The sequence below is a fragment of the Methylobacterium sp. C25 genome (assembly GCF_021352225.1).
Classification (GTDB): Bacteria; Pseudomonadota; Alphaproteobacteria; order Rhizobiales; family Beijerinckiaceae; genus Methylobacterium.
Genome location: NZ_JAAUVI010000002.1, coordinates 1 through 53662 on the forward strand (window position 1 = coordinate 1; position 53662 = coordinate 53662).

A 53662-nucleotide genomic window follows, 5' to 3' on the forward strand; every position below is an offset into this window, starting at 1 on the left:
GGAGCTCAAAGACGGCAAGCTGGTCGCCTACCCGGACGACGAATGGAACTCCTGGCGCAACGCGAAGAAGGACGAGGTCGACCCCAAGAACCACTTCGTCTGCGTGCAGAGCGTCGTCGCCGATGGCCAGGATCGGCTCTGGGTCGTCGACGCGGCCGCGCCGGCGATGGGGGCCGTCGTCAAGGATGGCGCCAAGCTCGTCGGCATCGACCTGAAGACCAACACGGTCGTGAAGACCATTCCCTTCGACACCAGCACCGTGATGCAGGCATCGTATATCAACGACGTACGCATCTCGCCCGACGGCAAGACGGCGTTTCTGACCGATTCCGGTGCCGAGGGCGCATTGATCGTCGTCGACATCGACAGCGGCTCGGCCAAACGCGTCCTGTCCGGCCATCCCACGACTATTCCGGACAAGTCGGTGACCGTGACCTACGACGGCAAGCCGCTGCGTCGTCCGGACGGTCGCGGCGTCGAATTCTCTGCCGATGGCATCGCTCTCTCTCCCGACGGCAAGACGCTGTACTGGCAGGCCATCAAGGGCAAGACGCTCTACGGCATCCCCACCGATGCCCTGACCGGCTGGGCGACGGCGTCGTTCGTCCCCGAGTTGCTAAGCGATAGGACGCTCGGATCCAAGATCGTCACAGTCGGTGAGAACGGGCCGGCCGACGGCCTCTTAGTCTCGAAGAAGGACGGACGCATGTATGTGTCCTCACCGCAGGACAACGCGGTGAAGGTGCGTGATCTTTCCGGGACGAATTCCGGACTGACCACCCTGGTCCAGGATCCGCAACTACGCTGGCCGGACACGTTCTCTGAAGGGCCGGACGGCACGATCTACGTGACCACGTCGCACATTCAGGACTCGGCCGACTACAAGCCGGGCGCGCCCATCACCCTTCCGACCGAACTCTGGGCGATCAAGCCCGGCCAGGATTAGCTCCCCGGGCCACGGGCTCGCGGTAACGGAAGGAAATCGATTAGGCGCCTGCAACACGCTCCGCCGCGTTGGCTGCCTTCTTTCGCGCTCGTTCCTCGGCCTCGTCAACGGCATCCATCGCGTCATCGAGACGCTCGGCCCTGCCGCGGGTCTCGCAGCGTTGGCGAAGTTCGTCGAGTTCTTCGTCGGTAAGGTGCTCGATGCCGATGTAGCGGTTCTGGGCCGCGCTAGCGCGGATCAACTCGTCGAGCTTGGCTTGAGCGGTGGCACCGTGGCGATTTTAGAGTTCTGCGACGATCTGCGTGCTGCGCTGCTCGGTAAGACCGGAGAGGGCAACTTCTCAAGGGTCTGAGCTCAGCCTGTCCTTAGCATCATTGTGGTTTCCTGAACCGACTGTCTGCTTCTTGCTGGCCAGATGCCAAAAGCAGTCGTTCTGCTTCCGGCCAAATACTGCCGGCCGCTTTGCGCCCATCTCGGCCATCTTGGGCTACCGATCTGATGCTCCAAAGCGGACATTGAGTTCCGCCGGCAGATAACTGGGTTGGGTGGTTTTCGGTCTGCCCTCGCGCACGTAGCCAGACGAAAACAATGATCCTTTGGGCCATTGAGCGATCGGATGCCTGACCCTCGCACCGTTTCAGTTGCAGCAGTATCCGCTTGTGCGACAGTAGCAGCCTGAGGCTGTTATCGCAATTTTGAAAGCGACGTTTCGGGGTTATTCCGTCGTCCTCTCCGGATTCTCCCTGATAGGTCTTGATCGCGACCTCTCATAATCTCATGGCCCATTGTTGGATGTCTGCCATGAAAACATTGAGACTGATGACGCACGCCGGCGTCGTCTACAGGCGCTGCATCTACAATGGAGGGCGAGATTTCCGCAGGGCTGGCCGGGGCATTTATGCCGGCGGCCGAGGCTTCCACGGAGGTGGTCGTGGCTTTTACGGAGGTGGCCCCCTCGCGCGAAAGGTCCGGCGCTCCACTTGCCTGACCCGATTGGGGACCTGAAGTAAATCTCGGAGGAACGATCGTGGCACGCGCCAAGACCATTGCGAACCACAGTTTGCCAGGAGGTCTAACGGCAAGCACGGCCCACTCGACCGCCTCGCCGCCGAAATCTGGCAAGCCGCTTCCGACGGTCCCGCGAACACCGGGCCTCTGGGGCCAGCGCCGAGCCTGAATGTGCGATGCGCGGGTATGACCTTCTTGCAGCGTTGCTTGCCGCGAGCCTCGCCACGTCGACAAGCGTAGCAGGTGCGATTCCGTCTCGGGCGCGCATCCATGTCGTCTACACGCCGCCGAAGTCACCGCCGTTCCGCTCAATCTACGACGCCATGCGTCAGCACCGTGTCCTGGAGCGTGTCGGGGCCATTGTCGGCCTTGTGCGTCTGCCGACCCGCCTGACCTACCGGCTGAAGGAATGCACGGGCGAACTCAACGCTTGGTACGCTCCCGAAAGCCAGAGCGTCACCGTCTGCTACGAGTTGATCGATAGCATCGTCAAAAGTGCTCCCCAGACGAAGTCGCCGGCGGGTGTAGCGCGCCAGGACGCCATTCGAGGACCGATCTTCCAGATCCTGCTCCACGAGAGCAGTCACGCCCTCTTCGACCTTCTCGAAGTGCCGATCCTTGGACGCGAGGAGGATGCCGCCGACCAAGTCGCCTCCCTTATCCTGCTACATCTCGGGCCGACCGACACCCGCATGGTGGTCAAGGGTGGCGGCTATTACTTCGCGACGGTGGCCAAGGACGAGGCCGCCGACAAGGGTGCCTTCGCGGACGTGCACGGCTTCTCCTGGCAGCGCTTCTACAACCTCGCCTGCCTCGCATATGGTTCCGACAGGAAACGCTACCGGACCATCGTGAACAACGGTTACCTGCCTAAGGAGCGCGCCGAGGGCTGCGAGGAGGAATATCAGCAGGTCGCGTTCGCCTTCCGGAAGCTCATCGGCCCCCATCTGCGCATGCGCCCGAGCGGCGGCGCGCGGCTGCGGCGCGCCCTCCGCTCCGCCTTCAGGTCATGAGGTGATTGCCAATCCGTGGCCTTAGCGTGAGCTGATCCCCGTTGAGATCGAAGTTAATTCAAAATGTCGGTGAACCGCGAGGCGGGATGCAACAGTTGGCTTCTGCGGCAACGATGGGCGGGTTGAGCGATGGCAGGGCTTGATTTTGAATAGATGCTGGAGTTTCAGCGGTCTCGCTTCGGAAGGCGATGACGCTATACTTAAGTGTCTCGCCGTCGGCCGCCGACCAATTGCCTTCCCGGCCAAACAGGGAGCTGGCCAAAGCCGTTGTGGAGCGCGCGAGCGGAGCGTCCTCTTTGGAGGCCTGTCGGGCAGCCTCCGGCATGCGGGACAGCCAAACCCGTAGCGCATCGTAAGTTGCGCACTCATCACCACTTGGTGCGATGTGACAAAGCTCCTTGTATGCCCAGATTTCCGACGCACGCCTTGCGTCGCGTGACCGGCGCACCGATGTCGCGATCGATTTTCTGGAGATCAGGAGAACGACAGCGAGCGCTCCCAGAACCAGGAGCGTGATAACCGCGAGCGTCGAAGCATTCAGGCGATCTTGCGCGGTCCGCGCCTTCGCCGCGGTCAAGCTCCCGGCCACTGCGACGTGCGTGCCGGCGAGCGTCTCGGTGCGGGCTTCGTGGCTGGCGAGATTCCACCAGGATTGTTTGAGCTCGGGAAGGTCGTAAGCTCCCGGTTTCTCAAAGACATACGTCACCGTGTCGATACGCGACCCCACGACCTCGCCGCGATTGATGCGGTCGAGGGAGCGCGGCGGGTCGACGTAGAGCCTGACGCCGCTCGGCGCTGCGAAGACGAGGTCGGCCATACCCATGGCGGGCATGCCGCTCGCCTCTCGTCGGATCGTCCGAACGAGCGCGTCGCCGATCTTGAGGTGGGCCTGTTTCGAATCCTGCGACCAGGCTTGCGTCACGGTGAGATTCGTCGTCGCGATGACGGGCTGCGACGTGTCGAGGCCCGGTGGGAGGGCGACGGCGACGTGCTGCACATCGCCTTTGGCTCCGCCGACGACGTCGCCCGAGGCGTCGAGGAGTGTCACGTCCGCACCAGGCACATCGATGACGCCGCCGCGGCGGGGAAAGACGACGAATTCGAAGCGCTGCCCGACATAGGCGCGGTCGTCGATGCGATCGCCGATGGTAACGCCCTGACTCTCGAGGCGGAGGATCTGCGCGCCGGGCGCGTCGCCGACGCCGATCCGCGGCGGCCGCGGCATCGCTTCGGGAAAAAGCACGTCGACGAGCAGGCGAACGGGTTGGCCGACGATGACGCCATTCTCGGGATCGAGCTTTGTCCGGACGACGACCTGCGGTGTCTCGGCCTGAACCCCGCTTGCTGTGGCAAGCGCAAGAAATACCAGCGCGAGCGCGATCGATGCCCAGGCCCGGCTCACGGTTTCACCTCCGGCTGATGCGATGGCTCCTGGCGCGAGGCCGATTGGAGCTGATAGGCGAACTTCACCCTGAGGAAATCGGCCGGCTTGGTCTGCACGCGCCTGAGCCACATCGCGCGAACGGCGTCGTCAGAGAGGGGCTTGCGCTCGCCTTCGACGGTCGTATCGGTGCCCCCCTTTTTTGTCTTGTCGAACACGATTTCGTCGGGCTTGGAATCCGTGTTGCCCGTCTCACCGCCCTGCTGCCTGACGCGCTCGGCCCGGATGCGCGCGAGTTCGCGGTTGGCAGTCGCGTCGGGCCAGTCCGGGCGCAGTTGCAGCGCGCGGTCGTAGCGCTTCACGGCATCTTCGTATTTGCCGAGCATGATCAACGCATTGCCCTGATCGAAGGCGCCCTCTGAGGTGTCGAGCCCGCCGAAGACCTGGGCGGCCAGCTTGAACTCGCCGGCGCGAAAAAGAGCCACGCCGCGCCGAAGCGGATCGCGAAAGGCCGCCGCCGCCTCCCCGGGCCTGTCGCGCTCCATCAGTGCTTGCCCGCGCTGATCGGCGGTGAGGAAGAGACTGCGCCAGCCGACCCGGCCGCCTGCGACGATCAAACCGAGCAGCACAGCCACCATCAGAACAACGGGGGCGACCCAGGGAGGAGCGACGCGCCGGCTCATGCCAGGACCCAGCCCCGACGGAACCACAGCAATGTGAGCAGAGCGAGAATCGGCGTGAGCCAATACCCCGCTTCGCGCCAATGCTGCCCTTCGCCGGCGACCTCCTCCGTGCGCGCCGCGCGGTCGAGGCGGCGCGCGATCGCGTCGATGTCGGACTGATCGACTGTCGTCGCAATGAGACGGCCGCGAATGGCCCGCGCCGCTTCGTCGAGCGTTTCGAGTGGCTGATCCGGCGGCAGAAGCGACAGCATCGTCACCGGGTGTGCGAGCTTGATCGTCTCGAGGGGGCCGAGTTCCTCGGCAGCCACGCCATCGGTCATCACGAGGATCGAGCCGACTTGGCCGCCGGCCGCGAGCACGCGGTCCGCGATGGCCAAAGCCTGGGCGAGATCATCGCCCTCCTTCGGCATGATCTCGGGCGCGAGCGCCTGCGCGAGATGGCCGATGACGCCGGTATCGGGCGTCGGCGGCAGCACCATATGTGCGGAGCCGGAATAGGCGATCAGTCCCGCCGACGCGCCCTCGCGGATCGCGAGCAAGTCCGAGAGCTTCTCCCGTGCACGGTCGAGTCTGGTCGGCGCCAGGTCGGGTTTCGTCATCGACGGCGACACCTTGAGCACGATGACGACGGGCGGCTTGGCATCTGCGAAGGGTGATGGCTCCCGCTGCCAGGCGGGGCCGGCGACGGCGATGCTTGCCAGCAGCCATGCGAACAGCAGCAGACCGTTCGGATTGACCCGGGCATACCCTGCCTGGCCGAGAAGCAGGTGCCGCAGCAACTCCGGATCGATCACGCCCTGCCATCGCGCCCCGCCATCGAGGAGACGCCGTGCCAGGAACCAGAAGGCTGCTGCCAGCACTAGCAGCAGCAGCCAGAGCGGCCGCTCGAAATGGAACGCTGCGAGGGCTCCGCTCATGGCGCGAGCCTCGGGATCGACAGCGGAGCGTTGCGGGCGGAGCCGGCATGCCAATGCGCAAGCAGGCGAGCAGCCTGCGCGACGAGCGAGAGCAGCAGCGCAGCCGCGAGCGGCACCCAATAGACGTCCCGCTTCGGGCGGAACGTCACGGTGTCGGTCCTTCGCGTCTCGATTGCGTTGAGGCGATCGTAGATCTGCGCGAGTTGCGCGCGGTCGAGCGCGCGATAGAAGCCGCCGCCCGTCGCGCTCGCGACCTTGGTCAGGGCGGCCTCGTCGAGCTTGTCCTCGCCGATCGTCGTCGGATCGCCGATCGCGACAGTGTGGATCACGATCCCCCTATCCTCCGCGACGGCTGCGGCCTCGGCCGGGGGCACCTTGCTTGCCGTGTCGTTGCCGTCTGTCAGCGCGATGATCGTCTTCGCCTGCACGGTGCTCTTGTCGAACAGGCCGATGCCGAGACCGATCGCGTCGCCGAAAGCCGTGCGCGGACCGGCCATCCCGACGACCGTACCGCGCAGGAGCTCCCTGCACAGATCGAGATCGGTCGTGAAGGGGACGAGGGCGAAAGGCGCATCGCCGAAAACGACAATGCCTGCCCGATCGCCCTTACGCTGCGCCAGGAACTCGTCGAGCACCTGCTTGACCGCCGTCAGCCTGTCGACGGTGCGGCCCGAGGCGTCGACGAAGTCGGCGGCGTCCATCGAGCTGGACAGATCGACGAGAAGGAGGAGGTCGCGGGTCGGCTGGTCGCGATGGAGCGGCGGCTCGATCCATTGCGGCCGCGTGAGCGCGGCGAGAACGAAACACCAGCTTACGATCAGCGTCGCCAGACCGAGCCAGCCTCGTGGCCGGACAACGCCACCTTGGCGTGGGCGTTGGCCGCTCAGGGCGACCAGCCGGTCGAAGAACGGCACGCGAAGACTCGCACGTCGATCGGAATGCGGCGGCAGCAGCCACCAGATCGCGAGCGGCAACGGGGCGAGCAGGACGAGCCACGGATAGGCGAAGGACAGCACGGTCAGGTCTCCCCCAACCGTTGAGGCGCCTGGTGCGTGCGGACCCAGAGTCTTGCCTGCGCGATCAACGCCGTCAGTTCGACGGCAGGGACATCGTGCTGGCGGCCGCACGCCTCGGACAGGAGCGTTTCAGCCCGGCTCGCCGTGGACCCTTTCATCCCGTTTCGTGCGAGAAACGCGGCCCAGGCCCGACCACTCAAGGCGGCCACGTCCGGCCTGGGATAGGCGACGAGCGCGGTGCGCTTCAGGATGGCCGAGACCTGTGCAACGACGGCTTGGTCGGCCTGCGACATCGTACCCGCGACGCCATCGAGCTCTTTCAACGCCGCACGGCGATACGCGTCGGCGCGATAGCGCCGGAGCGCTCGCCAAGCGAACACCGCCAGCATCGCCAGGAACCCGGCCGCCACGATCCACACGCCCGGCGCTGGCGGCCAGAACGGCACCGGCGGTGGAATCGCCAGATCCCGGAGGCGCGCCAGACTGCCGGGGTCTTCGGTCATCGCCGCCCACCTCCGACAGAGGCGAGTTGCGTCGCTGTGCGCTTGCCGATCAGTTCGCGCAATTGCTGGGCGACGTCTCGGTCCGTCGAAATCGGCAGCGTGGGAATGGCGCGCCTGCGGGACAGCGCGTTCAGGCGTTCCCGCCAGGCAGCGCGCTGCTGCGCATAGCGATCGCGCAAGCTGGCGGACGCGCAATCGACCTCGATCTGCGCATCGCCCCCGCTGAACACGGCAGCGCCGATGTCCGGCAACGCATGCTCGAGGGGATCGCTGATCGGAATCGCCAGGACATCGTTATGCGCCGTGAGACGCGTGACGAGGCGCGTGGTCTCTTCATTTTCGCCCGTCACGTCGGTGATCAGGCAGACGAGCCAGTCATGCGTCGCCGACCGGGCCGCGCGCGCGAGCGCCGCATTGAGTTGGTTGTCGGCATCGGCCGACGAGGCGGCAGCGGTGAGCGTCTGGTTCTGGCGGACGACTTCCGCGATGACGCGCACGGCCCCGGCATCACGCCCCTGCGGCCGAACCTCGACCATCTCCGTATCACCGAACACGATCGCCCCGACGCGGTCGCCGAGAGAAGTGACACGCCAGGCCGCGAGCGCCGCAACCTCCGCTGCCGCCACCGATTTCATCGCCCGGCGGCTGCCGAAGAACATCGAGCGACGCTGATCGACGAGCAGCAGAACCGGACGGTCACGCTCCTCCGAATAGACCCGGACGTGCGGGCTGCCGCGTCGCGCCGTGGCCAGCCAGTCGATGGTGCGGGTGTCGTCGCCTTCGAAGTAGTGGCGCAACTCCTCGAAATTGAGCCCGCGCCCGCGAAGGCGCGAGGCGTGCCGCCCTGCGAGCAGGCTGTGCACCGGCTGTCTCGGCAAGAAGCTGAAGCCCTTGGCGCGATGCTTGAGCCGCAACAGGTCGTCGAGTGCAACGAAGGCGCGCGCCACCGGCGCTGGTCCCGCTTCGGTTTCTCTCCGTGGTCTGAGCTGCGCCATCGCTCGCCCCGGGTCAGACAGCAACAGCGACTTGTCGGACGACCTCGTCGAGGACGTCGTCCGCAACGAGTCCATCGGCGCCAGCCTCGTAGCTCAGCGAGACGCGGTGCCTGAGGCAGTCATGGACGATGGCCTGCACATCCTCGGGCGTGGCGTAGTCGCGCCCCTGCAGCCAGGCATAGGTCCGCGCGCAGCGATCGAGGGCGAGCGAGCCGCGCGGGCTCGCCCCGATCGCGACCCAGCGTCCGAGCTTGTCGCCGAATTCCGCCGGCCGACGCGTCGCCGCGACGAGCGCGACCATGTAATTCTCGACCACGTCCTTGGTCAGCACGCGGTCGATCTCTGCGCGCGCGTCGAAGATCACCTGCTGGCCGATCTTGACGGGCTTCGGCGCCGAGGCCCCAGACGCCGCCTGCTCTGAGCGGACGAGATGGAGGACCTTCACCTCGTCAGCATCCGAGGGATAATCGATGCGGACATGCATCAGGAAGCGGTCCATCTGCGCCTCTGGCAGCGGGTAGGTACCTTCCTGCTCGATCGGGTTCTGGGTCGCGAGCACCATGAAGAGCGGCGGCAGATCGTAGCGTTTACCCGCCACGGTGACGTGGCGTTCCTCCATCGCCTCGAGCAGCGCGGACTGCACCTTGGCGGGCGCGCGGTTGATCTCGTCGGCGAGCACAAGGTTGCCGAAGACCGGCCCTTTGCGAAACTCGAACTGTCCGTCGCTGCGCAGAATCTCGCCGCCGGTCACGTCCGAGGGCAACAGGTCCGGTGTGAACTGGATGCGGCTGAACTCGGATTCGAGGTTCTTCGACAGGCTTTTGATCGCCCGCGTCTTGGCGAGGCCGGGAAGGCCTTCGAGCAGCACGTTTCCGTTGGCGAGCAGCGCGATAATCAGCCGCTCGACGACGCGCGCCTGGCCGATGATGTTCTGGTTGATGCGCGCTTCGAGATCGCGGATGACGTCCCGTGCGCTCGACCCGGCGGTGGTGTCCATGCGAGCCTTCCCGGTGCCTGTCAGGCGACCTTGCGGATGACGGGAGGCGTCCAGGACCCATCCAGGATGGCCTCTTTGCCCCAGTAGGCGCGGATGTAGAGTGAGAAGCGTCCGTCAGGCGACGGGAGCCAGTTCGCCTCCATGTCGCTGCCTGGAGATTTGGCACCCGCATAGAGCGTCAACGCGCCGTCGGCGTTACGCTTGAGAGTCTTGTTCTTCGTGCCGAGTGAATAACGCTTGAGATCATTCGCGTGAAAAAGATGCTTATCGTTGTACAGCGTCAGTGACCAGAAGCCGTTGACTGGCGGCTCCTGTCCCGCCGCGAAGGTCACTTCGCAAGTGTTTTTACCCAAGAGTTCTCTGCCTGCGTCATCGAAATCTGTATAAAAATACTGCGTTTCGTTCGGGCGGTTGTCGAACATGTTCGACTTCGAGGTACCGGTCCGATTAAAATAGTCGATGCCCCATTGCGCATTGTTAGTCGAACGATTCCAGCCATTGCCCGCCGGTCGGCCGTTGTGTTTCCATTCGAAGAATTTGTGAATGACGGTCTTGTCGGTTTCTACAGCCGTCTCGACGAGGACCTTCTTCAATTCAGTATCTTTAGATGCGGCATCAAGCATCTGGCGAAACTGAGCATACATCGCTTCTTCGCCCGGCAGTGGATCGACGATGCGTATTGCCTCATCGAATTCGTCGAAGAACTTTTCGGGGATCACCCACTTCGTTTCTTCACCGCTCGATTTCGGGCCGGGAATATCTGGGACCTTGCCCCATTCGATCGTCTTCATCGTCCCAGTGAAATCCTTCAGCGGGTAGACGACGATCTGGTTCAGCGCCGGCTGGATCGCCTTGCGATCCTCGGGGGTGTCGTCTTGGAACACCCGTGGGATCGCATTGGCCAGGGAGGTGGAGCAACGGACGACTTCTGTAATGCCGGCGGCCTTGTCCCCGCTCCATCTCGGACCGACCAGCAGATAGAACCCAGGTTTTGTCCCGTAAGGCTTACCGATCTTGCCGAACTGGTCGGTCCGGGCGTCATACAGGGCATAGACCCAGAAGCGGCTGCCGAATTCCGGCACCTGCACCACGACCGGTTCCTCGTCCAATTCGAAGAACCCGAGCCCATAGACCACGTCCTGGTTTGGGCAGGTCACGAAGGTTTCCGACGGCTCGATGTAATCGGCAAGCATGGCGATCTGGCCACGCGGTGCGGCGGGAAGGACGCCGTTGAGATGACCGGGGAATGGGGCACGCGTGATTGCGGCCTTGCGGTTCATCATGTTGACGATCGGCCAGCCCCAGACATAGGCCATCTGCGCGATGGTTCGCGCATAGTCCGGGTGCATGACGATGCCGGAAGCCGGCTGCGTGAGCCCGGATGCGGGAGCAGCAGAGCTATTTTCCGTGGGCGCTGCGTTGGCTGTGACCGCAGTGGCAGACACCGCAATCGCGGCGGGCGCTCCCGCCCGCGCGCCTGCTGCCGCGAGCGAAGCCACGCCGAGACCACCTTTCATAGCGTCGCGTCGGCTGATCTTGAGATCGGTATCCGGAGAAGAAACCATCGCGTGCTCCTCTTCCAATCCAAAAGTCGGGGCTGTGTTGATTAGGTTCGGGCGTCTCTTCGGACCTCAATCGACTTTCACGACGTCATCTGGCTTCCAGGTCTGATCGAAGAATTCGACCCCGGTACCGTAGAGGCGCAACGCGACCAGGAAATTCCGACCGCCGACAGTCTGAATGAAATTCGAGTCTGGCGCTGCGGCCGGCCTGTTCGGACCGAACCAGAGATCGACGGAACCGTCGCTGTTGGTGGCGACCTTGTTGAATCCGTTGATCGACGGCAGCAGCTGCGGCGCTTCCACCATCGTCCCGTCGGTGATGTTGTAGGCAGTGACGGCCCAGAACAGAGCGGCCGGCGGGTTAGGCGGCAGGTGCAGCTTGTAGCTGTTCGAGCCGTTGAGGAACTCGCCCTTGGCATCTCTGAAGGTGAACGGATACTTGGACCCGGCCCCGAGCGTGCGCATCACCATGGCCGAAGCCGAGGAGAAGGCGATCTGGAAGTAGCTCGCCCGCTGGTTCACGTCGAGGTAGCTGTCCTGCATCCATTCGGACGTGCCGGCGGCCCAAGTGTTCTGGTATTGCCGATCCCTGTAATAGAGTTGCCGGTCGTCGGGCCTGCCGAGTTGCCGGAGGGCGAGGATCATCTTGGGCGCCGTCTCCACGGCCTTGTTCAACAGCTCTTTCTGCTTCGCGGTCGGATTGAAGGGCTGCCCCTTGATGATGCCGATCGAAGCCAGCACGCCGCGCAGTTCTGGATCAGTCGCCGAGACCGGCTCGTAGTCGATGAACGCCTTGAGCTTGGTCCAGAATGAGTTGTCGACCGGGTACATCATATTGATGCGCTTGCCGCTGGCGTTCGGAAACTCCATCGGCTTGACGTCCTTCTCGGGCGTCCAGAGCGGATAGACGCGCGTATGCTCCGCGAGCGCGACCGCCGGCTTCGGGTCGGGGCCGTTTTCACCCTTCGCCATGATCGTGCGGAAGAACAGGAAGACGTTGTAGGTCTTCGATTTGAAAGCGAAGTAACCTTGCGGGATCTTGCCATCGTAGTCCGGCGGCAAGAGCAGATAGAGACCGCCGCGCGCCCGGTCCGGCCCGATCAGCCCGACATCGGTGATCGTGCGCTGGAAGAAGTCGGTGAACATGCCGATGACACTGTGGGGTGCGGCAACGACCAGCGGTCCCGTTTCCTTCAAATCGAGATAGCTCATCGAATAGATGACGTCGGCATTGGGCGTCGGCACCCAGGTCCGCGAATCCATTCGATCCTTCCAGATCGGCAGGATGTTGTAGCCTTTGCCGAATATGGCCTCTGAGCCGTCACGTATGCCGATCGTGTTCAGCGCGGGCAGCATGGTCATGTAGGCGTGAATGGCGCGCTGATAGTAAAGTTCGTCGCGGAGCGCCTCGGCCTCGTTTGTCGGCAGCCAGTTTCCGTTGTTGATTTGCTTGACGAGCGGCGGCGCCTCCTGCGCCGTCACTGGCGGAGATGACATCAGCAAAATCGAGACTATAGCTGCGAATAGAGACTTTGCCGTCATAATCGACTCCCGATTCAATCATTCAAATTGTCTTGGTTGATTTTCAGCTCCATTTTGTCCGTACTGGAAAGTTACCAATTTTGACATCGTCAGTGTCATCGTCCCTTTTGGAATACTGGCGGTCAGATCGCACTCAATCTTTGCTCACCGGTTGCGGCTGAGGAAATTTCCAGGTTCCGTTCAGAACATCTTCGCGCGGTCGATAGAGGCGGACCGTGTAGTTCCAGCCGGGATCGATGGGCAGGCAGTTCGGGATCTTGCCGTCGCAGCCGCCGAACTGCACATCGACCGCACCGTCCGCCGCCTTTGTCGCGGTGAGGTTGTTGATCGAATAGGCGTTGGACGGGTTCTCTTGGAAGAACCCCTTGGCGTTGTAGCGGCTGATCGACCAGAACCCGTTGACGGGCACGTCCGCAGGGACGTGGAGCATGTAGACGGTCTTGCCGTCGTTCTCCTTAGGCGTGACGCTGAGATAGGTCGCTTCTTTATCCGGATTGCCGCCCCAGCCCGCTGCCGCGCCGATCAGGAACCGGATCGGATCGACATCCGCTCGCGATCCGAAGGCGTGCGTGAAATTCGGCAGGGTCGAGGCGAGGACCAGGAGCGCCTCCCGGACCTTCTTGTGGCTCTCGGCATCCCAAACCGTCGGCTCGAACCTGCCGGGGCCTCCGGGCTGCTGGATCTTGATGCTGTCCTGCAGCCGGTGGACCTCGTCGAGATCGCCCGGCTTCTCGGGGTCGGCCAGGGTGCGCACGATCGCCGCCATGTAACGCGTGCCGATCTTATCCTTGTCGAGGGTGTTGCGTCCCATGCCGTAGACAACCTGATGCGTGTACTGGTCCTGATCGACTATTTGCAGAGACATGAATCGCTTGCCCGTATCGGGAAGCGTGATCGTCACCGACCCGGCATCGAGATCGAACACGCCGAACGAATAGAGCGTGTCGCGGTTCATGCGGATGACGATCTGCTTGTCGATCGGCGTCGGCTCTCGATTGTGGGCGAACTTTCCAAATCCGCCGTCATGGGCCGTCTTTGCAAAATAGATATCTGTCTCCGCACGTGAAAAATTATCGGGCGTGACTTTGTTTGTAGTCTGCGCAAGTGCCGAAGGCATGATCGCCGCTATGGCAATAACCGCCATCACCGGAGTTTTCATTGTGTTCACCTCCAGCAAGGAAACCTTCAGAACGGGTTGATGTAGTTGAGGATCGCCGTCTGTCGCAGCACCACTTGCCGGATGACATGGGCTGCCCTGACGTGGTCGGTGTAGATCGCTGCGAGACCCGTGCTGCCGGCAGGCAAGCGCCGGGCGATGCTCTGGTCGTCGAGCCTGATCCTGACGACAAACGGGGCCGCCTGGACTTCGCTCGGCGCGACGGCGAGGCCGCCCGGCTGCGCCTGGCCGGTCGCAATGGCCTGGATCACGGTTTCGACGCGGCCGGTGAAGATCTCGCCGGGCGCCCCCTTGAAGGTCACCTCGGCGAGCTGGCCTGGCTCGATGTAGCGGGCATAGATCTGGGCGATCTCGACGCCGATGATGGTCTCGCCGGTATCGATGAAGGCCATGGCCGGGGCCTGCGTCGTCACCCGCGCGCCGGCGCGCAGGGCGAGGTTGGTGACGTAGCCCTCAGTAGGCGCTCGCACGGTGGTCTGATCGAGTTCCCATTGCGCGTTGCCGAGCTGGGCCTTGGTGCGCACGACATCCGTGTTCACGCCCTCGACCTGCGATGCCAAAGCAAGGCGCGCACTGGTCTCCTGCGCCTTAGCCGCGTTGAGCTGCGCGTTCAGGGTGTCGACTTGCCGCTGCTCGTCCTGGACGCGGAACTCGCTGGTGGCGCTGCTCTTGGCGAGCCGGACCATGTCGTCCCGTCTCTGTTCGGCGAAGCCGAGTTGCGCCTGCACGGCCTTCAGATTGGCGCTCGCCGCGTCGAGGCTGGACTTGAGCTGCTCGGCCTTCTGCTCGGCCGCGACCACCTGTGCCTGCAGGTCCTTGACCGAGTATGCGAACGGCGCCGGATCGATGCGGAACAACACGTCGCCCGCCTTGAGCGGCAGGTTCGCCTGCACTGGAACGGCGACGACCTGGCCCGAGACGTTGGGCACGATCTGCACCGAGTTGCGGATTACGGCGACCGGGCCAGATGGCGCGCCCCAGCCCATCGGGATGAACAGGCCGACCAGCAGCAACACGAGTACTAGGACCGGCGAGATCTTCCAGAACAGGTTGAGCCGCACGAAGCCGAGCCAGACGAACAGCGCGAGGAGTGCGATATAGGCGTTGAGCAGGACGACGATCATGCCCGCGCCCCCGCCTTGGCCGGCACGTCGACATAGGCCCAGATCAGCACCAGCGGCCAGAACACGAAGCCGAAGATCAGGGTCGCCCAGCTCCCGACCGCGACGGCCTCGGCCCAGGGGTGCCCACGCTTCTTTGCGATCCGCCCCGGGATCATGCCGAGCGCGACGAAGACCGCGACCAGCGTCACGATCAGGACGACGAGAACGATCCAGGCGAAGACGTCGATGAAGGACATGTTCGTCATCCTTCGTGCAGGTCGAGACCTTATGTCGGTCGCACGGTTCCATGCGGCGGCGGCAACGGCTTTGAAGCCTCGCGGCGTTCAAAGCCGCAGCTTGAGACCATCACCAGCGTCGGACGACCGCGCGGCGGCGAACCACTACGCGTGGCCCGACCACGCCGCGGCGCACGACAACGCCGCGCCGCACGACGGGGCCGCGTCGGACTCCCACAGCGCCGTTGGGGCCGACGCAGCCGGCTCGAAAGACGCCTGCCGCGCAGACCACGGCATTCGCCTCGGTTGGCGTGAAGGCGAGAACCCCGAAGACCAGCGCAAATGCGGATAAGGTGCGCTTCATGTCGCTGCTCCTTGAAATGTTTTCACAACGCCCCCTTCGGCTCGAAAGCGAAAACGCGTTTCCAGTCGCGCTTCATGTCGACGACGGTCCAGCCGCGCAGACGGGCCTCTTCCAGGGCCTTGTCGAGCTTGCCGACATGTGAGGCACGGTCGTAGGCCCATTCCCTCTCGGCGTCGGTGTGATGGAGGAGTGCCGCCAGCCGGGGGGCACTGCCGGCGCCCGTCCATTCGAGCATCTGCTGGTCGCCGTCTGAATTGCCGAATGCCAGGATCGGCCGGCGTCCAATGAAGCGGTTGATGCCAACGGGTTTGCCTGGCCCGTCATCGACGAATTCGACTTTGGGCTGCTTCACCAGTTCGGGCTTGCCGTCGGCGAGTAGCCGGAAATTCACGAGCCCCGAAGAGCCGACCACCTGCTCCGGCGGGATGCCATAGGCGCGCTCGGCGAAGACGCGCATGAACTCGACCCCTCCGCCTGAGACGATGAATGTCTTGAAGCCGTTCGCGCGCAGATAGGCGAGCAGTTCGAGTTGCGGCTGGTAGACCAGCCTGTCATAGGGCTGCCCGAACCGGGGATCGCGGGCGCTCTGCAGCCATTCGGCGACGGTTGCGGCAAAGGCGTCCGTCGTCATGCCGGCATGTGTGGCCGCGAGGAGATCGAGAAGGCCCTTCTCGCCCGCCGCCGCGAGTGCTTCACGGTCCTCCTCGATCACGGCCATGAAGGGCTGCGTCTCGCGCCAGTCCGGATGCGAGGCGGCGAGCGTCTTGATCCGGTCGAAGACGAAAGCTTCCTGGAAATACATAGGCTGCTCGGCCCAGAGCGTGCCGTCATTGTCGAAGACGGCAATGCGTTGAGCCGGCGCCACGAAATCCGGTCCGCCTTCTTGGGTGACACGCGCGACGAAGTCGAGGATCGCAAGCTTCGGCGCAGAGTCGTTCCAGGAGGTAAGCGGATCGGATTGCGCGAAGGCCTGCCGCCCGCTCACGAAGCCAAGAGCGCCAAGCATGCACAGCGTACGGCGCGAGGGTCCAGAATGTCCCGGCATGAGCTCGACACGTCCGTTGGGATCCGGCCGGCGGGAGGACCGGCCGGATCGCGCCCGCTACTTCGCGACGGAATTCAAGTTCCGCTGCAACTGCTCGACCATCTGGTCGATGCTGAAGCTCGATGGGCGTTGGCTCGGCGGATAGTCCTTGAAGGTCTGCAGGAAGACGCCGACCTCCGCGAGCGCACCGTAGAGCAGCCCAACATTCGACAGCTGCCAGTCCCAGTACGTATTCGAGGTGATGTCTGCCCGTTCGTAGGGGTCCGCGCGCAGATCGAAGAGTTTCGGCACCCGCAATTTCGTGAAGGGCTCCGCCCAGATGATCATCGTCCCCTTCGCGCGCTGTTCCTCGAAGACCATCTTCCAGTTCTCGTGGCGCAGGGCCACGATGTCGCCGTCATCGTTGAAATAGATGAATTGTTTTCTGGCGCCTCTTTCTTGCTGGCCCGTCAGGTAGGGAAGTTGATTGAAGCCGTCGAGATGGACCTTGAACGATTTGCTTCCGGCTTGGTGTCCCTTGAGTAGTTTATCTTTGATGTCGGATTCACCAGCCGCCGCCAAAAGGGTCGGCATCCAGTCGAGTCCGCTGATCATCTCGTTCGAAACCGAACCTGCCTGGATCTTGCTGGGCCATCGGATCAAGCACGGGACCCGGAAGGCGCCTTCCCAGTTGGTGTTCTTCTCGCTGCGGAACGGTGTCGTGCCGGCATCTGGCCAGCTGTTCTGGTGGGGGCCGTTGTCGGTCGTGTAGATCACGATGGTGTCGTCGGTGATCCCGAGATCGTCGACGGCCTTGAGGATCGTACCGATGACGGCGTCGTGTTCGATCATGCCGTCGGCATATTCCGTGCGCGCCGTGAGCCCGGGCGGTCCACGGTGCGACTCGCGCACATGGGTGCGGAAATGCATCCGGGTCGAGTTGTACCAGCAGAAGAACGGCTTGTTGGCGCGCTTCTGACGCTGAATGAAGTCGATCGCCGCAGCGGAAGTCTCGTCGTCGATCGTTTCCATACGCTTCTTTGTCAGCGGTCCAGAATCCTCGATCTTCCCGTCAGCCGATGACTTGATCACGCCGCGCGGGCCAAATTTCTTACGGTATTCGGGGTTCTGCGGGTAGGTCCGCGCCTCGGGCTCTTCTTCCGCGTTGAGGTGGTAGAGATTTCCGAAGAATTCGTCGAAGCCGTGGTTCGTCGGAAGGTATTCGTCTCGGTCACCGAGGTGGTTCTTGCCGAACTGGCCCGTCGCGTAGCCGAGCGGCTTGAGAAGTTCCGCGATCGTCGCATCGCGCGCCTGAAGGCCGACTGTCGCGCCAGGGATGCCGACTTTCGCCAGACCCGTGCGCAAGGTGCATTGCCCGGTGATGAAGGTCGACCGCCCGGCCGTGCAGCTCTGCTCGGCGTAATAGTCGGTAAACATCATGCCTTCCTTGGCGAGGCGATCGATGTTCGGGGTGCGGTAGCCCATCAGGCCGAAGGAATAGGCGCTGACATTGGTCTGGCCGATATCGTCACCGAAAATGACGAGGATGTTCGGTGGCTTGCCAGACGATGATGCTTTCGGAGCGGCCGGTTGTGGCTGCGTTTGCGCTTGGGGTTGCTGCGCCTGTGCGCTCGTCCCAATGGTCGCCGCCATCGCGGTGCCTGCGAGAAGCAACTTTCGACGACTCAGCGCGCTGTTCGTCGCGTCCCCGTGTTTGACGCTGACCCGTTCATCACTCATCACGTGGTCCTCCCTCTGCTGACGCATCGAAAGCCGACATGGCTGGTGGACGTGTCGACCGGCTCGGCATGGCGGGCAGCGGGCCGGTAGCGGCGGCAATAGCTCGGCGCGCAGAGATGCGAGCCGCCCTTGATCACCTTGCGCGGGATGCGGATCTGCGGCTGTCCGGGATCGAAGCTCGCCTCTTCGGGGGCTCCGCGCGGGTTCTTGGGAATGCAGCAGGCTTTGGCCGCTTCGCCCTCATGCCTTGGGGCGTACCAGTCGCTGGTCCATTCCCAGGTGTTGCCGATCATGTCGGCGAGGCCGTAGCCGTTGGGCGGGAAGCTGCCGATCGGCGTCGTGCGCTTGTAGGCTCGTGGCGACAGGTTCTCGTGGGGGAAGGCGCCCACCCAGGTATTCGCCATCTGCCGGCCCTCCGGCATGAAGTCGTCACCCCAGGCGTATTCGGCATCCTCGAGGCCGCCGCGCGCGGCGAATTCCCATTCGGCCTCGGTGGGCAACTGCTTCCGGGCCCAGCGCGCATAGGCCTCCGCATCGCGGTAAGCGACATGCACGACCGGATGGTCGTCGAGCCCCTTGATCGTGCTGCCCGGCCCGTAGGGCTTGCGCCAGGTCGCTCCGAACCGGAAAGACCACCACTGCGAGAAGTCGCCGAGATCGACCGGATGGGTCGGCGGCGCGAAGACGAGTGAGCCTGCGCGCAGCATATGCGGCAAAGCTCCGGGGTAGTCCTTCGCGTCTGGCGCGACCTCGGCGAAAGTGACGTGTCCGGTCGCTTCGACGAAAGCCCGGAACTGGCGATTGGTGACGGGCGCTCGGTCGATCCAGAATCCATCGATGCTGACGCGGTGCACCGGTGCCTCTTCCGGATAGTGCTGGTCCGATCCCATCCGGAACGTGCCACCGCGAATGAGGACCATGTCGGAATCGGGTTCGGCCGGCAGCACGGGCCGATCGAGGACAGGCGCAGTGACCATCCGTCGTTCCTTCCAAGACCCATGAGTTTGCCCGCCGACCCTGGTCGGATCGGTGACCTCGAGGCCGCACAACCGCTCGTGCGGTCTTCGCGGAATGCCTCAGCTCACTCGGCGGGTGCGACGGGCGGCATGCCGGTCACGAGCGCCGAGGGTTGGTCGCTGACCCACCGGTACAGGATCCCGCCGAGGATCCCGCCGAGGATCGGCGCGATCCAGAACAGCCAGAGCTGCGCGATGGCCCAGCCGCCGACGAACAGGGCCGGCCCGGTGCTGCGTGCCGGATTGACCGAGAGGTTGGTGATCGGGATGCCGACGAGATGCACCAGCGTCAGGCAGAGCCCGATGGCCAAGGGCGCGAAGCCCACCGGAGCTTTGCCGTGGGTTGCGCCCATGATGACGAACAGGAACATCATCGTCAGCACAACCTCGGCCAGGAGGCACGAGATCAGTCCGTAATGGCCGGGCGAGTGCTCGCCGTAGCCATTGGCGGCGAAGCCCTTCGCCAAGTCAAAGTCGGGCGCCCCAGTCGCGATGGCATAGAGGAGCGTCGCCGCGACGACGCTACCGATGACCTGGGAGATCACGTAGGCAGGAATGTCGTGGGTCGGGAAGCGCCCACCGGCCGCAAGGCCGCACGTCACAGCAGGATTGAGGTGGCAACCCGAGACGTGGCCAATGGCATAGGCCATGGTGACCACGGTTAGGCCGAAGGCGAGAGAAACCCCGACCAGGCCGATGCCGACCTGCGGAAAGCCGGCGGCGATGACGGCGCTCCCGCAACCCGCGAAGGTCAGCCAGAAGGTGCCGATAGCTTCAGCAGCACACTTGTGGATATCCATGAAGCCTCCTGCTGCGTTCAGGTTGGGTTGCTGTCCCAGAATCCTGTGTTCGAGCGGAATTGGTGGTTAGACAGTAATCGCCGCGCTACGAGCACGACCGTGTCGTTTGGCAGGCCGGCGATGATTGCGCCGGGTTGGAGCGGCGCTATGCGCGCCGGCTCAACCGCGGTGGAATCAGTGTTGCAACGTTCGCCGGGCGCGGTGGGCCATAACGGATACGCATCGCCATCTCCGCATTCCGATGAAGTCCGGGCGAAGTCAGTCATGACCGACGCGAAAATTCCAGACGTCGATCTCCGGCGACTTTAGGCGGCGATTCGAGCCCAAACTATCGGGCGAAACCCCGATTGAAATTAGGTATTCACCTGAGCTTCGTGCGGAAATGCCCCTAGGGCTCGACCAGCTTGTTCCGCACGGCGTACCGAACCAGGGCCGCCGTCGTCTCCAGGCTGAGCTTGTGCATAGCGGAAGAGCGGTGGGTCTCGACTGTTTTCAGGCTGATGGCGAGCACTGCGCTGACTTGCTTGCTCGAGTGCCCTTCAGCGATGAGCTGCACCACCTCGCGTTCGCGGCAGGTCAGCGTGTCGAGCTGAGAGCTCTCGCCTGGGTGAGCCAGATAGTGGGTGAGCAACGCCTCGTTCACGCGGCCCGTGAAATAGGGCTGATGGCGGGCCAGGGCCTCGACGGCAGCGATCAGGTGCTGGTCGGCGTCTGATTTCAGAAGGTACCCGCGGGCACCGGCACCGAGAACGTCGCGCACCAGGGCATCGCTCTCGTGCATGGTGTAAACCAGCACTTCGGTCCTTGCACTAGCCTCCTTGATACGCTTGGTCAGCTGAGATCCGTTCATCGCAGGTAGCGAGTAGTCGATCACAGCCACGTCGGGCTTGTGGAGAACGGCAAGGTCGATGGCTTCGACCCCGGTACCCGCTTCGGCAATGACCTCGAAGCCGGCATGCGCCTCCAGGATGGCCCGAACACCACGTCGGACGGCGGTGTGATCGTCGACGATCAGGATGCTCACAGTCACGAGATGACCTCCCGCGCGGCGCCCGGGCATGACGATCGCCCGCTGTCCCCGGATGGGTAACGGGTTCGCGTGAGCAGACTCCCTTGGCGCGCCGTCGCACAAGTCCGCATGTGCCCGCTACAGTTTCTGCGCTCGCAGAGGGTTACGCATCCCTCAGGACTTCGTCGACAGCGGCCTGGGTTCGGGTGCTGCCTTCGGCGGAGCGACCCAGAGCGGGAACGAGACTTCGAGGAAGCCGATGGTGCCCTGGAAGCGGTTCTCGACCTCGACCTCGCGCAACACCTTCAGGCGGGTCGTGACCGGGATCTTGCCGAACTCGCCCGTCATACCGATGGTCCCGCCCACTGCCGTCACACGACCCTTGAAGGGTCCGAGGCGGGCGCCGGGGCCACTGTCGCCGGTCAGTTGCTGATAATGTGAAGCGATGACGCCGACAGATACTTCCTTCGTGACGTATTTCGAGGCCGAGACGTCGACATGAAACTCGTTGCCGGTCGTGTAGTGCGTGGCCGGGTTGGTGCCGTTGAGCGTGAAACCGGCCGCCGCCGAGAGTTCGATCCCTAGAGCCGGATCGAGATAAGTTGCACCGCCCGAGATGTCGCCGATGTAGCGGTTCAGCGCGATATTGGAGAGCTGGCCTGACTCGTAGCCTCCGCCCGGGATGCTGAGAACGCCCGCCAGCTTCCAGTGCCAATTGCCCGAATGCCAGCCGAGGGTGGCCGATACGATGGGGTCGCCGGGCTTGAGATCCGCATCGCGCGCAGTGATCCCGGCCGGACGACCAAGTGCCTGATTGACGAGGGGACCGTTCAGAAGAACGCCCGCGCGAACCGCAGGCTCGCCGAAGGGCATGACGAACGCGAAGGCAAGGTCTCCACCGAGCACCTGAACCGGGGTCACCCAAAGGGCCGTCACGAAATCGGCGACCAGGTTTACGTTGACGTTGGCGACAACATTGCCACCGATCTGAGTTTGCCGGTTGCCGCCGATTTTCCCGTTGTAAAAGTAGGTCGTGGAATCGAAGTAGAGACCTGGCGGCGGGACTATTCCGCCCAGCGGCACCGCTTGCCCCTCGATGTAGAAGCTGAGACCGCCCTCCGCCGCCTGCGACGGGGTAGAGAATTGGGCCGCGACCGCGAGGGCCATGCCGCCGATGAGATGGCGCGTGACAGTCCTCATGTCAGCCTCCGGGATATGGCTCGGTCGTAACGTCACCGACCCGGGCCGCCTCCGGCAATCGGGGGAAACCCTCAATCGCCACGATAAAAACCCCGAGAAGCTGTTATCGTGAGCGGCGAGACATTTGGGAGACAGTCTCCACGGGGAGCGGATTTGCCTCAGTCGTTGGCGAGTCAATATTGAACAATTAGAAACAAGTTTACGAATTCTTGAGGCATTTTGGCGGTTTTGCGCGGATAGGAATCTTCTGAACGATAGGCACAGGAAATCAGATACCGGCGCGGCAGCGTTGAGGAGAGGCACGGCGGTGTCGACGCGGAGGGGGATCCTTGGAACCGAGCTCCAGCGCACAGGACGACGGCAGGGCCCGATCGAAGCGTTCCAAGCTCGCCGGCAAATGGCTGAGGAACACAGGGCTGTCGCACTCGGCGACCACGGCCATCCTTCTCTGGTCGGGCTGTGCGGCGTGTGCGACTGCCATCGTCATTCCTACCATCCTGTGGGCCGACACGGCTCGCGATGCGGCGCTCTCCGCGGCTCGGAAGAACGTCTCGAGTTCGGCAGCAGCCGGGGCCAACTCCGTCGACAGTCTGTTCGGCCTGATCGACGTCGTTCTCAGGCGAATGTCGGAACTTGCTGCCGGTGATGAATTCGGCAGCGCCAGCCTCGACGAGCTCTGCCCGTCGCTGATCTGCTCGAATAACCAGCGTCTCTCGCCCTACCTGCTTCTCGGCTTCGCGCGGGCGAATGGCGACGTTGTCACCTATGGCCCGAACACGCCGTCGCTCAACATCGCGGATCGTGACTATTTCGTCGCTCAGAAGAGCGGCGACGTCGGTCTATTCGTTGGCGCGCCGCGTCGGACCCCTTTCATGACAGGACTGGCGTTGCCGATGAGCCGACGCCTGCCCGCGAAGACGGACTCCTTCCAGGGCATCGTAGGCGCCGTCATCAATGCCGACCAGATCCGAGCGGTGTTCCAGGGCGTGGGCGCGGGCAACGCGGACCGCATCAGCCTGACCAATGCCGACGGGCGCTCGCTTATCGAATGGGTAGCGGATCGCGGCAGTGAGACTGACAGCCGGAACGTCACCGCACCGTGTGGTCCAGCGGGAAAGGACGCGCGTGACGAGACCATGGCGGCGGCGGAAAAAATAAAGATCGGCGATCTCACGGTCGAGGTGTGCCGTTCGAAGGTGAATGCTCTGCGTTCTTGGCGCCGGCAAGTCTACCTCGTCGCTGGCTTCGAAGGCCTGTTGCTGGCAGCCTCTGCCCTCGTACTGCCTGCCTTTGGGCGTCGACGTGCCCGCCGCCTGCGGCAGCAGATGGGCTTGCGCGGGCTCGTCGTTGGATCGTCGGACGTCCAATTCATCATCGCGGCGAAGCCGGATGGCCGGTTTGTCTTAGAGGCGCTCACATTCACCCGTCCCGGCGAGTTTGGCCGCATGTCCGCTCGTCTGATAGGCCGGACCACTCGTGAGTTCTTCTCGCCGGACGACGTGGATCTCATCGAGTCCGATTACCGATCCGTGCTCGCCTCAGGCCAGACGCGCCGCATCGAGCGTCGGGTTCGTCTCGGAGGCGGCGAATTCATGTGGAGTACCGTCCTCGTGCCGCTGAACGATGGTGGTGGCCACGACAGCTACATCTTCGGTGCAGCAACCGAGCTTGGTGGGACTGGCGACAGCGAGTTGGAGGGCGGACTTCGCCGTTTTACGGATGACGTGATCCGCCGCGAGGATGCTGAGCGCCGACGTATCGCGCGCGAACTCCACGACACGACCGGCCAGAATCTGATCGCCGCGGGTTTCGAACTCGGGGCGATCGATCGCGATCTGTTTGATTCCCCTCCGCACGTTCGAGCCGCCGTAGCGCAGGCCAGGGCGCTCATCGATGCCAGCGTGAGCGAGTTGCGCACGCTGGCATACGTCCTTCACCCGGCTCTCCTCGACGAGGCGGGATTGGGCCTCGCGTTGCCGACGCTGGCCGAGGGATTCGAGAAGCGAGCAGGAATTCGCGTAGTCGTGACGGTCGCGGCAGAACTCTCGGGGAGGCGTTGGCCTTCCGAGATCGAGATCGCGCTGTACCGAGTGGCACAGGAGGCGCTCACCAACGTCCAGCGCCATTCCGTCACCAAGTCGGCCTGTCTGATGCTGCGGCCCGATGCCTCGGGGCGGCTGGAGCTTTCGGTAGGGGACGGGACCAACCAGACGTCCGGCGACGAACGACCCACTTCGCCTCTGGTCGAAGGGGCCGGTATTCGAGGCATGCGGGAGCGGATCGAGGGTCTTGGAGGATCGCTGGTAGTTGCACCCTCCACGGACGGTTTCCGAATAACAGCTTCCGTCCCCGTAGGAGCCGGGCCTGCCTAGCAGGGCATCAGTCTATCTGCGGAAACGGCCGCCCCCGCGGAAGCCGCCGCGATAAACGCCAACGCGACGTCCATAGACACCACGGCCGCCATAGACGCGTCGTCCGTAGTAGCCGCCACGATATCCATAGACGGCCCGCCCCCCGTAAACGACGCCCCCACGATAGTAGCCCGGTGCCCCATAGACGTTCGGACGGCAGCCCCCATAGGGGCCGCGATGGAAGCCAATCCCGCAACCGCCGGCCGCTTCCGCGGTGCCGATACCAACTCGCCCCTCATCGAGGCGGCCAGTCCCAAGCCAAGCAACGAGAAAGAAAACCGCGAGCGCAAATTGTCTCAATGCTGGCATTGCATCCTCCCAGCTGAAGTTTGTGACGAAGATACAGAAGGGCCAGCTTGCGACATATCGGGGAGAACCCGGAGGCGCCTCAGGAAATTCCCGGAGGCTTGGCGGTAAAAACGCTGTGACCATTGCCAGCGTACTGGCGTTAACGGATAGCGAAATGATCGCAGCTGAGCCTTTCGAGCTGCGTGGATAGGCTAATGGGGATCCGCCGGCATCTTCAGCAAGCGCCAATCGCTTCCGTCCCGATAACTCTTCCGATTTGATAGACGCTCGCCGCTCAGCGCGTTGAACGAGCGAACAGACGTCGAAATAGTCAGCTTTGTCGGACTTGGTATTTGAAAGCAGAACGTCTGTTTTCGGTCAGATCATGCTAGCCGCTAAGCGATGAAAGGCGACTGCTTGCTGCCGCTCAAGTAGCAGAAAACGAAGAATTCGCTATCTAACAAACTTGGCCGACAGAAGAATGGCCTTCTGCGAATAGCTCACTTGCCTCGTCAAAGACTTTGCGTCGCGGCCCCTTTCGCACGACCGATGAACAGGATCCGACCCGTCGGCCGCCCGATAGGCGAACCCGCCTCCGGCTCCAGCGTGATTTCGAAGAGCTGGCCATCGCCTATGGCTTCGAGCCGCTCAGGCGGCAGCCGGATCGCTCCGCCTGGGGGCAGAACGCCCAGCGAGACTGGGCCGCGCGCCTGATCCCAGAGTGTCCAAAGCTGCAGAGAGCGCCCATTGCCGGGCTTGACGTCGGCCAACGGCAGGGAGCGGACCGTGCCGTTCTGGGCGATCTGGATGAGCCAGCCCGGGCCGCTCTCCTGTCCGGCGGCATCGCGGCTCTGAAGGATCGCGAAATAGCGCGTCGGGCTCTCGGCCGGCCCGGATACCCGGTTCGGGAGGATGGCGAGCACGATCGCGGCCGCCGTCGCCAGAGCCGTCGTCGCCCGCCAGAGAGCGGGGCTTTGCCACGCCGTGCCCCAGAGCGAGCGCCGCGGCCTTGCGGGCGGCAGGGCCGTCGTGTGGCCGAGAGCCTGCCGACGGGTCGCCAGGTCCCGCTCGATCCGGGCCCATTGCTCCGGGTCGACCTCGGCCGGCCCGAGGGCGGCCGAGGCGGGCAGCAAGCGCTCCTCCCAGAAGGCGACGCGACGGGCCAAGTCGGCATCCGCGCCGAGCATGCGCTCCACCTCGGTCGTTGCTTCGGCGTCGAGGAGACCGAGCACGTATTCCCCCGCGAGCACGTCGCGGTCTTCGGGCTCGCTCGGGATCATGACAGGCAATCCTTCAAGGCGATGAGGCTGCGGCGGACCCACGCCTTCACGGTCCCGAGCGGTGTCCCAAGCCGCTCGGCGATCTCAGATTGCGACAGTCCATCCACATAGGCGAGCAGGATCACCTGCCGCCTGTCGGCGTCGAGCCGCGACAGGCAGCCGTGCAGGCGCGCGCCTTCCTGCAACGCGGCCAGCGCGACGAACGGATCGGGCGCCTCGTCCGCGATCTGCGCCCCGGCCTCCGGATCGAGATCCGTCTCCCGGCCGACCGCGCGCGCATGCTTGAGCGCGCGGTGGCGCACGATGCTGGTGATCCAGGCGCGCCCCGCGCCTCGGCTGCGGTCGAACGTGCCGGCGCGCTCCCAGATATCGACGACGGCATCGTGAAGCACGTCGGCCGCGACCTCGCGTCGCCGCACGATCCTGAGCGCCACTGCGAGCAGAAATCCGGCCTCGCGATCGTATAGGCGCCGCAGGGAGGCGACGTCCCCGCGGGCGCAGCCCTCCAGCGCGGAGGCGTGATCGAACGGCTCCATGATCCTCCCGGAGATCGGCAGGTCCGGCCATTCGACCGGCCCCGCGACGGTGGAGTGAGACTACATCTTGGGCAGAATCGCGATGTCGCGCACCGTGCCGCCGACACCGGCGATCTTCGCCGCCATCTCGCCCTTTCCGGTGGCGAGGTCCACCTTGTAGAGCGTATCGCCGGCCATGGCCCAGGCCTGATTGCCACCCTGGCCATCGGACAGGATGTCGAAGGCCACGGCATCACCGGACATCCCGAGCATGCCGACGGTGTTCAGGATGCCGTCGTTCGGCGGGGCCTGCTTCAGCAGCGCGCCGGTGGCGTCGATGTCGAACAGGGCAGTCTCCTTGGTGCCCTTGAAGGCGTTGGTGTAGGCGCCGGCCATCACCTTCGGGGTCTTGCCCTTCATCGTGTCGCCCTCGGCGAATTTGAGCTGGCCGTCCTTCGTCACCTTGCCGTCGTCGACATTGGCGCGGAGGTTCGTGCCGTCCGAGCCGATCACGCGCAGGCGGTCGGCGACGGGGTTGAAATCGACCGTCGCCGCAGTGCCGGCGGGAAGCATCGTGTCGAGCTTCGACTTGGCGGTGGCCTTGCCCGACATCGGGTCGATCGTGACGACGCTGCCGTCGGAGATGACGGCGTAAAGCAAGCCATCGGCCGGCCGAACATCGATGCCGAGGACGCTGCCGTTGATCCCGGTGATTGTGACCGACTTCGTGATTTTCTTCGCGGCCGTGTCGACATGCGCAAGGGTGGCGTCGCCGACGAGCGCCGCAACGGTGTCGGCCTGGGCGGCGGTTCCGATGCAGGTACCGGCAAGCACGGTCGCGGCGATGATACTCGTTCGCATTGTATTCTCCATCTGCCGCGGGAGTGGCATCGGGAGGACTAGCCACCAGCCCGGCGATCGGATGCAGCGATTCTCAATATTCTGGCGAAAGGGCCACTTGTCGCTCTCAGGAGCTGCCCAGACAGTCTGCTACAACGAGCTTGCGTTGATCGAGGCTGGCGCCACGACGCCTGCCTTATTTCATCTCGCGCATGAGAGCAGCCTGTCGACTTTCGTCCAAACTACGCAAATCCTCATTTCGGCAGTGAGCCCATTTCAGGCGTAAGCCCGGCTTTGATGCCGCCTTGCAAGCGGACCGTGGCTTTGCAACTTTTCCGGAGATCTCGCCGTACCTGCCCCAGCAAACAGAGGGGTGGGGATCCTGTGACGATGAAAACTCTGGCCATCGCGACTCTCGCTGCGTGTCTCGCCGTCAAGCTACCGGCTTCGGCAGGCGAGCCGATCCGGTGGATCCCTTGGAGCGCGGATCTGTTCTCCCGTGCGAAAGCGGAGAACAAGCTCGTCATCCTCGATCTCGAAGCGGGCTGGTGCCACTGGTGCCACGTCATGGAGCAGCGGACCTACGGGGACGCCGATGTCTCGGGAATCATCGCGAAAGACTTCGTTGCGGTCCGGGCCGATCAGGACGCCAACCCGGATTTGTCGAGCCGCTATGGTGACTGGGGCTGGCCGGCAACAATCGTGTTCGCGCCCGACGGTACCGAGATCGCCAAGCTGCGCGGCTTTGTCGAGCCGGAGCGCATGGCGGCTCTTCTGAAGGCCGCCGTCGAGGACCCGACGCCGGGGCCATCTGTGAGCGAGGCGCTCAAGGTGGTGCCGGCCGAGAGCCACACGCTCGGCAAGGAACAGCTCACTGCGTTGAACGAGAGCTACGAAGAGGCCTGGGACGAGGAGAATGCCGGCTGGGGGCAGCCTCTGAAATACATCGACGCCGACAGCCTCGACCTCGCCATGGCCCGCGCCGAGACCGGCGACAAGACCGCCGAAGCCCGGGCGCGCCGCACCCTCGACAAGGGTCTGGCGCTGATTGATCCGGTCTGGGGCGGGGTCTACCAGTACTCGGACAAGCTCGACTGGTCGTCTCCCCACTTCGAAAAGATCATGTCGTTCCAGGCGCAGGACCTGCGCCAATACAGCCAGGCCTATGCCCGCTGGCACGACCCGAAATATCGCGACGCGGCGGCGAAGATCGCCGGCTATCTCACCGATTTCCTGAAGAGCCCCGAGGGCGCCTTCTACGTCAGCCAGGACGCGGATCTCAGCCACGAGGTCGACGGCCACGTCTATTACGCGCTGGGCGATGCCGAGCGCCGCGCCAAAGGGATGCCGCGGATCGACACGCATCTCTATGCCCGCGAGAACGGCTGGGCGATCGCCGGCCTCGTCGCCTATGCCAACGCCTTCGACGATGCTGCGGCGCTAAAGACCGCCGAGACGGCGGCGCGCTGGGTCCAGGCCAAGCGCGTCCTGCCCGGCGGCGGCTTCCGGCATGGGACGGAGGATCGCGGCGGTCCGTTCCTCGGCGATACGCTCGCCATGGGCCAGGCCTTCCTCGACCTCTATGCGGCGACGGGCGACCGCGCCTGGCTGGCCTCGGCGCAAGGGGCGGGGGGCTTCATCGCCAAGACCTTCAAGGACGAGGCGGGCGGCTTCACCGGTGCGGCCAAGGCCGAGGCCGATGGCCTCGCCAGGCCGCCGAAATCCCTCGACGATCAGATCGCCGTCGCCCGCTTCCTGAACCTGCTGGCGCAATATACCGGAGCGGAGGGTGAGCGCGCGCTCGCACTCCATGCCATGCGCTACGTGGCGGGGGCCGTTACCGAGATCGAGCGCCCGCTTGCCGGTGCGCTGCTGGCGGACCGCGAACTCAATGCGGCACCGACGCACCTGACCGTGGTGGGTCCGAAGGGCGATCCGGCCGCGCGCCAGCTCCAGGCTGCGGCTCGGGCGCTCCCGGCGGTCTACAAGCGTCTCGATTGGTGGGACCGCAGCGAGGGCCGGCTCACCAATCCCGACGTCGACTACCCGGAGCTCGACCAGCCCGCGGCCTTCGCCTGCAGCGGCCATCTCTGTTCGCTCCCCACCTTCACGGCCGCCGAGCTACAGACCGCCGTGGCTCAGATGGAGGAGCAGGACCGTGCCCGGGCGGCGAAGCGCGCGACGGCTCCGACCCGCTGAATCAACGCCGCGGAGAATATTTCGGCCGCGTCTGTAACTTTTCGGAGACCCACCTCGTAAGGGCTGTTGAACGGGTGGAAGAATTCTTCGGACCTCGGGCCATCGCGCCAGGGATCGGAGGTTCGGACCGGTTCGATCAACCGTGCTGCAACACCGAAGAGCGTCGCCGCCAGAGGGGGCACCGATCTTCACCGAAGACGGCACGACAACGACCCAAGAGAGGACAACCACGATGAAGATGAACGCCAAGTCCGGTGTCGCCACCGCCGCCGCCACGCTGTTCCTCGCCGGCGTCGCCATGACCCCCGTCGCCTACGCCAAGTCCGCCAAGGGCCACTGCCAGGGCGCGAATGCCTGCAAGGGCCAGGGCGCCTGCAAGACCGCTCAGAACGCCTGCAAGGGCCAGAACGCCTGCAAGGGCCAGGGCTTCACGATGTCGTCCAAGGGCGCTTGCGCCAAGGCCGGCGGCGAGTTCTCGAAGGGCTGATCCCTGTCTTTAAGGTCCGGCGGTTTCCGCCGGACCTCCTCGATCCTGCGGCCGGATCACCCTGGTCCTTCCGCGAACGGGCTTGACGAACGAGGCCGGGCCTCCGAGCGTCACCCCTCGACACGACAGGGCTCCGATCATGATGCTGAACGACCCGACGCCCGTCCCCGACGGCGAGGCTCGATCCGTCACCGAGCACCAAAGCTCCGACACCGCTGCCGCCAAGCCCGACTTCCTCGGCTTCGGCCTCGGGCTGCGCGCCCAGCACTACACCGACATCCTCGACGGCGACCCGCCGATCGACTGGTTCGAGGTGATCAGCGAGAACTACATGATCCCGGGCGGGCGCCCGCTGCAGATCCTCGACCGAATCCGCGCACGCTTCCCCGTGGTGATGCACGGCGTCTCTCTCTCGATCGCCTCCACCGCCCCGCCGGACTACGATTACCTGAAGAACCTCAAGGCCCTGGCGCAGCGCGTCGAGCCGAAATGGATCTCGGACCACCTCTGCTGGACCGGTGTCCACGGCAAGAACCTGCACGACCTGCTGCCGATCGCTTACACGCGGGAGTCGCTCGACCACGTCGCGAGCCGGGTCCATCTCGTGCAGGATTATCTCGGCCGGGCGCTGACGCTCGAGAACGTCTCGACCTACGTGCAATTCGCCAATTCCGAGATGACGGAGTGGGAGTTCATCTCCGAGCTCTCGCGCCGGACCGGCTGCTGGCTGCTGTTCGACGTCAACAACGTCTACGTCTCGGCCTTCAACCACGGCTACGACCCCTACGTATTCCTGGAGGGCATTCCGCGAGATCGCGTCGTGCAGTTCCACATGGCCGGCCACAGCCACATGGGCACGCACATCATCGATACGCACGACCAGCCGGTTTGCGACGACGTCTGGGATCTCTACCGGGCAGCGCTGAGGCGCTTCGGGCCGGTATCGACCATCATCGAGCGCGACGACAACATCCCGCCCCTCGACGAACTGCTGGTCGAGATGGAGCAGACCCGCACCGTCGCCGGCGAGATCCTGGGAGATGCCGCCATTCCGCTAGGCCGGAAGCTCCACGGATGAGCGACTTCGCGCGCCAGCAGGCTGACTTCCAGCGGGCGATCCTGGAAGGCGACGAGGGCGTGCTCGCCGAGCTCCTCGACAGCGACAAGGAGAAGCGGGACACCCTCTTTGCCGTCTATCGCCACGCGTATAGCGCCCGGCTCGTCGAGGCGATGCGGGTCGAGAACCCGCTGCTGCACGCCTATCTCGGCGACGACACCTTCGACGACATGGCCCGCGCCTATGTCGCGGCCCGTCCCTCGCGACATCCAAATCTGCGCTGGTTCTGCCAGGGCCTGCCCGAATTCCTCGCCCGTACGGAGCCCTACCGCGAATATCCGGCTATCGCCGAGCTGTCGGCAATCGAGACGGCACTGTCGGATGCCTTCGATGCACCGGATGGAACGGTGCTGTCCTTCGAGGATTTTGGCGACGTTGCCCCGGATTCCTTCAAGGACCTCGTCTTCGAGGCTCATCCGAGCGCGCGCCGTCTTAACCTGAAGACCAACGCGTTCGCGATCTGGGACGCGCTCAGGGACGAGACCCCGCCGCCCGAGGTCGAGCTTCCGTGCAAGACCGAGCGCCTGATCGTCTGGCGCGAGGAGCTGACGGCGATGGTCCGCGCGATGACGGCCGAAGAAGCGATGATGTGGGATGAAGCCTGCGCCGAGGTACCGTTCGGGGTCCTCTGCGAGATGGCCGCGACCTACGACGATCCTGAGAACGCTGCAGGCCGCGCTGCGGGCTACCTGCAGGGCTGGGTCGGCGCCGGCATGCTCGGCGACTTCACGATCGGTAGCTGAGGCCGGCATTGCGGGCGAGAGACGATGGCGCAGCTCAAGCCGACCCGGACCGCCTTCCTGCTCGGTGGTGCCGCCGCGCTGCTCGCCACATCAATTGCGCGCAGCGTTGGCACCGGCTCGGAATTCCTGTCGGGAGAGGGCATGCCCTATGGCGCTTTCGATCGGCTGCCTAAGACTGATCTTCCCGTGGCGGGCGGGACCATCCATGTCGGGCTTGCGCCGGGTACGCTGTCCCTGCAGCGCCAGGAGATCATGGGCTGGGTCGCCCGTTCCGCCCGAGCCGTCAGCATGTACTACGGACGCTTCCCCGTCGCCTCGCTGCGGCTGTTGATCGTGCCCGTAGGCGGCGACGGCGTTCGTGGCGGAACAACCTGGGGTTATCGCGGTGCGGCGATCCGGATGCTTCTCGGCAGCGCGGCCGAGACTGCTGATTTGTCCCGTGATTGGATGATGGTGCACGAAATGGTGCACACCGCACTGCCCGACATGAATTCGCGCTCGAACTGGCTGTCGGAGGGGCTCGCCGTCTACGTCGAGCCGATCGCCAGAACGCAGGCCGGCGACCTCACTCCAGAAAAGATCTGGGCAGACATGGTCCGCGACATGCCGTTAGGCCTACCCGGCGGCGGCGACGGCGGTCTCGAAGGTACCCAGAGTTGGGGGCGTACCTACTGGGGCGGTGCGATCTTCTGCCTCCTCGCGGATATTGGAATCCGCAAAGGCACGGGAAATCGCCTTGGACTGCGCGAGGCGATGCGCGGTGTGCTGGCGGCCGGTGGAAACCACGAGGTCGACTGGCCGATCCGACGAATTCTCGCGACAGCGGACAAGACGGTAGGCGGAAGCGTGCTCGCCGGCCTCTACGATACAATGGGCAATCGACCGGCGATGCCGGATCTGTTTGGCCTGTGGCGCGATCTCGGCATTCGCCAAACCGATGACGGCGTGAGCTTCGATGACAACGCTCCGCTCGCGGCGGTCCGCAAAGCCATCACTGCGCGTGGAGGAGCGTGACCTCGCGCGCCTAGCGATCACGAGATCGCGAGACGTGTAACGAAGGCGTCTCCGTCACCGTACTCGCTCGAAACACTCGATCTGACACGCGGAGCCTCCACCATGCGCACCTGTCGCCCCGTCTCGCTTGCCGTCGCCACGTGCCTGGCCTTGTCTGCGTCGCTGTTCGGCGCGAACTCCGGCTGGGCCGTCGAGCGAATGGCCTTCACTCCGGCCGCGCTGGCGGCTGCGAAATCCTCGGGCAAGCCCGTGCTGATTGATGTCTCGGCCCCTTGGTGCCCCACCTGCAAGGCACAGAAACCGATCCTATCGGAACTGTATGCCGACCCAGCCTACAAGGACCTCGTCGTCTTCGATGTCGACTTCGACAGCCAAAAGCCGGCACTGAAAGCGCTTCGCGTGACTTCTCAGAGCACCCTGATCGTCTATCGCGGCGGTCGTGAAGCCGGGCGCTCGACCGGTGACACCAGAAAGAGCAGCATCAAGGCCCTTATCGATAAAGCGATCTAATCGCGGGCGGCAACATGCCGGGAGGAGCGCGTTCATGATCGGCACGGTCGGCCTCGCCATACTCGCAGGGCTGCTTTCGACGCTGTCGCCCTGCGTGTTACCGCTCGTCCCGATCGTGCTCGGCACGGCGGCTTCCGAGCATCGCTTTGGTCCGGTGGCGTTGGCAGCGGGCCTTGCCCTGTCCTTCACGGCGATCGGCCTGTTCGTGGCAACGGCCGGCTTCGCGCTCGGCCTCGACGGCGACCTGTTTCGTCAGGTCGGGGCCGTGCTGATGATCGGGCTAGGTGTCGTCTTGATGCTGTCGCGGCTCCAGATGCGGTTCGCAACCGCTGCCGGACCGATCGGAAACTGGGCGGAGGAACGTTTCGGTGGCTTCTCGACCTCCGGCCTGAGCGGACAATTCGGGGTTGGACTGTTGCTTGGCGCAGCGTGGAGCCCCTGCGTCGGGCCGACACTGGGCGCCGCTTCGCTCCTGGCCGCACGTGGTGAAAACCTCGCCAGCGTCGCTTTGACCATGCTGGCCTTCGGCATTGGTGCGGCGGCTCCGCTTGCCGTGCTTGGGTTAGCGTCCCGCGAGGCGCTGCTGCGTTGGCGCGGCAACCTCGCGACCACCGGGAAGTTCATGAAGTCTGCGATGGGTGTCGTTCTCGTGACGCTTGGCCTGGTCGTCCTGGTCGGCATCGATAAGAAGGTCGAAGCGTGGGCCGTCGACGTCGCCCCGGATTGGCTTACTGCGCTCACGACGCGGTACTGAAGGACGCCGGCTCGGGGCCGCCGCATCAGCATGGATCGGGATTGCCTTCGGTGTTGGGCAAACGTGAACGTCGGATTTGCGGTTGAAGTGGCCGGAAACGACCATTCGGCTATCGGCCATCCCCTGCTTCGAACGCGCTGCCATCGTTTTTCATCTCGCTGCCGGCGCGGGCCGGCTGGTAGAACGACGATGGGACATTCGGAAAATGATCCGGTCTTCAAAGATCGCCGAGCATGGAACGCGGGCCGCAAGCTCGGCGCCAAGCGTGCTCTTAAACCGCACCAGGTCTGGGCGATCCGCTTCTGGCTCGATCGCGAACAACGCGTGCGGGATCGTGCGATGTTCGACTTGGCGATCGACAGCAAGCTCCGAGGCTGCGATCTCGTCAAACTCAGGATCGGCGATGTCGTAAGCGGCGGTCGTGTCCGCGCACGCGCCATCCTCGTCCAGCGCAAGACGGGCCAACCCGTACAATTTGAAATTCTCGAACCGGCCCGCACGAGCGTCCTGACTTGGCTGGAATGCCGAGGCGGCGCACTCGACGACTACGCGTTTCCAAGCCGGTTCGATCGCACGGACCACATCAGCACACGGCAGTACGCCCGCTTGGTCGGCGAGTGGGTGACGGGCATCGGCTTGCGACGTGAGGGCTACGGCACGCACTCGCTGCGGCGGACGAAGGCCTCGCTGATCTACAAGCGGACCGGCAACCTGCGCGCGGTGCAAATCCTCCTCGGCCACACCAATATTGAGAGCACAGGGCGCTACCTCGGTGTTGACGTCGAAGCTGCTCTCACCCTGGCCGAGGCGACCGAGATCTGATGGAAGGCTCCTCGACGCTTGGGTCGAGGAGCCTTCAAAAACTAACAAGCGGGATCGCGCCCATCTCGGTCGTTTAATTTAAGCGATCCCCGAGTTTAGAGCGGACATTCGTTTGGATTCCACTCTGGCATAGTCACGATTTGTCGAGGCGCCGACTGATCGATTCCGCGATCATGATCGTCGTCAGATTGGTCGCCACCGAGGGAATGTCCGGCATGATCGAGGCATCAACGACGTTGAGGTCGTCCACGCCGCGGACCGCGCCGTTCGTGTCGACCACGGCGGTGGCATCGTCGGGAGCGCCCATCGGTACCGTCGAGGTGGGGTGCGCGTAGCCGTCAACCGACGCGATCACCACCTTCTCTAGCGCCGCGTCGTTTTCGACCTCGCGACCGGGCGTCATCTCGAAGGCGACCGCGTCGCGGAACGGCGCAGTCTGGCCGATCCGGCGGGAGAGCCGGACGGCCTCCAGCATCCGGCGCAGGTCGCTGCGATCCTGGAAGAAGTTGTAGCGGATCAACGGCATCGCACGGGGATCGCGGCTTGCCAGCCGGAAGGTGCCGACCGAGTTGGGCAGGGTCACCGCACTGGCCAGCACGATCGCGCCGCCCGTCGGGCTCTGCGCCGGATCGAAAATGTGCGTGCCGGAGATGTGCAGATCGAGCTCATCCGCCGCGGCCTCGCTCGAGCGCGTCCAGATGATGGCGCCGGCGACGGGGTTTATCGCCTTCGCCCCGGGCCTCAGCGCATAGACGTTGTAGTAGAACGGATGCTCCTTGAGCCGGTCGCCGATCGGGGCATCCTGCAGAACGGGAATATCCAGCTCCCGCAGATGCGCGGCCGGCCCGATCCCTGAGCGCATCAGGATGGCCGGGCTGCCGAAGGTTCCGGCCGACAGGATCACTCGTCCGGCCGGGATTGTCTCGCCCGAGACCAGCCGCACGCCACAGGCACGCCGTCCATCGAAGACGAGGCTGTCGATCTCGGCATGGCCCAGGATCGTGAGGTTCGGCCGGCGACGGACCTCCTCGGTCAGATAGGCGATGCCCGTATTGATGCGGCGGCCGTCGACGACGTTGAGCGGGTAGGGCGAGACACCGTTCTGCTCAGCGCCGTTGAAATCGCTCACACGGGCAAGGCCGACGGCTTCCGAGGCGGTCACGAAGGCCCGCATCGAGGGCGTGATCTCCTCCATGGAGCGCTGCCGGATCGGAAACGGCCCGTGGCGGCCATGCCAGGCATCCTCGCCCGTCGGCGTGTTCTCCAGCGCCTTGAACACCGGCAGCACGTCTTCGAAGGACCAGCCCTCGATCCCGCGTGCCGCCCAGCGCGCGAAGTCAGAGGGCCGGGCGCGCATGGCGACGGCCGCGTTCACGCCTGAACTGCCGCCGAGCGCCTTGCCGCGGATCGCCGGCACGTCGTGGCCGAGGCTGCGATGGTCCTGGCTGTGGTAGCCCCAGTCATGCGCGGCATCGCCGCCGACGCGGTTCGCATCGGCGATGACGTCGGGGTAGTCGGCCGGCGCGTAGGCGGCGCCCGCCTCGAGGAGCAGGACCCTGCGTGCCGGGTCCGCGCTCAGCCGGTTCGCCAGGACGGCGCCGGCGGAGCCGCCGCCGACGATGACGACGTCGTGGATGGGGTGGGGGCTGGCTGGGTTCGCCATGGCGCGTGTCCTCTCGCGGGTCGGGGCTGGGTCAGGCGTTGAAAGCGGCGCGCAGGAAGCGGGCGGCCCGGTCGAGGGCCGTGCGGCTGCTCTCGAGGTGCGCGACGTCGAGCTGGAAGACGTGATGCATCCCCTCCCAGAGCTCGAGCTGGACGGGCACGCCCTCTGCGGCAGCCCGCTCGGCGTAGCGACGGGAATCGTCGAGCAGACGCTCGTCGGTGCCGACCTGGACGAGGAGTGGCGGCAGGCCACGCAGGTCGCCGAAGAGCGGCGAGGCCTGCGGATCGTCTGCCGGGACCGTGCCGCGATACTTGCTGGCGCAGTCGAACAGATAGTCGCGGCCGATCAGTGGGTCGTGGACGTTGGGATCAGTCATCGATGCCCCGGACAGGGTCAGGTCGGTCCAGGGCGAGAAGACCGCGCCGGCGACGGGCGACGGCCCGATGGGGCGACGGGCCAGCTCGGAGAGCGTGACCAGCGTCAGTCCACCGCCGGCCGAATCCCCGACGACGGCGATCCGCCCGAAGCCCTGTTCGACGAGCCAGCGCCAGGCCGCCAGGGCCGTCTGCGGCGCGGACGGCAAGCTCGCTTCCGGCGCCATTGGATAGTCGATGACCAGGGCCGGGACCTGAAGACGGCCGACGATCTGGCTCGCGAAGCCGCGATAGGCTTTGGCCGAGCCCTGCACGTAGCCGCCGCCATGCAGGAACAGGATCGCTTGTCCCGGTTCGCTCCGGCGCGGCTGGACCCACCAGCCGCGCACGTCCTCCGTCTCCTCCGGGGCAAGCGTGATACCGTCCTGGACCGGGCAGGCGCCGACGAAGCGGTCGTAGATTGCCCGCGGCTCGCCCGTCGCCGTTCCCCAGAAAGCTGCGAACTGCTCGCGCAGCGCCGCCTCGCGGGAGCGTTCCGCCTCTGACAGGCCGAAGACGGCGTGGCCGGTCGATCCGGTGATCTGCAGGGTGTTGGCGGTCATGATGGTCTCGCTTCTGGCGTTCGGAGGGACGGATCAGGCCGCGCGGCCGATGAGCGGCTCGGCCGTGGCCTGCGCAGCGATGGTCGCGATCCGGCCGCCCTGTCGCCGAGCTGCGGCGCGGTCTTCTTCGCTCTGTGGGCGGACGGTGTCCGGCGCGAGGTGCGAATAGCCGAGCGGGACGATGATTAGCCCCAACGCAACCAGCCGGTCGTAGAGCGAGAGAACCGTCGACCGGCCGCCGTTCTGAGCAATGGCAGGAGCGCCGAACACTCCGCCGAACGTGCCGTTCAGCGCTCCCCGCGAACGCGCGTCATCCAGGCCATCGAGGTAGAGGGACAGATCCAAGGGGATGCTGCCCAAGAGCCTCGGCGTCCCGAATAGGATGGCATCCGCCCAGACTGCATCCTCGACGGTTGGCGGGTCGTAGGCCGTGGCGTCGGCGCTGCTTGCATCGGACGTGCGGCGGAGTCGGACGATAGCGCCGGTGGCGCCTGCGCCCTCGGCGATCACCAATGCCAGCGCCTCGGTTGCCTCGTTGCCCGCAAAGAACACGATCAGGATGTTGGGCACGCTCATGAGACGGGCTCCTTCAGGCAAAGGGGTCCTGTCCGCGCGGTGCCGGGACGGACTGAACAGTGACGGTTGCTAGGACGGCAGCCGGCCGTGCAGGGCAGCGGCCCGGCTGGCACGCATGCCGCCGGTGCTGCCTGCCGCCGCCATCACCGTGGGACCGTGCTGGACCGCGATGGCTCGGACCGGCCTAGCGGCCATCACCACGAAGTGGCAGCCTGTCTCGGTCTCGAGGAACAGGGTATCGGAGTGACCGGCCGCGACCGTCGTCGCGGTCCCTTCCCGCAGCCGGCGCTCTTCTCCCACAAGTGACGCCGTCATTCCGCCCGCCACCGCATAGATCCAGACCTGCTGGCCCTCGCGCAGCCGGTGCGAGAACAAGCCGTTTCTGTCGAGCTGGCCGTCGAGCAGCGTCATCTCTTCGGGCGTGCCGCCTGCACCGACCACCTCGCCGGTCTGACCCAGCACGACGCGGACGCGGTAGCCCTCGCCCTCCGCGACCCGCACGTCCGCGGCCTCGACGTGGACGGCGCGGGCCGGACAGCTCTTCAGCCGCGCGGGCAGATCCACGAAGACTTGCAAGCCGTGCACGCGGGCGCCCTCGTCGGGCTTCTCCTCGTGCGCCGCGCCGCTCGCCGCGGCCAGCCAGTAGAGATCGCCGGCCTTCAGGGTGACGTTGTTGCCCAGGGTGTCGCGGTTGAGAAAGTCGCCGACCGAGTCCTCGAACATCGCGGTCACCGCCGACATGCCAGCATGCAGATGCGGCTCGAAGGTCGGGGCAGTCATGACGAAATGGTCCACCATCAGAAGCGGGTCCATGCCGCCGCCGAACATCTCCTCCGAGAAATGCAGGGCATTGAAGCCGTTCCCGATCACCTGGGGAATGCCGGCGACCACAGCGCTCATGCGCTCTACGGCGGCGGAACTGTCTTCGACGGGTTGAATGCGCGTGGCCATGTCGTTTGCCCCTTCGACGCTTGGTCGTGGTGGAAGCAAACTAAGTGGATGACCCATCGGCCGAGAAGCCGCGATTATCCAAACACAGCGTCCGACATTTTGGACAATGGCTGTGTTTGCTGGGCGGGACTAGAGCAGCACCGTCTTCGGGAACTCGCTGGCTAGGTGATCGAGCAGCGCCCGGACCGACGGCAGGAGCCCCTGTCGATAGGGGATCAGCGCGGTCAGGGTGGAATCGCCTGCCAGCCATTCCGGCAGCACGCGCTGTAGCGCGCCCGAGCGGACCGATTCGCGGCAGACGTAGCCCGGCAGCGCGACGACGCCGAGACCGCTGATCGCAGCCTGCTGCAGGCCGACCATGTCGTCCCCCACCAGCCGGGGGGCGAGCGGGACGACGATCTCGTCACGGGTCTGGCGTGAGTGCCGCAGGCGCCAGACTTGGGCGACGCCGGTGCGCATCATGAACAGCGACGGATGGTTGTGGAGATCCTTCGGCGTCTTCGGCGCCCCGTTCCGCTCGAGATAATCGCGGCCGGCGAACAGAAACCAGGGTGCCGGGGCGAGCGTGCGCTGGACGAGATTCGAATCCGGCAGCGGGTCGGTATGCGCACGGATCGCGATGTCGAAGTTCTCACCGACGATGTCGACGGTCCGGTCGGCGGCATGGGCGACGACGTTCACCTTCGGGTACTTGATCAGGAAGTCGGTGATGATCCCCGACAGGGCGAACTGCATGGTCGCAACGCCCGCTGTGCAGCGAACGGTGCCCGTCGGCTCGGTAAGGCGTTGGCGGATGGTCGACTCGGCGAGTTCGGCCTCGCGCAGCATGCTGACCGCGTGGCGGTAGAAGTCTTCTCCGGCATCCGTCATCCCGAAGCGCCGTGACGTGCGGTTGAGAAGGCGAACGCCGAGACTCCCTTCGAGCTGCTGGATGCGGTGACTGAGGGTCGATTTCGGGACGCGCAAGGTGCGCCCGGCTGCCGTGAAGCCGCCGCGATCGACCACCTGCACGAAATAGAAGAAGTCGTTCAGATCCAGCACGTCCCGCCCCGCCACGTCCGCTCGTATCGTCCGGCTTGTTGGACGCTAGGTTTCATTATTGGCGGCTTCTGGGCCGATCGTCCAGCGCCTAGTTCTTGGGCGTCGCCAAGTCGTTTGCTATCGAGCAGATCGCTCGGGAACGGTTTCGCAAGCAGAACCGGCGGCAAGGGTCGATGACAGAAGTCCAGGCCGGATCATCAGTATTTGCGTGACTTGGCCGAACGGACCCTCAATTCGACCCGCTGCCGATTGCGCCACGCTTCCAGGAGAACGCCATGACCGCTCGCGCCTATGAACCGCTGACCTCCGACAATGCCGCCCTGATTCTGGTCGATCACCAAGTCGGCCTAATGACCGGCGTGCGCGACTATTCCACCGGCGAGCTGAAGCACAATGTCGTCGCCCTGGCCAAGGCCGCCAAGGCGCTCGGCCTGCCCATCGTCGTGACGACGACGGCGCGCGACAGCCTGTGGGGACCGACCTTCCCCGAGCTGGTCGAGGCGCTTCCGGGCATCGAGATCATCGACCGGTCCACGGTGAACGCCTACGATGATCCGCGCGTGGCGCAGGCGATCGAGGCAACCGGCTGCAAGAAGCTGATCTTCGCCGGCATCTCCCTCGAAGTCTGCGCGGCCTTCCCCGCGATGACCGCCGCGGCGCGCGGGCTCGATGCCTATGTCGCCGTCGACGCCCCCGGCACTTTCAGCGCGACCAAGCATGAGGTCGGGCTCCTGCGGATGCAGCAGGCCGGCGTCGTGCTGTCCGACTACGCGACCCTGATGGTCGAGATCCTCAAGGATAACGGGCGGCCGGAGGCCGGCGCCGTCTACGCCGCCCTCGACATGCCCTGGGCGACCCTCGTCGGTCAGGTGGCTTCGGCCTACGCACGGTAGGCGGAGGCTACGGCCCGGTCTCCCTCTGTCGGAGCCGGGCCGTAACGCTCTCGCCGCCCGCCACGAATATCCACGATTGTCGCGAGGGACGGATCATGGCTGAAGCTCGGTATCCGGAGCAGTCGGCGTTCGATTGCGCGGTGCGAAGTGCGTGCCCCCGCTGCGGCAAGGGGCACCTGTTCAAGGGCTTTCTGACCGTCGCGCCCCGATGCGACGTCTGCGACCTCGACTACACCTTCGCGGATCCCGCCGATGGGCCGGCCTTTTTCGTAATGATGACGACGGCCGTCCCGGCCGTGGCGTTCGGCGTCTGGCTCGAGCTGGCCTTCAGCCCGGCTCTGTGGGTGCACCTCTCGGTCACGCTGCCGGTGGTCCTGATCACCTGCACCTTGCCGCTGCGCTTCTTCAAGGGCTGGCTGGTGGCCAGCCAATACATCAACCGGGCGGAAGAGGGCCGTCTCGTGCGGCCGACGACACCGGCTCCCGTGAAGCCGCCCGACGACGTCTGACGGGACCTGTGCAAGCGGCAGCGATCGTCCAATCCACCGGACGCAGCGTCCAACAATTCGGATCTTCTCGCGATCCAGGCAGGTGAGTAGCACTGAAGTGCAGATCTGCCTCGACGCCAGTTGCTCAAGACAATGCAAATGGAGAGCGTCTGATGCAGAGGTTGTATTCACGACAGACGTCGCAGATGGCGTCCCGTCTGCTTCTCGTCATCAGTATAGGCGCCTGCACAGTGCTGCCGGTGGTTGTGCCTGTTTCGCCGTCTCATGCCATGGAGAAGAAGATGACCGACACGACGCGGATCGAGAGCGCCTACAGCTTCGCGGAGACGGTGCAGCGGCTGCGCAGCGCGCTGGAGGGCAAGGGCCTGACGATCTTCGCGGCCATCGACCAGCGTGCGGCGGCTCAGTCGGTCGGTCTCGACATGCCGCCGACCACCCTCATCGTCTACGGCAACCCCAAGGGTGGCACGCCCCTGATGCTCGCCGCACCTGATTTCGCCCTCGAGCTGCCGCTCAAGCTGCTTGTGCGCGAGGACGCCTCCGGCAAGACGCAGGTGCTCTTCACGCCCGCTGCCGCACTCGAAGGACTGCATGGCCTGCCGGCCGGCATGGCCGGCAAGCTGGGGGCGGCAGAGCCGCTGATCGCCGCGGCCGTCTCGGCCGTCAAGTAGCACCGAGCATTCGACGAGGGGCCGCGGCGGGCCGAGACGATGCCGCAATTTGCAGAGGGTTGAGCCATGAACGGAACCGAGCAACCGGTATCTGCCGCCTCGCGCGCGGGCAGCCTGTCGCGGCGGAGGATGCTCGCGGGTGCTGCCGGTCTCGCCGGCGCCGCCGTCTCCGAGCGGGCGCATGCGGACAGTCTGGCCGACGTCCCGGCTCGCGGACCCGGGGCGTCTCTCTCGGGAATGAGCGAGCGCTCGTCCTTCGTACACATCTCGCGCATCCCGGAATCGACGCCGGGCAAGCGGAACGTCGATCCCAGCGCCGCGATCAACGCCAAGGCTCCACTCGACAAGCTCGTCGGCACCATCACGCCGGCCGATTTCCACTACGAGCGCAGCCATTCGGGCGTGCCGGACATCGATCCCGCCCAGCACCGGGTGTTGGTCCACGGCATGGTGGACAAGGAGATCGTGCTGACCATGGACGACATCCGGTCGATGCCGACCACGTCGCGGGTCGCTTTCCTCGAATGCACCGGCAACGGCTGGGAAAACTGGAAGTCGGCACCGCCGGACGTCACCGTGCAGAACACGCACGGGCTGGTGAGCACCAACGAGTGGACCGGCGTGCCGCTGTCCTTCCTCATCAATCTGGTCGGTGTGTCGCGCAAATCGACCTGGATGCTCGCCGAGGGCGGCGACGGATCGGCGGTCGCCCGAAGCATTCCGCTGACCGACGAGATCATCGCCGAGGGGATGCTGGCCTATGGCCAGAACGGCGAGCCGCTGCGGCCGGCGCATGGTTTTCCCCTACGCCTGTTTCTGCCAGGCTTCGAGGGCAACCTCAACATCAAGTGGCTGCGCCGCCTCAAGTTCGGCGATCAGCCCTTTATGACGCGCTGGGAAACCGCCCGCTACACGCAGCTGCAGGCGGATGGCCGCGCCCGGCAGTTCCAGCTGAAGCAGGACGTCAACTCGGTGATCACCACCCCCTCGGGGATGATGCAGATCCGCAAGGGCTACCACCGGATCAGCGGGCTCGCCTGGAGCGGGCACGGACGGATCACGCGCGTCGAGGTGAGCACCGACGGGGCCAGGACCTGGCGGGACACCCAGATCAGCCTGCCCGCCCTGCCCAAGGCTCAGACGCGCTTCGAGATCGACTGGGACTGGGACGGCACGCCCACCAAGATCGTCAGCCGCTCCACGGACGACAAGGGAAACATGCAGCCGGACCGGGACACCTTCATCGCCATGACGGGGACGAACGCCCTGTTTCATTACAATGCCCAGCAGACCTGGGCGATCGCAGCAGACGGAGCGGTGCGCAATGTCCTGGCTTAATGCGACGGCACTCGGATGCGCTGCGGCGGCGCTGCTGGCTACGGACGTGGCCGCAGCCGAATTCGGCCGCCCCGCCACGCGCGATGAGATCGCGCTCTGGAACATCGACGTGCGACCGGACGGGACCGGGTTGCCACCCGGCAGCGGCACGGCGGCTCGCGGCCAGCAGGTCTTCGAGGAGAATTGTGTGGCCTGCCACGGTGAACGCGGCCAGGGCGGCATCGCCGACCGTCTGACCGGCGGCCAGGGCACGCTGGCCTCCGACCATCCGGTCAAGACGGTCGGCAGCTACTGGCCCTATGCCACCTCGCTCTTCGACTACGTCCGCCGCGCGATGCCCTATCCCGCCCCGCAGACGCTCAGCGACGACGACTATTACGCGGTCGTTGCCTACATCCTGAATCTGAACGAAATCGTCGCGTCAGATACGGTGCTCGACCGGGCCCGTCTGCCCGCCATCAAGATGCCCAACCGCAATGGGTTCTGGCCGGATCCGGAATTCAAGCTGATCCGGAACTCCCGGCAACCCTAACTTCGTGATGGTGCAGATCGCTGTTTGACGGGCGTGGGAGATGGGGCCGTGCTCGTAATTCATGGTCTGGGAATAGCGCGGCATTGAGGAGGTTGAAAATCCGACATCCGCGGTCCGCACTCTCCTCTACTCAAGCAGCCGTTCTGCATTGGCTAGCTTTCGCCGATCGCCGAATGGCCGATTTCACGGGTTCTCGCTTGGAAGCAGCCAGACCGCTTTCCACCCATCTCGGTCCTCACCTGCCGGCGACTATGTCCGGTTCGGAGCAGATTCCGGGCAGGCCGGAACAACCAAGGTAGGCGCTCACAAGCCGCGATCTGGCGATCTCGCTGCCTCGCATCGTAAAGGATACGCTTGGCGCTGCGACTATTGTTCCGCCGTCGATTTTCTAGAAGCGCGCACAAACCGCGTCTCTCACAATGACCAAACTTATCTCCAGCGCTCGCGATACACCGGGCGCGGAAACCTGAATATTTTCAGCGAGAATGGCCCTGATTTTCCCTGCAGAACCGGCGCGTTCCGTGCGCTTGAATGCGTCGTGAGACCAAAGGCCTATCAGGCAAGCTGCCCGTCGGCTTGAAAGTCCTGATTAAAGCAGGAGCAAAGCCTGTTTCCGCCCGACTGCCTGGTGGAGCTGAGGGGAAGCCAGCATCACTGATAAATAAAGGAAATCTGGAGCGCACCGCGTTCCGCCCCACCAAGCGCCCCACTCGCGAACGGCGCGTTCGAATTTCCGGTCTGACTTTTCGCGCCGCCCTCTCGCTCGCGGGATGCGCGTGATGGGCGCGCTGCGCTACGGCTCCGTCTGTTCCGGCATCGAAGCGGCCACCGTCGCGTGGCACCCGCTCGGCTGGCAGCCACAGTTCTTCTCCGAAATCGAAGCCGCCCCGCGTGCGGTCCTGTCCCATCATTACCCGGGTGTGCCGCTCCATGGCGACTTCACGACGATCCGCGAAGGCGAATACGGCGCAATCGACCTTCTTGTTGGAGGCACCCCCTGCCAGTCGTTTTCGGTCGCGGGCCTCAGAGGCGGACTGGCAGACGACCGCGGCAACCTGGCCCTCCAGTATCTTAGGCTGGCTGAGCGCCTGCGCCCCCGATGGCTGGTCTGGGAGAACGTCCCCGGCGTCCTGTCGTCAAACGGAGGACGGGACTTTGGTGCCATTCTCGGGGGCATGGTCGAACTCGGGTATGGGTTCGCCTACCGAGTGCTTGACGCTCAGTTTGTCCGAGTGGACGGGTTTGGACGGGCTGTCCCTCAACGACGCCGGCGTGTGTTCGTTGTCGGATATCTTGGAGACTGGCGACGTCCCGCAGCGGTACTTCTTGAGCGCGCGAGCCTGCGCGGGGATCCTGCGCCGCGCCGAGAAGCGGGGTCGGGAGCTGCCGTCGGCGCTCTCGCAGGCACTAGCCCAGGTGGCGGCTGGCGCGTAGGCGCGGACGAGGCCGCTGCAGGCCAGCTTGTCGCGCAAACCCTCTTATCTGGCGGCCACGCCAACAATCCGCTGGACGAAACCCTTATCGCAGGAGCGCTAACCTCGGGTGATCGTGGCATCAGTCCCGATCAGGCTGCCGCGGCCATGATCATTCCGATCCTTGAAGTCGGAAAGGGCTCAACGTCCAGGGGGCAAGGCCCGAACGGCTCAGGACTGGGCGCGGCCGGCGACCCCATGTTCACGTTGCAGGCAGGCGCTCAGCACGCAATCGCCTTCGACACGACGCAGATCACCAGCGCCGCGAACCGCTGTAACCCTAAGTCTGGCGACCCTTGCCACCCGCTGGCGGCAGCGGGGCATCCGCCCACCATTGCATTCGACTGCAAGGCCGGTGGCGATACCAGCTTCGCTATCGGTGAGATCCCCGGCTCGCTCCGTGGCGAGGGCCACGGGGGCGGTCACGCCGCAATCCAGCAAGGCTGGGCCGTTCGACGCCTGACGCCCCGCGAGTGCGAGCGCCTTCAGGGCTTCCCCGACGATTACACCGCCATCCCTTGGCGCGGCGGCATCCTCGCCGACGGCCCTCGCTACAAAGCGCTCGGCAACTCTATGGCCGTGAACGCGATGCAGTGGATCGGTCGGCGGATTGAAGCTGTCGAAGCCATCCCTTCAACCGTCGCGAGGGCCGCATGATGACCACCACCGCTCCCCCACCCCTTCCCGCCCGGTCATCAACCAGCGAGGGGGGGGGGGCGTGGCATGAAGATCCGCCGCACTCGATGGAGCGACAACGATCGCTACCTTGGCCCCTTCACCTATGCTCGCGACGGTAGGGGCTACCGGCCGCTTGCTGTCGTCTTGTCTTCGCGAGGCGATGACGACGAGGAAAGCGGACACTGCACGCTCCGCATTAGCGGCTTCGGCCACACGCTGATCGCTATCGTCCCGCCGGTCGTTCGACCGTGGCGGCGCTGGGTCGACCTCTCCAAAAGGCAGTTCTATCGGGCGGACGGCAAGCCGGAACCGAAGCGGCCAGACGCCGGCTATTGGGATGTGCACGCGCGTCGATACGGGTTCTCTTTGGACGGCGCGGGAGACATGGGAGGGAGTGCCTTCCTGCAAGTGTTCCTCGGCCCACAGACACACGACAGCAGCACGACGCGCTCGTGGTCGAAGTTCCTGCCCTGGACCGAATGGCGACATGTCCGGAGAAGCCTCTACGACCTGGAGGGCCGACACTTCTGGAGTGAGGGCGAGTACCAGCCGAGCCGCAAGGCGTCCCGCGACGAACGGCTGGACGGCAGCCGCAGGCGGATGGATGCGGCGCGGGATGCCGAGGCGGCGTGCCCCTCATTCACTTTTGCCTTTGCAGACTTCGACGGCGAGCACCTGACGGCTCGAACACACATCGAAGAACGTGAATGGCGTCTCGGCACCGGCTGTTTTCGATGGCTGTCGCTGTTCCGCAAGCCGCTCATCATCCGCCGGCTTGATATCACTTTTTCCGGCGAGACCGGGCGCCGCAAGGGATCGTGGAAGGGCGGAACGCTCGCGACTAACGGCCCGATCATGGAACCGGGCGAGACGCACGAGGCCACGTTCCGCCGCTACTGCACCGAGAACCGGATGACGTTCATCGGCCTCGCGGCAACCCCGACAACGACGGAGGTCGGACATGGGTGAGCAGAAGCGCCGCGAGGCGGCCATGTCCGACTACGAGCGGGCGATACAGGACCTCACCCGCAAGCCGACCGACGATGGGCATCTCATCGAAGCCGGCTGGGTTGGTCTCCGGCAGATGTGGCTGCCGGCAGACGCGCCCGAGCATCAGGTCGCCGACCTCCGCAAAGCCTTCATGGCCGGCGCCCAGCACACCTGGGGCAGCATCATGAACATGCTCGATCCCGGCGACGATCCGACGACCGCCGACCTTTCGCGCATGGACAAGATCCAGAAGGAGCTGGACGCCTTCGGGGCCGAGATCGCGCGCGACCACTATCCGACGAAGGGGAGTGCGTGATGGGCAAACCAAACCACTGCTGCCCAATGTGCGGCGCTGACAGCCCGCGAAGCTGCGGCCTTGAAGAGGAATGCGGCGGTGCCTGCCCGTGGGTCGAGTCCGGCCAGTACGAGCAAGATTGCGACATGGCGGATGAAGAGGAGGGGGCCGCCCCCTCCCCCGCACAAGCACGGGGGCGGTGAGCGATGGGCTGGTCTCTCGGATACGACCCGAATTGGAAGCGCGATGTTGGCTATGGCGTGCCGGCGATCTGCGATGATCCGACCTGCGACGCGGAGATCGACCGCGGCCTAAGCTACGTCTGCGGCGGCGAGCCATATGGCGGTGAAGACGGCTGCGGCCTGCACTTCTGCGGCAATCACCTCTGGCACAACAAAGAGGGTCAGCAGGTCTGCTGGCGATGCCGCACTGGCCGCAAGCCCTACGAGCCAAAGCCCGATACGCACGAATGGCTCGAATGGAAGCTGACCGATCCGTCCTGGGCCGAGTGGCGCAAGGCCGATCCCGAGGAGGTTCGGAAGATCGAGGCAGCCCTAGAAGCCACCCCGCTCCCCTCCCCCGCGCAGGGAGGGAAGTGAAGATGACGATCCGCTACGAGAAGCACATCACCAGGGACATGCTCCGCGCCGAGCCTGAGACGCTGTTCGTGTTCGGTGACAATCTCGAACGCAAGGGCTTAGGCGGTCAGGCGCGGGAGATGCGCTACGAGCCAAACGCCGTCGGTATCCCGACCAAGCGTGAGCCGGGCAATTGGCCGGGCGCCTTCTTCGACGACACGCCGTGGGACGCCGAGGATTACCTGCGGGCACGGCAGAAGGACGTGGACCGGCTTGAGGCCCATCTGCGCAAGGGCGGCACCGTGGTTCTGCCGGAAGGTGGCCTCGGCACCGGGCTCGCGGATCTTGAGAACCGCTCGCCGAGTGTGTGGAAGTGGCTGCAGGCTGATCTCGCAGCCCTGAAGGCGCTTGGAGAACTCGCCCCGCCCGCGTCCTCGACGGAAGGAGAAGCGGGATGACCTGCGATACCTGCCGCGAACTGCTCGCCGAGGGCTTGGACCTCTGTGTCCGCGCCCGAAAGCGGAAGCACCTGATGCAGGGGTGTTCGTCATGACCCGCGTGCTCGTCACCGGCGGTCGGGACTGCGTGCGGGACTTCATCGCGCGGCTCAAACGGCTGCCATGCACATGCCGCGGTCGAGCGCCGACCGAGCCCTTGCAGAAGGGCTACCGTTTCGTCTGGCGCGATTGGCTCGGCGTGACGATGGGATGGTCCTGCCAGCCTGAGATAGCAGTTGCGTCGGGCTACGAGTGCGAGGCCTGCGGCGCGGTCTACGAGACGACGGGCGGCTACATCCCTCGGCTCGGCAAGCGCGACACGACAGGCTGGCCTCTGACGCTGTCCGGCGAACGGATGCCTCTGGAGCAAGACCGCATCTATCGCGAACGGGAATGGCCCACCCGCCGCGCCAAAGCCGCCGGCATCGAGGTCGTGAAGGTGGAGGGAGGGTCGAACAATGGCTGAGCCGCTGACCACGTGGGAGATGCAGGATCGCCTCATCAAGACGCTCGGCGTGCTTGAGGTTGATCGGCGCGTTCACCGGGTCTGTCGATATCTGCGCCAGGACCGCGAATGCCTACGGTGCCCGATGCGGTTCATCGACCATATCGATGGCGAGGAAGAGGTCTGCCAGCAGGCCTGCTACGGTCTAGCGCTTGAGGCCATCACCTACGCGAACGGTGCGGTTCACCCGCGAGAGAAACGGCCCGACGCAGGAGCGCATCATGGCTGAGACGAGCGAGGTGGCCTCTGATTGGCTGGCCGATGACCTGCGGGAGGTCGCATCCGACTTTGCCGCGATCACTTCGGCCGCTGTCGCCGATCGGATGTACCAACGCCTTAATGCCTTCGATGCCGCGAAGCTGAGAGACAAGCTGGCTCAGCGATACCTTGAATGGACGGGTCGCGATCTCCGGGCTGATCTCGACGCCGCTCTCCCCTCCCCGCCCGATCCCGCATAACCTGCGGCATGCACCGTCGCACTCCACCGTGGCCCATCGTCGTTCTCGCTATGGGAACCTGGACATCCGTTGCCGCCGTTGTCTGGGCGATCGGACGAGGGATGCATTGGTGGTAGCCGAACAAGAGACCGCGAAACCGCTGAAATGGTCTGACTACCACTACTCCGCAGCCGACCTGGAAGAAATGGTCGAACGGGGACTGACCATGCAGGCCGCCGGCATCCGCTCACAGGTCGTCAGCATCGATCTGTATGTGGAGGCATTGAAGGCGCTGGCGAGAGAGAGGAAGCGGTGAGCCGCAAGCCAGCAGACGCCGAGAAGGCTCGCCTGGAGAACCGCGCGTCCGCAAGGCGGCAAACTGGCTTGTCGGCCATCCGAGATGGGGCGTTGATGACGGTGGCCGTCGTTGGTCTTTTGGCGGCACTGTATATGGCGGCTGAACTTCTCGGCTGGGCTTGATGACACTCCGCTGGCGCCACACCTGGCCCGAGAAGGGCGAGGATTTCGTCTTGCTCCGAGAGCGCGACCCAGCAGCCGATCCCGAGCCCGAGCACATCGGGCGCATCCACAGCCACGCGAAGAGCCAATACGCCGAGCGGCGGCGGGGGTGGTCTTGGTCGCTGACCTGCGCCACCAAGTTCGTCGGCATTCCGAAGCCGGCCTTCGCGGCCAGCGGTTTCGAGGGGACGAAGCAGGAGGCGGCCGACGCGCTCAAGGCTGCATGGGCACAGGAAGAGGCTTGGCGTGCCGAGGCGCTGGCGACCGTGGATTTCAGCGGCATGCCGCCGAACGTCGAGCGGTGTCTGCGGCATGGGCAGCCGACGCCGGCGAAGTGGAGCCGTTTGACGGACGGTCAGGGCTGAGCAACATCAGGCCGACAGGAGGCCACGATGCCCGACATGCGAGACATGCTCACGCCGGAGATCCTTGCCGGCATGGAGAAGTGGATGGCCGGAATGGAGCCGCCCCGCACGCTTCCGCAGGCCGTGAACGAAGCCTTGGGCGACTGGCTGACGCAAATGGGCGTGCTGCCGTATGTCGAGCATCCCGAGGGCGAGACAGACCCGGACGCATGACGCGCTTCTATTTCGACCAGAACCGATCCGGGAAACGGACCGAGGACACGGTTGGCATCGAGTTCGCCACGGCCGAGGAAGCCGATCGGCACGCGCTCAGCCTGGTCAAGGCGTTCATACAGGACGTCGAGGTGACAGGCCGCATGACCGGCATGACGGTGAGCGTGCACACCGAGGATTATTCGACCTCTTGGAGTGTCGCTTCCACAGTTCGCCGGATCGGCAGCCTCAAGCCAAACCATGAGAGAGCCGTCCGCCCAGGGACCGAGTCCGGCAAGGTTCAATGGCTGATGGACAGGGGCGAGACCAACGACCGTGTGGTGAACATGGCTGTCGACGCCTACCTCGCAGATCCAACGCGGCGATGGTTTGAGATCTCAAGCGGGTACGACATTGATCTGGCCGCAGCCGTGCAAGCGTTTCGGCCAGCGGCGGATAGCCCCACGAACTGGCTGCTGGTCCGTAGTGCGATCGTGCGGGCGCCGATCAGGCGGCGGTGATCGCCTCCAGCGTATAGGTGAACCAGTAGACAGAGAAACCGAGCGTCGGCTAGCGGGTTAGCCCGGATCATTCGGTCCGAGGCTGCGATGCCACGCTACTATTTCGAGATCCACGATGGCGATTGGAGTGAGCCCGACGAAGAGGGCTCAGATCACCTAACCGACGAGCATGCCGGTCACGAGGCGATCGAAGCTCTGACACACATTGCCAGAGACAATCTGCCGAGCCGAGACGTCCGGGATTTTACGGCCGACGTTCGCGACGAGAGCGGCAACGTCGTCTTTCATGGGACGCTTTCGTTCCGAGGTGAGTGGAAACGGTGAGCGCATGAAAAAGCCCGCTCGGCGAACCGGGCGGGCGAGTGAACCATGTCCTGGGAGGACGACGAACCGTAGCAAGTGCTGAGCCAGACGCAACAAAACCCGCCCGTGAAACGCCAGATGGCCGGGCGAGCTTTGAAGCCGGGATACGGGCTGAACTGAGACGTTCCCGAGCGCGGGAGATGGCCACAAATCAAGCTTGGTTCAAGCTGGTAAAGAAAGCCCGCCGCGGCGAACCGGGCGGGCTAAGGCGTGCGTATCCTGGGAGGATGGGCAACTCTAGCAAACGTCGCGCCAGGCACAACAAAGCCCGCTCCGGCGAGTTCAGCCGGGCGGGCCTTGAAGCCGGGGGCTCACAGGAATGAGACGGCCCAGGTGCGGTGAACCGGCGTCGCAAGGCGCAGTTCAGTCCGGGTCGCCGCGCGCAGTGACGCAGGGCGCTTTCATGATCTGCTCGGGTGTCTCCGCGACATACCGATAGGTCTGCGAATTGAACGACAGGTGCGCCTTGGCTCCGTTGTATTCCGAGCCGCGCCGGCCGGTGACGGGCGCCACCACGGTGATGAGATCGCGGTTCACGTAGACCTTCATCGGGGCTGCCGGCTGCGGCGATCCGCCGAACAATGCCGTGACAATTAAAAAGCAGCGGGCCATATATTTACCGTGAGGTTCGAATGCCAGCATTTATTGACCGAGCGGGCGAACGCTATGGGCGCCTTCTCGTCACGACGTATGTCGGTAGAGTGAATAACAATGCAGTCTGGCGATGCGTTTGCGACTGTGGCGCAGAGGTAGAGGCGTCCCGAGCCAATCTAAAGAACGGCAGCACGAAGTCTTGCGGCTGCCTTCGTCGTGAAGTCGCGACGGTATATGGCGCAAGCGTTGCCAAGCATCGGATGTCAAAGACTAAGGAATACCGCGCGTGGTGTTCAATGCTGACCCGCTGCAACAATCCGCGAGCAGAAAACTATCACCGCTACGGGGGACGAGGCATCGCTGTATGCCATCGCTGGTCCTCGGATTTCGAGGCGTTCTTCGCTGATGTGGGGCCTGCACCGTTCCCGAAATCGCAGCTTGATCGGATCGACAACGCCGGAAATTATGAACCCTCAAACTGTAGATGGACAACGGCTCGAATTAATAGCAACAACCGAACTACTAACATGGATATCTTGCTCAATGGAAAGGCCCGCACCCTTGCTGATGCACTTGATCTAACCGGTAACGTGGTCGGTTATCATACCGCTTACAGTAGAATACATCTACGCAGATGGGATGTTGAGAGAGCTCTCGTCACCCCTCGGCTCCAGATACCGCGATAGCGGCATCAGCCGAACACCCCTGGATAGACGCCAGCCTCGGTGATCCGATCGATGACAAAGCCAGCGACCATTACGATCAGGATTGCGGCAGCCGCCAGCACGCCGTAGCGCACCCACTTGGCGCGCGGGATGCGCTCATCGCCGATCGCCTCGCTCGAGACGAGATGGAAGTACGCGCCAACTGCGCTCAGGTAGAGGCAGTAGGCGATGATCCGGCTGTCGGTCATCCACATCGGCTGGCCGACCCAGCGCCAGACGATTGACCAGACCCGCTGACCATCCGTGCCGGCCCAATGCGTCGTGATGCCGAGGACGAGCCAGTGCACCTTCAGCATCGGCTTGTGGCTGACCACCGTGAGGATCGCATCGACGATGAAGGAGATCACCACGCCAGACGCCAACGCCACCAGGGCCGCGTTCAGGCCGGTGATCATCTCCGGCCCGGTCAGGAAGTAGGCCGCGACGCCAAAGGCTGCGTTCGGCAGCACGAAGAGCTTGAAGATCCGGGGCCAGTTCAGACCCTTGAAGCCATGGAAGCCATTGAGCGCGCTCAGGCGGATACGCGAGCCGAGCGCCGTGGAAGTAAGCGTCATCAAAAATCTCGCGCC

At 64.7% G+C, this 53662-nt stretch carries 61 protein-coding genes and 1 pseudogene (1 of these 62 cut by a window edge); 30 read left to right on the forward strand and 32 right to left on the reverse strand.

The window, feature by feature from the left end:
• Positions 1-946, forward strand: a 946-nt coding sequence (locus HCU64_RS06105) for a major royal jelly family protein (protein ID WP_233382953.1), incomplete at its 5' end; no start/stop codon positions are given.
• A 40-nt stretch (positions 947-986) separates the two neighbouring features.
• Here HCU64_RS06105 and HCU64_RS06110 read toward each other — a convergent pair.
• Positions 987-1226 (reverse strand): annotated as a pseudogene (locus HCU64_RS06110) (low affinity iron permease family protein); the annotation flags it as partial.
• Positions 1227-2130: 904 nt separating this feature from the next.
• Here HCU64_RS06110 and HCU64_RS06115 point away from each other — a divergent pair.
• Entirely contained in the window at positions 2131-2967 is an 837-nt protein-coding gene (locus tag HCU64_RS06115; RefSeq protein WP_233382954.1) for a DUF4344 domain-containing metallopeptidase, read from the forward strand.
• 58 nt (positions 2968-3025) lie between these two features.
• On the opposite strand, the gene HCU64_RS06120 is transcribed toward HCU64_RS06115, so the two are convergent.
• Entirely contained in the window at positions 3026-3964 is a 939-nt protein-coding gene (locus tag HCU64_RS06120; RefSeq protein WP_233382955.1) for a hypothetical protein, read from the reverse strand.
• Here HCU64_RS06120 and HCU64_RS06125 point away from each other — a divergent pair.
• On the forward strand, positions 3956-4387 hold the full coding sequence (locus tag HCU64_RS06125) for a hypothetical protein (RefSeq protein WP_233382956.1): 432 nt from the start codon (positions 3956-3958) through the stop codon (positions 4385-4387). The two genes, HCU64_RS06120 and HCU64_RS06125, sit on opposite strands and share 9 nt — an antisense overlap.
• On the opposite strand, the gene HCU64_RS06130 is transcribed toward HCU64_RS06125, so the two are convergent.
• The 18 genes from HCU64_RS06130 to HCU64_RS06215 all read right to left on the reverse strand — a co-directional run bounded on the left by HCU64_RS06130 (position 4366) and on the right by HCU64_RS06215 (position 22232).
• Positions 4366-5031 (reverse strand): tetratricopeptide repeat protein, encoded by a 666-nt coding sequence (locus HCU64_RS06130; protein ID WP_233382957.1) that lies wholly within the window; start codon positions 5029-5031, stop codon positions 4366-4368. The genes HCU64_RS06125 and HCU64_RS06130 overlap by 22 nt on opposite strands.
• Positions 5028-5948 carry a vWA domain-containing protein gene (locus HCU64_RS06135; RefSeq protein ID WP_233382958.1) on the reverse strand — a complete coding sequence of 307 codons (921 nt, stop codon included), beginning with the start codon at positions 5946-5948 and terminating at the stop codon, positions 5028-5030. The genes HCU64_RS06130 and HCU64_RS06135 overlap by 4 nt, the downstream gene beginning before the upstream one ends.
• Positions 5945-6964 (reverse strand): VWA domain-containing protein, encoded by a 1020-nt coding sequence (locus HCU64_RS06140; protein ID WP_233382959.1) that lies wholly within the window; start codon positions 6962-6964, stop codon positions 5945-5947. Before HCU64_RS06140 ends, HCU64_RS06135 begins: the two co-directional genes overlap by 4 nt.
• Positions 6965-6966: 2 nt before the next feature.
• Positions 6967-7467 (reverse strand): DUF4381 domain-containing protein, encoded by a 501-nt coding sequence (locus HCU64_RS06145; RefSeq protein WP_233382960.1) that lies wholly within the window; start codon positions 7465-7467, stop codon positions 6967-6969.
• Positions 7464-8414, reverse strand: a complete 951-nt coding sequence (locus tag HCU64_RS06150; protein ID WP_233382961.1) for a DUF58 domain-containing protein — start codon at positions 8412-8414, stop codon at positions 7464-7466. Before HCU64_RS06150 ends, HCU64_RS06145 begins: the two co-directional genes overlap by 4 nt.
• 61 nt (positions 8415-8475) lie before the next feature.
• Entirely contained in the window at positions 8476-9459 is a 984-nt protein-coding gene (locus HCU64_RS06155; RefSeq protein WP_233382962.1) for an AAA family ATPase, read from the reverse strand.
• A 20-nt stretch (positions 9460-9479) separates the two neighbouring features.
• On the reverse strand, positions 9480-11024 hold the full coding sequence (locus tag HCU64_RS06160) for a DUF1254 domain-containing protein (RefSeq protein WP_233382963.1): 1545 nt from the start codon (positions 11022-11024) through the stop codon (positions 9480-9482).
• Between the two features lie 66 nt (positions 11025-11090).
• Entirely contained in the window at positions 11091-12518 is a 1428-nt protein-coding gene (locus tag HCU64_RS06165; RefSeq protein WP_233382964.1) for a DUF1254 domain-containing protein, read from the reverse strand.
• Between the two features lie 178 nt (positions 12519-12696).
• Entirely contained in the window at positions 12697-13722 is a 1026-nt protein-coding gene (locus tag HCU64_RS06170) for a DUF1254 domain-containing protein (protein WP_325169958.1), read from the reverse strand.
• Between the two features lie 26 nt (positions 13723-13748).
• Positions 13749-14864 (reverse strand): HlyD family secretion protein, encoded by a 1116-nt coding sequence (locus HCU64_RS06175; protein ID WP_233382965.1) that lies wholly within the window; start codon positions 14862-14864, stop codon positions 13749-13751.
• The gene (locus HCU64_RS06180; protein ID WP_233382966.1) at positions 14861-15100 is read right to left on the reverse strand and encodes a DUF3302 domain-containing protein; all 240 of its coding nucleotides are present in this window, start codon (positions 15098-15100) and stop codon (positions 14861-14863) included. Before HCU64_RS06180 ends, HCU64_RS06175 begins: the two co-directional genes overlap by 4 nt.
• A 109-nt stretch (positions 15101-15209) precedes the next feature.
• On the reverse strand, positions 15210-15443 hold the full coding sequence (locus HCU64_RS06185; protein WP_233382967.1) for a hypothetical protein: 234 nt from the start codon (positions 15441-15443) through the stop codon (positions 15210-15212).
• A gap of 22 nt (positions 15444-15465) precedes the next feature.
• Positions 15466-16449, reverse strand: coding sequence for an HAD family hydrolase (locus tag HCU64_RS06190; protein WP_233383645.1), 984 nt, complete (start codon positions 16447-16449; stop codon positions 15466-15468).
• A gap of 96 nt (positions 16450-16545) precedes the next feature.
• Positions 16546-18207, reverse strand: a complete 1662-nt coding sequence (locus tag HCU64_RS06195) for an arylsulfatase (RefSeq protein WP_233382968.1) — start codon at positions 18205-18207, stop codon at positions 16546-16548.
• The gene (locus HCU64_RS06200; protein WP_233382969.1) at positions 18207-19184 is read right to left on the reverse strand and encodes a formylglycine-generating enzyme family protein; all 978 of its coding nucleotides are present in this window, start codon (positions 19182-19184) and stop codon (positions 18207-18209) included. Before HCU64_RS06200 ends, HCU64_RS06195 begins: the two co-directional genes overlap by 1 nt.
• 104 nt (positions 19185-19288) lie before the next feature.
• Positions 19289-20023 (reverse strand): aquaporin Z, encoded by a 735-nt coding sequence (gene aqpZ / locus HCU64_RS06205; RefSeq protein WP_183505266.1) that lies wholly within the window; start codon positions 20021-20023, stop codon positions 19289-19291.
• A gap of 388 nt (positions 20024-20411) precedes the next feature.
• Positions 20412-21053 (reverse strand): response regulator, encoded by a 642-nt coding sequence (locus tag HCU64_RS06210; RefSeq protein ID WP_233382970.1) that lies wholly within the window; start codon positions 21051-21053, stop codon positions 20412-20414.
• A 153-nt stretch (positions 21054-21206) separates the two neighbouring features.
• Entirely contained in the window at positions 21207-22232 is a 1026-nt protein-coding gene (locus HCU64_RS06215) for a SphA family protein (RefSeq protein WP_233382971.1), read from the reverse strand.
• 329 nt (positions 22233-22561) lie between these two features.
• Between HCU64_RS06215 and HCU64_RS06220 the strand changes: the two genes are divergently transcribed.
• Entirely contained in the window at positions 22562-24604 is a 2043-nt protein-coding gene (locus HCU64_RS06220; protein ID WP_233382972.1) for a histidine kinase, read from the forward strand.
• 12 nt (positions 24605-24616) lie between these two features.
• On the opposite strand, the gene HCU64_RS06225 is transcribed toward HCU64_RS06220, so the two are convergent.
• From HCU64_RS06225 to HCU64_RS06240, 4 genes are all read right to left on the reverse strand, one after another.
• Positions 24617-24952: a GCG_CRPN prefix-to-repeats domain-containing protein gene (locus HCU64_RS06225; protein WP_233382973.1), complete on the reverse strand. Its 336-nt coding sequence runs from the start codon at positions 24950-24952 to the stop codon at positions 24617-24619.
• A 491-nt stretch (positions 24953-25443) separates the two neighbouring features.
• Complete coding sequence (locus HCU64_RS06230; protein WP_233382974.1) at positions 25444-26211, reverse strand: anti-sigma factor; 768 nt, start codon at positions 26209-26211, stop codon at positions 25444-25446.
• On the reverse strand, positions 26208-26747 hold the full coding sequence (locus HCU64_RS06235) for a sigma-70 family RNA polymerase sigma factor (protein ID WP_233382975.1): 540 nt from the start codon (positions 26745-26747) through the stop codon (positions 26208-26210). Before HCU64_RS06235 ends, HCU64_RS06230 begins: the two co-directional genes overlap by 4 nt.
• Positions 26748-26807: 60 nt before the next feature.
• Positions 26808-27587, reverse strand: a complete 780-nt coding sequence (locus HCU64_RS06240) for a DUF4394 domain-containing protein (protein ID WP_233382976.1) — start codon at positions 27585-27587, stop codon at positions 26808-26810.
• Positions 27588-27956: 369 nt separating this feature from the next.
• Between HCU64_RS06240 and HCU64_RS06245 the strand changes: the two genes are divergently transcribed.
• The 8 genes from HCU64_RS06245 (at position 27957) to HCU64_RS06280 (ending at position 35212) form a co-directional block, all read left to right on the forward strand.
• Positions 27957-29765: a DUF255 domain-containing protein gene (locus tag HCU64_RS06245; RefSeq protein ID WP_233382977.1), complete on the forward strand. Its 1809-nt coding sequence runs from the start codon at positions 27957-27959 to the stop codon at positions 29763-29765.
• A gap of 232 nt (positions 29766-29997) precedes the next feature.
• Positions 29998-30252, forward strand: coding sequence for a BufA2 family periplasmic bufferin-type metallophore (bufA2, locus tag HCU64_RS06250; protein ID WP_233382978.1), 255 nt, complete (start codon positions 29998-30000; stop codon positions 30250-30252).
• A gap of 139 nt (positions 30253-30391) precedes the next feature.
• A complete protein-coding gene (gene bufB, locus HCU64_RS06255; RefSeq protein ID WP_442785918.1) occupies positions 30392-31330 on the forward strand; it encodes an MNIO family bufferin maturase in 939 nt (312 codons plus the stop codon).
• Positions 31327-32112 carry an HvfC/BufC N-terminal domain-containing protein gene (locus HCU64_RS06260; RefSeq protein ID WP_233382979.1) on the forward strand — a complete coding sequence of 262 codons (786 nt, stop codon included), beginning with the start codon at positions 31327-31329 and terminating at the stop codon, positions 32110-32112. The genes bufB and HCU64_RS06260 overlap by 4 nt, the downstream gene beginning before the upstream one ends.
• Positions 32113-32136: 24 nt before the next feature.
• On the forward strand, positions 32137-33126 hold the full coding sequence (locus HCU64_RS06265) for a hypothetical protein (protein WP_233382980.1): 990 nt from the start codon (positions 32137-32139) through the stop codon (positions 33124-33126).
• Between the two features lie 102 nt (positions 33127-33228).
• Entirely contained in the window at positions 33229-33636 is a 408-nt protein-coding gene (locus HCU64_RS06270; RefSeq protein ID WP_233382981.1) for a thioredoxin family protein, read from the forward strand.
• A gap of 34 nt (positions 33637-33670) precedes the next feature.
• Complete coding sequence (locus HCU64_RS06275; RefSeq protein WP_233382982.1) at positions 33671-34390, forward strand: cytochrome c biogenesis CcdA family protein; 720 nt, start codon at positions 33671-33673, stop codon at positions 34388-34390.
• 189 nt (positions 34391-34579) lie between these two features.
• Positions 34580-35212, forward strand: a complete 633-nt coding sequence (locus HCU64_RS06280) for a tyrosine-type recombinase/integrase (RefSeq protein ID WP_233382983.1) — start codon at positions 34580-34582, stop codon at positions 35210-35212.
• Between the two features lie 133 nt (positions 35213-35345).
• On the opposite strand, the gene HCU64_RS06285 is transcribed toward HCU64_RS06280, so the two are convergent.
• The 5 genes from HCU64_RS06285 to HCU64_RS06305 form a co-directional block, all read right to left on the reverse strand.
• The gene (locus HCU64_RS06285; protein ID WP_233382984.1) at positions 35346-36875 is read right to left on the reverse strand and encodes a GMC family oxidoreductase; all 1530 of its coding nucleotides are present in this window, start codon (positions 36873-36875) and stop codon (positions 35346-35348) included.
• A gap of 31 nt (positions 36876-36906) precedes the next feature.
• A complete protein-coding gene (locus HCU64_RS06290; RefSeq protein WP_233382985.1) occupies positions 36907-37851 on the reverse strand; it encodes an alpha/beta hydrolase in 945 nt (314 codons plus the stop codon).
• Between the two features lie 33 nt (positions 37852-37884).
• Positions 37885-38427 carry an NAD(P)H-dependent oxidoreductase gene (locus tag HCU64_RS06295; protein WP_233382986.1) on the reverse strand — a complete coding sequence of 181 codons (543 nt, stop codon included), beginning with the start codon at positions 38425-38427 and terminating at the stop codon, positions 37885-37887.
• Positions 38428-38496: 69 nt separating this feature from the next.
• Positions 38497-39378 carry a pirin family protein gene (locus tag HCU64_RS06300; RefSeq protein ID WP_233382987.1) on the reverse strand — a complete coding sequence of 294 codons (882 nt, stop codon included), beginning with the start codon at positions 39376-39378 and terminating at the stop codon, positions 38497-38499.
• Positions 39379-39507: 129 nt separating this feature from the next.
• The gene (locus tag HCU64_RS06305; protein WP_233382988.1) at positions 39508-40434 is read right to left on the reverse strand and encodes a LysR substrate-binding domain-containing protein; all 927 of its coding nucleotides are present in this window, start codon (positions 40432-40434) and stop codon (positions 39508-39510) included.
• Between the two features lie 260 nt (positions 40435-40694).
• Between HCU64_RS06305 and HCU64_RS06310 the strand changes: the two genes are divergently transcribed.
• The 18 genes from HCU64_RS06310 (at position 40695) to HCU64_RS25575 (ending at position 51735) form a co-directional block, all read left to right on the forward strand.
• Complete coding sequence (locus HCU64_RS06310) at positions 40695-41312, forward strand: isochorismatase family protein (RefSeq protein ID WP_233382989.1); 618 nt, start codon at positions 40695-40697, stop codon at positions 41310-41312.
• A 95-nt stretch (positions 41313-41407) separates the two neighbouring features.
• On the forward strand, positions 41408-41821 hold the full coding sequence (locus tag HCU64_RS06315) for a DUF983 domain-containing protein (protein WP_233382990.1): 414 nt from the start codon (positions 41408-41410) through the stop codon (positions 41819-41821).
• Between the two features lie 281 nt (positions 41822-42102).
• Positions 42103-42492: a DUF302 domain-containing protein gene (locus tag HCU64_RS06320; protein ID WP_233382991.1), complete on the forward strand. Its 390-nt coding sequence runs from the start codon at positions 42103-42105 to the stop codon at positions 42490-42492.
• A 66-nt stretch (positions 42493-42558) separates the two neighbouring features.
• Complete coding sequence (soxC, locus tag HCU64_RS06325; RefSeq protein WP_233382992.1) at positions 42559-43830, forward strand: sulfite dehydrogenase; 1272 nt, start codon at positions 42559-42561, stop codon at positions 43828-43830.
• The gene (locus HCU64_RS06330) at positions 43817-44362 is read left to right on the forward strand and encodes a c-type cytochrome (protein WP_233382993.1); all 546 of its coding nucleotides are present in this window, start codon (positions 43817-43819) and stop codon (positions 44360-44362) included. Before soxC ends, HCU64_RS06330 begins: the two co-directional genes overlap by 14 nt.
• Positions 44363-45141: 779 nt before the next feature.
• On the forward strand, positions 45142-46491 hold the full coding sequence (locus tag HCU64_RS06335) for a DNA cytosine methyltransferase (protein WP_233382994.1): 1350 nt from the start codon (positions 45142-45144) through the stop codon (positions 46489-46491).
• 66 nt (positions 46492-46557) lie between these two features.
• On the forward strand, positions 46558-47481 hold the full coding sequence (locus tag HCU64_RS06340; RefSeq protein WP_233382995.1) for a hypothetical protein: 924 nt from the start codon (positions 46558-46560) through the stop codon (positions 47479-47481).
• Entirely contained in the window at positions 47474-47818 is a 345-nt protein-coding gene (locus HCU64_RS06345; RefSeq protein WP_233382996.1) for a hypothetical protein, read from the forward strand. Before HCU64_RS06340 ends, HCU64_RS06345 begins: the two co-directional genes overlap by 8 nt.
• Positions 47819-48003: 185 nt before the next feature.
• Entirely contained in the window at positions 48004-48396 is a 393-nt protein-coding gene (locus HCU64_RS06350; RefSeq protein ID WP_233382997.1) for a hypothetical protein, read from the forward strand.
• Between the two features lie 2 nt (positions 48397-48398).
• On the forward strand, positions 48399-48833 hold the full coding sequence (locus HCU64_RS06355; RefSeq protein ID WP_233382998.1) for a DUF7831 domain-containing protein: 435 nt from the start codon (positions 48399-48401) through the stop codon (positions 48831-48833).
• A gap of 91 nt (positions 48834-48924) precedes the next feature.
• The gene (locus HCU64_RS06360; protein ID WP_233382999.1) at positions 48925-49338 is read left to right on the forward strand and encodes a hypothetical protein; all 414 of its coding nucleotides are present in this window, start codon (positions 48925-48927) and stop codon (positions 49336-49338) included.
• The gene (locus HCU64_RS06365; RefSeq protein WP_233383000.1) at positions 49331-49606 is read left to right on the forward strand and encodes a hypothetical protein; all 276 of its coding nucleotides are present in this window, start codon (positions 49331-49333) and stop codon (positions 49604-49606) included. Before HCU64_RS06360 ends, HCU64_RS06365 begins: the two co-directional genes overlap by 8 nt.
• Positions 49599-49835 carry a hypothetical protein gene (locus HCU64_RS06370; protein WP_233383001.1) on the forward strand — a complete coding sequence of 79 codons (237 nt, stop codon included), beginning with the start codon at positions 49599-49601 and terminating at the stop codon, positions 49833-49835. Before HCU64_RS06365 ends, HCU64_RS06370 begins: the two co-directional genes overlap by 8 nt.
• Before the next feature lie 109 nt (positions 49836-49944).
• On the forward strand, positions 49945-50130 hold the full coding sequence (locus tag HCU64_RS06375; protein ID WP_233383002.1) for a hypothetical protein: 186 nt from the start codon (positions 49945-49947) through the stop codon (positions 50128-50130).
• 163 nt (positions 50131-50293) lie between these two features.
• Positions 50294-50698, forward strand: coding sequence for a hypothetical protein (locus tag HCU64_RS06380; protein WP_233383003.1), 405 nt, complete (start codon positions 50294-50296; stop codon positions 50696-50698).
• A 27-nt stretch (positions 50699-50725) separates the two neighbouring features.
• Entirely contained in the window at positions 50726-50911 is a 186-nt protein-coding gene (locus HCU64_RS06385) for a hypothetical protein (protein ID WP_233383004.1), read from the forward strand.
• Entirely contained in the window at positions 50908-51411 is a 504-nt protein-coding gene (locus tag HCU64_RS06390) for a DUF6894 family protein (RefSeq protein WP_233383005.1), read from the forward strand. Before HCU64_RS06385 ends, HCU64_RS06390 begins: the two co-directional genes overlap by 4 nt.
• Before the next feature lie 87 nt (positions 51412-51498).
• Positions 51499-51735, forward strand: coding sequence for a DUF6894 family protein (locus HCU64_RS25575; protein ID WP_442785919.1), 237 nt, complete (start codon positions 51499-51501; stop codon positions 51733-51735).
• Positions 51736-52137: 402 nt separating this feature from the next.
• On the opposite strand, the gene HCU64_RS06395 is transcribed toward HCU64_RS25575, so the two are convergent.
• The 3 genes from HCU64_RS06395 to HCU64_RS06405 all read right to left on the reverse strand — a co-directional run.
• Positions 52138-52416 (reverse strand): hypothetical protein, encoded by a 279-nt coding sequence (locus HCU64_RS06395; RefSeq protein WP_233383006.1) that lies wholly within the window; start codon positions 52414-52416, stop codon positions 52138-52140.
• A gap of 643 nt (positions 52417-53059) precedes the next feature.
• Complete coding sequence (locus HCU64_RS06400; RefSeq protein WP_233383007.1) at positions 53060-53647, reverse strand: hypothetical protein; 588 nt, start codon at positions 53645-53647, stop codon at positions 53060-53062.
• Positions 53647-53662, reverse strand: partial view of a hypothetical protein gene (locus tag HCU64_RS06405; RefSeq protein ID WP_233383008.1) — the 3' portion only. Its footprint extends 212 nt past the window's final position; 16 of the gene's 228 nt are visible here — the last part of the coding sequence; its start codon lies beyond the right edge, outside the window; the stop codon is at positions 53647-53649. Before HCU64_RS06405 ends, HCU64_RS06400 begins: the two co-directional genes overlap by 1 nt.

What these genes read in the sequence shown, in the direction of transcription:
- HCU64_RS06115 (WP_233382954.1), top strand. Translation starts at nt 2,131, where the DNA reads ATGCGCGGGTATGACCTTCTTGCAGCGTTGCTTGCCGCGAGCCTCGCC.
- HCU64_RS06130 (WP_233382957.1), bottom strand. Translation starts at nt 5,031, where the DNA reads ATGAGCCGGCGCGTCGCTCCTCCCTGGGTCGCCCCCGTTGTTCTGATG.
- HCU64_RS06135 (WP_233382958.1), bottom strand. Translation starts at nt 5,948, where the DNA reads ATGAGCGGAGCCCTCGCAGCGTTCCATTTCGAGCGGCCGCTCTGGCTG.
- HCU64_RS06145 (WP_233382960.1), bottom strand. Translation starts at nt 7,467, where the DNA reads ATGACCGAAGACCCCGGCAGTCTGGCGCGCCTCCGGGATCTGGCGATT.
- HCU64_RS06155 (WP_233382962.1), bottom strand. Translation starts at nt 9,459, where the DNA reads ATGGACACCACCGCCGGGTCGAGCGCACGGGACGTCATCCGCGATCTC.
- HCU64_RS06160 (WP_233382963.1), bottom strand. Translation starts at nt 11,024, where the DNA reads ATGGTTTCTTCTCCGGATACCGATCTCAAGATCAGCCGACGCGACGCT.
- HCU64_RS06165 (WP_233382964.1), bottom strand. Translation starts at nt 12,518, where the DNA reads ATGTCATCTCCGCCAGTGACGGCGCAGGAGGCGCCGCCGCTCGTCAAG.
- HCU64_RS06170 (WP_325169958.1), bottom strand. Translation starts at nt 13,722, where the DNA reads ATGAAAACTCCGGTGATGGCGGTTATTGCCATAGCGGCGATCATGCCT.
- HCU64_RS06175 (WP_233382965.1), bottom strand. Translation starts at nt 14,864, where the DNA reads ATGATCGTCGTCCTGCTCAACGCCTATATCGCACTCCTCGCGCTGTTC.
- HCU64_RS06180 (WP_233382966.1), bottom strand. Translation starts at nt 15,100, where the DNA reads ATGTCCTTCATCGACGTCTTCGCCTGGATCGTTCTCGTCGTCCTGATC.
- HCU64_RS06185 (WP_233382967.1), bottom strand. Translation starts at nt 15,443, where the DNA reads ATGAAGCGCACCTTATCCGCATTTGCGCTGGTCTTCGGGGTTCTCGCC.
- HCU64_RS06190 (WP_233383645.1), bottom strand. Translation starts at nt 16,449, where the DNA reads ATGCTTGGCGCTCTTGGCTTCGTGAGCGGGCGGCAGGCCTTCGCGCAA.
- HCU64_RS06195 (WP_233382968.1), bottom strand. Translation starts at nt 18,207, where the DNA reads ATGAGTGATGAACGGGTCAGCGTCAAACACGGGGACGCGACGAACAGC.
- HCU64_RS06200 (WP_233382969.1), bottom strand. Translation starts at nt 19,184, where the DNA reads ATGGTCACTGCGCCTGTCCTCGATCGGCCCGTGCTGCCGGCCGAACCC.
- aqpZ (WP_183505266.1), bottom strand. Translation starts at nt 20,023, where the DNA reads ATGGATATCCACAAGTGTGCTGCTGAAGCTATCGGCACCTTCTGGCTG.
- HCU64_RS06215 (WP_233382971.1), bottom strand. Translation starts at nt 22,232, where the DNA reads ATGAGGACTGTCACGCGCCATCTCATCGGCGGCATGGCCCTCGCGGTC.
- HCU64_RS06225 (WP_233382973.1), bottom strand. Translation starts at nt 24,952, where the DNA reads ATGCCAGCATTGAGACAATTTGCGCTCGCGGTTTTCTTTCTCGTTGCT.
- HCU64_RS06230 (WP_233382974.1), bottom strand. Translation starts at nt 26,211, where the DNA reads ATGATCCCGAGCGAGCCCGAAGACCGCGACGTGCTCGCGGGGGAATAC.
- HCU64_RS06235 (WP_233382975.1), bottom strand. Translation starts at nt 26,747, where the DNA reads ATGGAGCCGTTCGATCACGCCTCCGCGCTGGAGGGCTGCGCCCGCGGG.
- HCU64_RS06240 (WP_233382976.1), bottom strand. Translation starts at nt 27,587, where the DNA reads ATGCGAACGAGTATCATCGCCGCGACCGTGCTTGCCGGTACCTGCATC.
- HCU64_RS06245 (WP_233382977.1), top strand. Translation starts at nt 27,957, where the DNA reads ATGAAAACTCTGGCCATCGCGACTCTCGCTGCGTGTCTCGCCGTCAAG.
- bufA2 (WP_233382978.1), top strand. Translation starts at nt 29,998, where the DNA reads ATGAAGATGAACGCCAAGTCCGGTGTCGCCACCGCCGCCGCCACGCTG.
- bufB (WP_442785918.1), top strand. Translation starts at nt 30,392, where the DNA reads ATGATGCTGAACGACCCGACGCCCGTCCCCGACGGCGAGGCTCGATCC.
- HCU64_RS06260 (WP_233382979.1), top strand. Translation starts at nt 31,327, where the DNA reads ATGAGCGACTTCGCGCGCCAGCAGGCTGACTTCCAGCGGGCGATCCTG.
- HCU64_RS06265 (WP_233382980.1), top strand. Translation starts at nt 32,137, where the DNA reads ATGGCGCAGCTCAAGCCGACCCGGACCGCCTTCCTGCTCGGTGGTGCC.
- HCU64_RS06270 (WP_233382981.1), top strand. Translation starts at nt 33,229, where the DNA reads ATGCGCACCTGTCGCCCCGTCTCGCTTGCCGTCGCCACGTGCCTGGCC.
- HCU64_RS06275 (WP_233382982.1), top strand. Translation starts at nt 33,671, where the DNA reads ATGATCGGCACGGTCGGCCTCGCCATACTCGCAGGGCTGCTTTCGACG.
- HCU64_RS06280 (WP_233382983.1), top strand. Translation starts at nt 34,580, where the DNA reads ATGGGACATTCGGAAAATGATCCGGTCTTCAAAGATCGCCGAGCATGG.
- HCU64_RS06285 (WP_233382984.1), bottom strand. Translation starts at nt 36,875, where the DNA reads ATGGCGAACCCAGCCAGCCCCCACCCCATCCACGACGTCGTCATCGTC.
- HCU64_RS06290 (WP_233382985.1), bottom strand. Translation starts at nt 37,851, where the DNA reads ATGACCGCCAACACCCTGCAGATCACCGGATCGACCGGCCACGCCGTC.
- HCU64_RS06295 (WP_233382986.1), bottom strand. Translation starts at nt 38,427, where the DNA reads ATGAGCGTGCCCAACATCCTGATCGTGTTCTTTGCGGGCAACGAGGCA.
- HCU64_RS06300 (WP_233382987.1), bottom strand. Translation starts at nt 39,378, where the DNA reads ATGGCCACGCGCATTCAACCCGTCGAAGACAGTTCCGCCGCCGTAGAG.
- HCU64_RS06310 (WP_233382989.1), top strand. Translation starts at nt 40,695, where the DNA reads ATGACCGCTCGCGCCTATGAACCGCTGACCTCCGACAATGCCGCCCTG.
- HCU64_RS06315 (WP_233382990.1), top strand. Translation starts at nt 41,408, where the DNA reads ATGGCTGAAGCTCGGTATCCGGAGCAGTCGGCGTTCGATTGCGCGGTG.
- HCU64_RS06320 (WP_233382991.1), top strand. Translation starts at nt 42,103, where the DNA reads ATGACCGACACGACGCGGATCGAGAGCGCCTACAGCTTCGCGGAGACG.
- soxC (WP_233382992.1), top strand. Translation starts at nt 42,559, where the DNA reads ATGAACGGAACCGAGCAACCGGTATCTGCCGCCTCGCGCGCGGGCAGC.
- HCU64_RS06330 (WP_233382993.1), top strand. Translation starts at nt 43,817, where the DNA reads ATGTCCTGGCTTAATGCGACGGCACTCGGATGCGCTGCGGCGGCGCTG.
- HCU64_RS06335 (WP_233382994.1), top strand. Translation starts at nt 45,142, where the DNA reads ATGGGCGCGCTGCGCTACGGCTCCGTCTGTTCCGGCATCGAAGCGGCC.
- HCU64_RS06340 (WP_233382995.1), top strand. Translation starts at nt 46,558, where the DNA reads ATGAAGATCCGCCGCACTCGATGGAGCGACAACGATCGCTACCTTGGC.
- HCU64_RS06345 (WP_233382996.1), top strand. Translation starts at nt 47,474, where the DNA reads ATGGGTGAGCAGAAGCGCCGCGAGGCGGCCATGTCCGACTACGAGCGG.
- HCU64_RS06350 (WP_233382997.1), top strand. Translation starts at nt 48,004, where the DNA reads ATGGGCTGGTCTCTCGGATACGACCCGAATTGGAAGCGCGATGTTGGC.
- HCU64_RS06355 (WP_233382998.1), top strand. Translation starts at nt 48,399, where the DNA reads ATGACGATCCGCTACGAGAAGCACATCACCAGGGACATGCTCCGCGCC.
- HCU64_RS06360 (WP_233382999.1), top strand. Translation starts at nt 48,925, where the DNA reads ATGACCCGCGTGCTCGTCACCGGCGGTCGGGACTGCGTGCGGGACTTC.
- HCU64_RS06365 (WP_233383000.1), top strand. Translation starts at nt 49,331, where the DNA reads ATGGCTGAGCCGCTGACCACGTGGGAGATGCAGGATCGCCTCATCAAG.
- HCU64_RS06370 (WP_233383001.1), top strand. Translation starts at nt 49,599, where the DNA reads ATGGCTGAGACGAGCGAGGTGGCCTCTGATTGGCTGGCCGATGACCTG.
- HCU64_RS06380 (WP_233383003.1), top strand. Translation starts at nt 50,294, where the DNA reads ATGACACTCCGCTGGCGCCACACCTGGCCCGAGAAGGGCGAGGATTTC.
- HCU64_RS06385 (WP_233383004.1), top strand. Translation starts at nt 50,726, where the DNA reads ATGCCCGACATGCGAGACATGCTCACGCCGGAGATCCTTGCCGGCATG.
- HCU64_RS06390 (WP_233383005.1), top strand. Translation starts at nt 50,908, where the DNA reads ATGACGCGCTTCTATTTCGACCAGAACCGATCCGGGAAACGGACCGAG.
- HCU64_RS25575 (WP_442785919.1), top strand. Translation starts at nt 51,499, where the DNA reads ATGCCACGCTACTATTTCGAGATCCACGATGGCGATTGGAGTGAGCCC.
- HCU64_RS06395 (WP_233383006.1), bottom strand. Translation starts at nt 52,416, where the DNA reads ATGCTGGCATTCGAACCTCACGGTAAATATATGGCCCGCTGCTTTTTA.
- HCU64_RS06400 (WP_233383007.1), bottom strand. Translation starts at nt 53,647, where the DNA reads ATGACGCTTACTTCCACGGCGCTCGGCTCGCGTATCCGCCTGAGCGCG.